This window comes from Salinivibrio sp. VYel1, assembly GCF_009377945.1.
GTDB lineage: Bacteria > Pseudomonadota > Gammaproteobacteria > Enterobacterales > Vibrionaceae > Salinivibrio > Salinivibrio siamensis.
In genome coordinates, this window is record NZ_RSAM01000003.1 from 115,344 (window position 1) to 173,014 (window position 57,671).

Here is a 57,671-nt window from a genome sequence, read left to right on the forward strand (position 1 = left end):
AAGTCCTGTCTAACCATCATGTTCACTTAGTGATCATGGATATTAACTTGCCAGGTAAAAACGGCTTGTTGCTCGCACGCGAATTGCGTGAACAAGGTGACATGGCGCTGATGTTCCTCACTGGGCGTGACAATGAAGTTGATAAGATCCTCGGGCTCGAAATCGGTGCCGACGACTACATTACCAAACCATTCAACCCACGCGAACTGACTATCCGTGCGCGTAACCTGCTCACACGTGCCATGAGCAGTGTTAACGACAGCGAAGAAAAGCGTAACGTCGACGTGTATGTCTTTAACGGTTGGACACTCGACATCAACAGTCGCTCGCTCATTAACCCAGAAGGGGAAACCTTTAAGCTGCCTCGCTCTGAGTTCCGCGCCCTGCTTCACTTCTGTGAAAACCCAGGCAAAATTCAGACGCGTGCTGAGCTGCTTAAGAAAATGACGGGTCGTGAACTTAAGCCGCACGATCGTACCGTGGATGTCACGATCCGCCGGATCCGTAAACATTTCGAATCGCACAATGACACACCAGAGATCATTGCGACCATCCATGGTGAAGGTTATCGCTTCTGCGGTGAAATCGAAGAGCAATAAAGAGTCGTTGAGAGACGGTGCATGGTTTAAAGACTGCGTGTCGAACTCAAGAGAAGGCGCCGATTAAGGCGCCTTTTTTCTCTTTGTCGCTTGCTGGTTTCTCAGTGGGCTCGCCAGCCAGAAGCGCTACGCTTGCTCGTCTAACCACGCTTTGAGCACATCCAGGTCGTGCTGATAGCCATCTTTGATTTCATCAATCCAATCCGCAATGTTCTCCCACCACGCGGGGAGGTCGGGTGACTGTGCTTTTTGCGCCACTTTTTGAATATGCTTGAGTCCCACCGATCCTGCAGCGCCTTTAATTTTGTGCGCTTCAGAAACAATGCCTTCTTGATCTCGTGCCGTCATATTCGAGTCGAGGATGGCGATGTACTCTGGCATGGTTGACTCAAACATCTCAATGCTTTGTTTCACAGGGTCTATACCCACTAACTCCACATACCCAGTGAGCATATCCATATCGAGCAGCCGCTCTGCTTGTTCATTCGCGATAGGACGGCTCGGCGCGGGCTCATTCACACTCTCGACGTCTGTCACCATGTTTGATGACAAAGCATACTGCTCAATCACCTGGTTAAGCGCACTCACACTAATGGGTTTGCTGATCGCATCGTCCATTCCGTTGGCAAGATAGCTATTTTTGTCATTAATAACATTGGCGGTCAGCGCAACTAAAGGTGGCAGTTGCGCATACTGCTCTCGCCAAGTAGCCGCGATATCAAAACCGGTCATATCGGGCAGTTGAATGTCGAGCAGCGCCAGATCAAACGCGTCTGGCGAGAACACATCTAACGCCGACTGCCCATCGCGAGCGACGGTCACCTGGTGCCCCAAACTCTCAAGCAAGCTGGTAGCAACAGTAATATTGAGCTCAATATCCTCCACCAATAAAATACGCAGCCTGCTTTCCACTGGGGTGAGTGCCGGTGTTTCGTCTTCTCCAGGCTCACTCAATGGCACCTTGACGGTAACCGTAAAGGTACTCCCCTCGCCCTCTTCACTGTCGAGGGTAATATCCCCCCCCATCAAACGGGCCAATTTGCGCGATACCGCTAAGCCAATACCTGTCCCTACGGCATGTAGGTTTTCCCCTGCCTGTTTAACTTGGTAATACATGGCAAAAATCTTGTCTTGTTCATCCGCGGGGATCCCGATACCACTGTCTTCAACGTCAAAGCATAAATGGGCTTGGTCACCGTCCACTTCCGCGCTGACTGTAATGATCACACAGCCTTGCTTGGTAAATTTGACCGCATTACCGACGAGATTCCATAGGATTTGCCGCAGCCTCGTCGTATCAACCGCCACATAGTCAGGGAGTTCGGTCACTCGCTCAAGTTCAAAACGTAAGCCCTTTTGCTCGGCCATCAACCCTGAAATATTGTCGATTTCGGTAACAAATTCATTTAAATCCACACTGGTGGGATGCAGAGAAAGGCGTTTGCGATCAGATTTGTCTAAATCAATGATGTCGTTAAAAATATTGCCCAACGTGATCGCACTGACATAAATCGTCCGCAGATAATTACGTTGCTTATCATCCAAGTTTGACTCCAGCAACATGCGGCTTAGGCCAACAATCCCATTGAGCGGGGTGCGCAATTCATGACTAATGGTGGAAATAAACGCTGTTTTTTCTCGGCTCGCTTTTTCCAGCGCATCTTGGTAGCGCTTACGCTCGGTAATTTCTCGCCCAAAACCAAGCAGCCCAAGGTGCCGCCCATCTCGGGCAAAGAAAGGCACTTTGCGTAATTCAAAATAGGCTTTACGCCCGTCTTGATATTCAAGCCATTGCTCGTAGGTTATCGACACATTGGCGTCAAACACTTGCTGGTCGGTTTCGACCACTTTTTCAGCGATATCTTCGCGATAAACGTCCCAAGGTGTCAGCCCTTTGAGCGTTTTCTCGTCATAACCGGTTAGCTCTTCCATCGCTCGGTTACAGCCCGAGAACTGACCATCAGCGTTGCGGTAGTAAATCAAATCTGGGGAAGCATCAATGAAAGAGCGGAGTAAGGCGGTTTGCTCCGCCAGCTCCAACTGCGCTTTTTCACGCTGATAAACTTCGTTTTCAAGATCTTTAATCGCCTGCTGCCGCGCACTCTCCGCTTTCTCACGCTCTTCTATTTCCGAGTTGAGTTGCTCAATATTTTCGGTGAGTTGGCGGTTAAGGCGCATATCACGCGCACGCATTTCTTCCAGCTTAGAAACCAGTTTTGATAACCGCTGACGAGACTCCTCGAGTTGATCAACCACCACCGACAAAAAATAAACCGCCCACGGCGTGATCACCAGGCCAAAGAAAACCGAGCGAATGATATCAATATTTTGAACCGTGCCTTCAAGGACTAAGGTAATCCCCACTTGCACCACTACCGCGAGCGCCACGAGCGCCAAAGCCAGTAGCATGCTAAAGCGCACTATGCCTAACTTGACCAGCAAGTCGACGTAATATTGGGCAAGGACTTTAAGTTGTTTCATATAGGCTTATTAACCGCCAGATTCGAAGTGAATTGATTCAGCCACCGAGGCTCGTTGCTTGTTTGATGGGCGAGAATGAGAGGCACCTTGCAGCACACTCACACGATTGCGGCCATGTCGCTTGGCTTGATATAACGCACGATCCGCGTATTGTACCAAATCGCCATAATCTTGATCCGGCGCTGGGATCATACACGCCGCCCCCAGGCTCATCGTCAGTTGCTGGGTGGATGCCGCGTCCAAGTGTTCGATGTTCGCCGCTAATATCGCTTGCCTCGCCCGTTCAGCCACATCCATCGCGCCGTTTAGCCCTGTCTGTGGTAAGACAATCGCAAATTCTTCCCCCCCATAACGGGCAACCATATCCATCGGGCGATGAACGGACGATTTTAGCGCCTTGGCCACTTGCTGTAAGGCCCAGTCACCCTGCTGGTGACCATAGTGATCGTTGTAAAGCTTAAAATGATCTATATCGCAAAGAATAAACGCCAGGGGGGTCTGCTCTCTGGCGTGTGAACGCCACAGCGTGCTCAATTGCTCGTCAAGACTGCGTCGGTTAGCCACTTGAGTAAGGCTATCAACAAAGCTGAGCTCCTGCAGTGCCATGATGGCATCGGCTAACTGTTGTTGTGTCTCTTTCCGTTCGGTGATATCTCGTGCCATCAGCAGCACAGCCGGTGCCAACGTGACCGGATCTTGAATGCGTGACTTGGTCACCTCATACCAAGTTTGCTCACCCGTATCCGTTAAAATGACATCTTCATAGGTAATGGTTCCACCCGTTTCTAGCACCTGTTTATCACGCGCTTTGTGTTGATCAAATATCTCCGGATCTACCACATATTGCGCCGGTGCATTCTCGAGCGCTTCAATGGTGGTGCCAAGCGCATCGGCATACGCTTGATTACACGCCAAGTGATAATAGTCTTGATCAAAAATACCGATAGGGTCGACACTCGCTTGGAAAATCGCACTGAGCAAGTTACTTCGCTGCTCCAGCACTTGCTCAACCGAGTGACGCTGTTGTGCTTCTTTTTGTAACCGCTCCTGCATCTGGTGCCAATTGGTCACATCATGGCTAATACTCAATGTGCCTATCACTTCCTGCTTATCATTTTTAAGCGTTGTGATATTCGTTTCCAATAAGCAGCTCTGATCATGATGTTGTGTCGCCCAGGTACGTACTGTTCGCGGCTCGGAAAGCGGCTCACCGGCTTGCCAAAGCACTGCTTCCTGCTCTCGGCCCTGCCAGAAGCGGTCAAAGGCGGCGTTCGTACCCACCACGTTTCCCTCAACATCTTGAAAGCATACGAGCTCCGCCAAGGAATTAATCACGCTTAAAAGCACACCTTGTTCTTGTTGCTGCAGGTGCCATTGCGTGTTGGACTCAGAGGCAGAAAATGAAATGAGCCAGGCACGCTTGCCGCGACAGCGGATCGGCAAGCCAGATAAGGTCACCTCAACCCGCACCCGATTCGCGCCCGGGGCTCTGACTTTGGCTTCAACATTAGAAAATGGCTGAGGCCAACGCTGCGCCACAATAAAAGCGCGCACCGCTTGCTGCTGTTTTTCATTGGCGGTTTTAAACCGGTTGTGGCTACCTACCAGCGAAAAAGACTCCACACAAGGTGCATTGGCATACAAGATATCACCATCATCGGCCGTGACAATCGCATGTGGCGTGTCTAACCCGGCCATGTAAACCCGCCAATCGGATAACGCCAGTGTCGCTCGACGCGCGCGCCAACCGTAGCCAAGCAAAGCGCCTAACACGAAAACCAAGCTAAAACTAAAAAACGCCATGCCACTCCTGTCTGCCTTATTACTGTCCTTGATCGTATTCACGCCCTACCTCACCGGCGACGTATTCTGCCACAGTTTTGATAGAACGCGTGATTGTCCTGTTCACAGCTTTGCGAATATCATTTGTTATTTTATTACATCAATTGACAGTGCTTTTTGCTATGAAAGAGAAAGCATATAACGCACCCTTCTTTATTCATCATCAAAGCTAGAATATCTACTCGAATTCGCCTTTTATTTAATAATTATTTAACAAAATGGCATAATTGCGAATAGATATTATTCATCAAGAAAACCACAATAAATACTTTTATATCAGTTGTTTACAATAAAGACATACTTATATTGCTATGCATAAAGGATGCATATAAAAATTTGACCTTTGCAAGGTTTACCGTTAATTTGGAAGGTCGCTGAATAGCGCTTTGCCTGTGTATTCTCTGTCAATCCATCGATAAAACAGTGAGTTAGAGTGTAGATCACCGACTTTTCTCGTTAAAAAATCACAACATAACGAGCGCACAGTCACAAAGCGAATCTGTTCAGAGTGGTCAGGAGGATCACGACAATAAATGCAATCACTGCGCGTAACGCAGTAGCAAGGGAGAATTGCAATGTCGCTGTACAACCCAATGCTGGAAAAAGATAACTGTGGTTTTGGCCTTATCGCCCATCAAGAGGGGGAGCCCAGCCACAAACTGGTTCGTACTGCTATCGCTGCACTTGACCGCATGACCCACCGAGGTGGTATCAACTCTGACGGCAAGACAGGCGATGGTTGTGGACTGCTGCTGCAAAAGCCCGACCGCTTTTTCCGCCTTATTGCCGAACAAAATCAATGGAAGCTAAGCCGCCTGTACGCGGTGGGCATGATTTTTCTCAGTGCCGATCCGGCAAAAGCCCAACAAGCCAAACAACGCTTCGAGCAAGAAATAAACGCTGAAACACTCTCAGTGGTGGGGTGGCGGACGGTGCCGACCAACCCAGACGTACTCGGAGACATCGCCAAACAGTCTCAGCCCGTCATTGAACAAGTGTTTATCAATGGCCCAGCAGGCTGGCGCGCGCGCGATTTAGAGCGACGCCTGTATATCGCACGCCGCCGTGCAGAAAAAGCCTTAGCAGACGATGCAGACTTTTATGTCACCAGCCTATCCACACAAACCATTGTTTACAAAGGTTTGTGTATGCCTGCGGATCTACCACGCTTTTACACCGATCTCGCGGATCTGCGTTTAGAGTCATCAATTTGTTTGTTCCACCAGCGTTTCAGTACCAATACTCAGCCACGCTGGCCGCTCGCCCAACCCTTTAGGTATCTCGCCCACAACGGTGAGATCAACACCATTGAGGGCAACCGTCAGTGGGCACGCACACGTGCATACAAGTTTAACTCCCCTTTATTACCCGACTTGCATCAAGCCGCGCCGTTTGTGAATGAATCAGGCTCTGATTCCTCAAGCCTCGACAACATGATGGAAGTCTTTCTCGCCGGCGGGATGGACTTATTCCGAGCCATGCGTCTGCTGGTGCCGCCCGCGTGGCAAAACCATCCAGACATGGACGACGAACTGCGCGCATTTTATGACTTCAACTCCATGCATATGGAGCCCTGGGACGGGCCTGCAGGCATCGTTATGTCAGATGGTCGCTATGCCGCCTGTAACCTTGACCGCAACGGCCTGCGCCCCGCGCGCTATGTAGTTACCAAAGACAAGTTTATTACGCTCGCCTCCGAGATAGGCATCTGGGATTACGCCCCTGACGAAGTGTCAGAAAAAGGCCGGGTCGGCCCGGGTGAGCTGTTAGTGATCGACACCCGCGAGGGTAAAATTTGGCATTCGGGTGAAATCGATAACGAACTGAAAAGTCGCCACCCGTATCGTGAATGGCTGGATCAGCACGTACGTCGTCTCACTCCCTTTGAAGACTTAGATCCTGACACCAGTGAAGGCAGTCGCAACCTCAAAGACGCCCAGCTTAAGACCTATCAAAAGCTGTTTGGGATGTCGAATGAAGAAGTCGACCAGGTCATCAAAGTACTCGGGGATATTGGCCAAGAGGCTACCGGCTCTATGGGCGATGATACGCCGATGGCCGTTTTATCATCACGCCCGCGCTGTGTGAGCGATTATTTCCGGCAAAAATTTGCCCAGGTAACGAACCCACCGATTGATCCGCTGCGTGAAAACCACGTGATGTCACTGGCCACCTGTATTGGCCGTGAAATGAACGTGTTTTGCGAAACCGACGGTCACGCTGAGCGAGTGGCGTTTAAATCGCCTGTCCTCTTGTTCTCAGATTTGGTCCAGCTGCTCGAGTTAGACGATACCTATTATCGCCACAGCATTTTGGATATTAATTACGATCCGAATGAGAAAGATCTACACCAAGCCATCTTAGATCTATGCGATGAAGCCGAGCGCTGTGTGCGTGATGGAACCGTCTTGGTGGTGCTCTCTGACCGCAGCATCAATAAAGACACGCTCCCTATTCCCGCCGCCATGGCAGTTGGTGCGGTACAAAAACGCTTAGTGAACCAAAACCTGCGCTGTGACGCCAACATCATTATCGAAACCGGCAGCGCTCGCGACCCGCATCAGTTTGCGGTATTACTCGGGTTTGGTGCCACGGCGGTTTACCCATATTTAGCCTATGAAACACTGGCAAACCTTGTTGATATCGGTGCCGTCGATAAGCCGTATCGCGATGTGATGGTCAATTTCCGAAACGGGATTAATAAAGGCCTTTACAAGATCATGTCGAAAATGGGGATTTCAACCATCGCCTCTTACCGCTGCTCACAACTGTTCGAGGCGGTCGGCTTACACCAAGATGTGATTGAGCTTTGTTTCAAAGGCGTGGCCAGCCGCATTCAAGGCGCCAACTTTGATGATTTCCAACAAGATTTGGTCAACCTATCTCGCCGAGCATGGATCAAGCGTAAACCGCTTGAACATGGCGGTCTGCTTAAATATGTCCACGATGGCGAATACCACGCGTATAACCCAGATGTGGTGACCAGCTTACAAAGCGCGGTGCGATCTGGCGAGGCAATGGATTACAAGACCTACGCCAAAACCGTCAACGAGCGTCCTGTGGCGACCTTGCGTGATTTAATGCAACTGAAAAAAGCGGCCTCACCGGTTGCTCTCGAGCGCGTAGAGCCGGCAACGGAGCTGTTCAAACGCTTTGACTCGGCGGCGATGTCTATCGGTGCCTTGAGCCCGGAAGCACACGAAGCGCTGGCCATCGCCATGAACCGTCTCGGCGGACACTCTAACTCGGGCGAAGGGGGCGAAGACCCACGTCGTTTCAATAGCGAGCGCAATTCACGCATCAAGCAGATTGCATCCGGGCGCTTTGGCGTTACCCCGCACTACCTGACCAACGCGGATGTCCTGCAAATCAAAGTTGCCCAAGGTGCGAAACCGGGTGAAGGCGGGCAACTGCCTGGCCATAAGGTGACAGCAGAAATTGCTAAACTGCGTTTCTCCGTCCCAGGCGTGACCTTGATTTCGCCTCCACCGCACCATGATATTTACTCGATTGAAGACTTGGCACAGCTGATCTTCGATTTAAAACAAGTCAACCCGCAAGCAATGGTTTCGGTCAAGCTGGTTTCAGAGCCCGGTGTTGGCACCATTGCCACTGGGGTCGCCAAAGCATATGCCGACCTAATTACTATCTCAGGGTATGACGGTGGTACAGGCGCAAGCCCGCTCACCTCGGTTAAATATGCCGGCAGCCCATGGGAATTGGGTCTTGCTGAAACCCAACAAGCACTGGTTGAAAACGGCTTACGCCACAAGATCCGCTTACAAGTCGACGGTGGTCTAAAAACCGGTTTAGACATCGTCAAAGCCGCTATCTTGGGCGCAGAAAGCTTTGGCTTTGGTACCGCACCAATGGTCGCACTTGGCTGTAAATACCTTCGTATTTGCCACCTCAATAACTGTGCCACCGGCGTCGCTACTCAAGACGAAACCTTGCGTAGTGAATACTTTAAAGGCCTCCCCGAGCAAGTGATGAACTTCTTTAAAGGTCTTGGTGAAGAAGTACGCGAACTGCTCGCCGAACTAGGGGTCGAAAAGCTCACCGATCTGATTGGTCGAACGGACCTCCTTGAGGCAGTTGATGGTTTTACCGCCAAGCAACTGAAGCTCGATTTGAGCCACATTCTCGATGCGCCGACACCTTGGCCAGGTAAGACCTTATATTGCAGTGAGCCGAATACGCCGTTTGATAAAGCCGAGCTGAACCAAGCGCTACTCGGTGAACTGGGTGAAGCCATTGCCGCCAACCACAGTGCTAGCATCTACAAATCGGTCCGCAATACCGACCGTTCAGTCGGTGCCAGCTTGTCAGGGGCGATTGCTAAGCGTTATGGCAATGCGGGCATGGCTGCCAACCCACTGGATGTGCAACTGCAAGGCACCGCGGGTCAATCTCTCGGGGTATGGAATGCCGCAGGGGTGAACATTACCCTTATCGGGGATGCCAACGACTACGTGGGTAAAGGCATGAGCGGTGGACAAATTGTGATCCGCCCACCCATCGGCTCAGCCTTTGCCAGTCACGAGTCTACCATCATGGGTAACACCTGCTTATATGGTGCGACGGGCGGTAAATTGTTTGCTGCGGGTAAAGCTGGTGAGCGTTTTGCCGTGCGTAACTCTGGCGTCCATGCCATCGTGGAAGGCGCGGGCGACAACGCGTGTGAATACATGACGGGAGGCATTGTGGCCATTCTCGGTCGCACTGGGGTCAACTTTGGCGCCGGGATGACCGGTGGCTTCGCGTACGTGCTTGATGAAGAAGGCGACTTTAATGGTCGGATTAACCCTGAGTTGGTTGAAGCGCTGTCGCTGGAGACGTTGGCTATCCATCAAGAGCACCTACGTGGCCTGATAGCCCAGCATTTCGAGCTGACCGGTTCGGATCGTGCGCAGCAGCTGCTCGATGACTTTGACGCTTGGGTACATAGGTTCTACCTCGTCAAGCCAAAAGCCGCGGATGTAAATACCTTATTAGGCCACCAAAGTCGCAGCGCTGCTGAGCTGCGCGTTCAGGCGCAGTAAAAGGAGGGACCCATGAGCCAGAACATCTATCAGTTTATTGATGTGCAGCGCATTGACCCGCGCAAAAAAGCGATCGAGACGCGCAGAATCGAGTTCGTGGAAATATACGAACCGTTCACCGAGAAAGAAGTGTCAGCACAAGCTGATCGCTGCCTTGATTGTGGCAACCCCTACTGTGAATGGAAGTGCCCAGTGCACAACTATATTCCACAGTGGCTCAAGCTTGCTAACGAAGGGCGCATTATAGAAGCGGTTGAGCTATCGCACCAAACCAATAGCTTGCCGGAAGTCTGCGGTCGTGTGTGCCCACAAGATCGCCTATGTGAGGGGGATTGCACGCTCAACGAGGACTTTGGCGCGGTAACCATCGGCAATGTCGAGAAGTACATCACCGATAAAGCGTTTGAAATGGGCTGGAAGCCTGACATGTCACACGTTGAGTGGACCGACAAAAAGGTCGCGGTGATTGGTGCTGGCCCGGCAGGGCTCGCATGTGCCGACGTGCTGGTTCGTAACGGGGTGAAACCTGTGGTCTTTGACCGCTACCCAGAAATTGGTGGCCTGCTCACCTTTGGTATTCCATCGTTTAAGCTCGAGAAAGATGTGATGCGGCATCGCCAACGTGTCTTTACCGAGATGGGCGTCGAATTTCGCCTCAATACCGAAGTGGGCAAAGATATTGACATGCAAACCTTGGTCGATGACTACGATGCGGTTTTCTTAGGGGTGGGTACCTACAAGTACATGCGTGCTGGGCTGGCCAATGAAGATGCGCCCGGCGTCTTTGATGCGCTGCCCTTCTTAGTCTCCAACACCTACAAAGTGATGGAACTGAATGACGCACCACCGTTCATTGATATGGCCGGTAAACGTGTGGTGGTACTCGGTGGTGGCGATACTGCGATGGACTGTGTTCGCACCTCGATTCGCCAACAAGCCGCCAGTGTCACCTGTGCCTACCGCCGAGATGAAGAAAACATGCCAGGCTCACGCCGTGAGGTGAAAAATGCCCGCGAAGAAGGGGTCAACTTTATGTTCAACCTGCAACCGCTGGGGATTGAAGTTGACGGTAACGGCAACGTAAGCGGGGTCACCGTGGTGAAAACCCAACTGGGTGAGCCTGATGCTGCGGGTCGCCGCCGCCCAGAGCCGATTGAAGGCAGTGAGCATGTGCTGGAAGCAGATGCAGTGATCATGGCCTTTGGTTTCCAACCTCATGCTATGGAGTGGCTAGAACCTTATGATGTCGCCCTGGATGAGCGTGGTCGCATCCAAGCGCCGGCAAAAGGTGATATCTTGTATCAAACCACTAACCCCAAAATTTTTGCCGGGGGCGATGCGGTAAGAGGTTCCGACTTGGTGGTCACTGCCATTGATGAAGGTCGCAAAGCCGCCGAAGGGATCATGGATTACCTGGAAGTGTAGCCCCGCGACAATCAATCCGTGTGAAACCACATCGAGATAATCGATTGAGAAGTGCCTCAAAGGAGGCACTTTTTTATTGCCTCATGTACACTATCGGCATTTATGCGAACAGGATTATCACCATGAAAATCGGCATCATTGGCGCAATGGAGCAAGAAGTGACTCTGCTGCGTGACAAGCTTGAAAACAGCACAACCCACCAAGAAGGCGGTTGCACCTTTTATACGGGGACGCTGCAAGGCCATGATATCGTGTTACTTCAGTCTGGCATTGGTAAAGTCGCTGCAGCGGTCGGCACAAGCTTGCTGCTATCGCAATTCAAGCCCGATTGGGTGATCAATACAGGCTCAGCGGGCGCGTTCGAGCCTTCACTTAACCTAGGTGACGTGGTTGTATCCTCTGAGGTGTGCTACCACGATGCCGATGCCACTGCATTTGGCTATCAAATGGGACAAGTTCCGCAGCAACCGGCGGTGTTCGAGTCCGATGAAGCATTAATGCAACTCGCGGAGAAAGCAGTGGATAGCCAAACACATGTGGTGCGTGGCTTGATCTGTACCGCCGATACTTTTGTGCACACCGATGCCCACCGCCAACATATCCAAACCCACTTCCCTGATGCGGTAGCCGCAGAGATGGAAGCGGCGGCAATTGCGCAAGTGTGTGCTCAGTTTGCCACCCCTTTTGTGGTGGTGCGTGCCATCTCGGATGTGGTCGCCGAAAAAGAGTCACCCATGACCTTTGAAGAATTTTTGCCGTTAGCGGCGAAAAGTTCCTCGGCCATGGTGGAAAATATGGTCGCGATGATTGACGCCTGATCGCACGCCCCCATGGATGATTTGCTCAACCCGCAACAATGGATGATTTACGCCGCCGACCAGGGCCGCTTATGGGCGCTGTGGTTGGCGGTATTAGTGCACTGGCTACTCCCATTGCCCAGTCAGTACTCTCCATTTCAATACTGGCGACAGTATGCAGCGTTGCTCGCGAGCCAAGTCAACAAAGACACAGACCCTAAGCGCCAGCGTAAGCTTGCCGGTGCGCTCGCCTTAATGTTAATGGGCGGCACCCTCGCCATTTTTTTAATCGCCGCCCGTGAACTTGTGTGGTCGCGCCCCCTGTTCGATGCGATATTACTCTGGCTCGCGCTAGACTGGCGCCCCATCGATAAGTTTGGTCATGCCATCGCTCACGCGATAGACCAACATGATAAAGGCGCAGCGCGCGCGTTGCTCGCCACGCGAGTAAACCGTGAAACCGAGTCTCTGTCATTGATCGGAATAGGAAAAGCGGGCGCGGAAACACTGCTGCTCGGTACGGCTCGTCACTGTGTTTGCGTGATATTTTATTATCTCCTCGCAGGCGGTGTCGGTGCCTTGCTATACACCAGCTTGGTACACCTTCATCGGGTTTGGTCCCCTAGCCGCTTAAGCTATTACCCGTTCGGGCTCGCCAGCGCACGCTTATTGAACCTGTTGGATATAGTGCCAATGGGGCTGTTTGCTGTGATCGTGGCAATGAGCCGTCAACCTTGGTCACACCTAAAAACCGGCTGGCAGCAGGGCAGACACTGGCGAACGCCTGGTTCAGGTTGGCTACTCGCGTGTGCAGGAAGTCGCTTTCAATTGTCACTGGGCGGTCCGGCTGTCTATCAAGGTACTAAGACCTTGAGAACCAAAATTGGCTATGGGGTCACCCCTGCGTGTTATCACCTTTTATTGCTGCGCTTGAAGTTAACCCACAGTGTTTTAATCTGGCTCGGGTTATGCTCCTTGGTTTTAATCGTTTAAGGACACTGATTGATGCCACGTTTTCGTGCCCTTTGTACCCTTTTTCGCTTGCAAGCCTGTTGGCTTGTCTTGGCCTTAACATGGATGCCTTTTGCTCACGCCACTCCGTTGCGAGTGATTAGTCTCGCCCCTCACGCCACAGAGCTGGCTTATGCCGCTGGGCTTGGCCCCAATATGGTCGCTGCAAGTGCCTACAGTGATTATCCGCAGCCGGCTCAGTCGCTCGAACGCGTGGCCAACTATCGGGGAGTCAAACTCGAACGCATTATCGCCCTGCAACCGGATCTTATTTTAGCTTGGCGCGGCGGGAATCCGCCCAAACCTCTGGAAGCTTTGGCGGAATTAGGCTTTACCATCCGTTACCTCAACCCAGACACGCTCAGTGATATTGGTCAGTTTATTCGCGAGCTGGGTCATTATAGCGAGAACCCAGACATCGCCACACGCAATGCTAACGCCTTTGATCAAAAGCTGGCGCAATTAAACGCCCAGTACCGCAATGCAGAGGCTGTTCCCTACTTTTACTTACTCAGTGACACGCCACTGATGACCGCCAGTAACCGAGCTTGGCCGAGTCAGCTATTTCGTTTATGTGGGGGGAAAAATATCTTCGCCGACAGCCCCGCCGCCTATCCACAAGTCAATATGGAACAAGTCATCACACGTGCCCCCAAAGTGCTTTTCCACACAGGCGAGCAGCTACCAGACAGTTGGCATTCGATGGCTGAGTTGCTGCCTAAGGCGACGCGCCAGTTTACTTGGTCACTTAACCCGGATTGGCTCACTCGCGCGACCCCTCGTGCATTAAACGCCGCCGAGCAAATTTGTACCGCCCTCGATGAAGTCCGTCAGGCACAATAGGATTTAGCATGACTCAGACCATGATTTTGTATTTATTCGACTTATTCGGTACGGCCGTGTTCGCAATTTCCGGGGTGCTGGTGGCGGGCCGTCTGCGTATGGATCCCTTTGGCGTGGTCGTTCTCGCCTGTGCAACCGCCATTGGCGGCGGGACAGTGCGAGATATGGCGATGGGGGCCACACCTGCGTTTTGGATCACCGACACCACCTATATCTGGGTGATTTTAGCCACCTGTGTGGCCACTATGCTACTTATCCGTCACCCTCGCCGTCTCCCCTGGTACGTGCTGCCTTGTGCCGATGCCATTGGGTTGGCGGTCTTTGTGGGTATCGGTGTCGATAAAGCCCTGAGTTATGGCGCATCTCCCTTGGTAGCGGTGATCATGGGCGTGATCACCGCGTGTGGCGGCGGCATTATTCGTGATGTGCTCGCGCGCGAAGTACCTATGGTGCTGAGAACAGAAGTGTATGCCACTGCCTGTATTGCTGGCGGCATCGTTCATACCCTCGCCGTTCAAGTCAGCCCGGGCTCTGTGACTGCCTCTATTGTGGGTATGGTCACCACACTATTGATTCGCTTAGCGGCGATCCGCTGGCATTTGTCCTTGCCACCATTCGCGCTAGACAGGTCTTAAAAGCCATTATTGGGACAGTATGCCGAGCCTGAATAGACAGTGGTTGAAATTTAGACAACACACCCTAAGGTCTGACGTACAGTCTCAGTAAAGGAGCCACTATGATCAGCATTGCCATTATTTATCATTCTGTCGACGATCATACTCATGCGCTAGCCACCACGATTGCGGAAGGCATTCATGCCGGCGATGCCGAACCTGTGGTTTACCGCATTGAGCCAGACATGATTGAAAACGGACGCTTTGTCGATGACAAGGTGTTTGAAAAGCTTAAAGACGTTGATGCGATTATCTTCGGTGCGCCCACCTACATGGGTGGACCGAGCGCCCAATTTAAGGCGTTTGCCGATGCCTCTAGCCCCACCTGGGAGCGCCAAGACTGGCGAGGAAAGTACGCGGCAGGCTTTACCGTAGGCACCTACCCAGGAGGTGACCAGCCACAGACACTGCAGTATTTCCAAACCTTAGCCAGCCAGCATGACATGCTGTGGTTAAGTCTAGGTCGCGCCAACATAGGGGTGGAAAAGATTAATCCAAGTGGCACAAGCCTTGGAGTGACCGCACACACGCCAGACGATGGTCAACCTAACGAAGCCTGCCTACAAACGGCGTTTTATCTTGGTCAACACATGGTACGTGCACTAAAAGGCGTTTGGCACACCTAGTGGCTAAGCGCCAGTCCCACTATCGGTGTTAAGTATTTGATATAAAAAACCCTCGCGTCATGCGAGGGTTTTGCACTCTCAGTGGCCGCTGAATACGCCACCTAGGGTGCGGTTTAGCTGAGCGTCACCCGAGCAAACTTGCGTTTACCCACTTGGTAAACGGATTCACCCGCGGCAGGCACTAACTTGGTATCTTCGACTTTTTCGCCATCAATTTTCACCGCGCCTTGGCGAACCATACGCAGCGCATCCGAGGTGGAGTTAACCAACCCCGCCTCTTTTAATAGGTTAGCAATCGCCATACCTTGCTCGAAGGTGAAGCTTGGCATTTCATCCGGCATCGCGCCTTTTTGGAAGCGATTGACGAACGTTTGCTCAGCGGCATCGGCGTCGGCTTCGGAGTGGAAACGCGCGATGATTTCTTTGGCTAGCAGGATCTTAATATCACGTGGGTTTTTACCCGCTTGTACGTCCTGCTTAAATTGGACGATTTCCTCGAGGGGACGGAAAGACAGCAGCTCATAGTAATCCCACATCAGATCGTCAGAAATCGACATGATTTTACCGAACATATCATCCGGGCGTTCGCTCACACCAATGTAGTTGTGTGCTGACTTCGACATCTTTTTAACGCCATCTAACCCAACCAGCAGTGGCATGGTCATCACCACTTGCGGCTTCTGTCCTGCTTGCTTTTGTAGCTCACGCCCCATCAGCAAATTGAACTTTTGGTCAGTGCCGCCCAGCTCAACGTCAGCTTCCAATGCCACCGAATCGTGCCCTTGAAGCAGTGGGTAGATAAACTCATGGATAGCAATGGCTTGGTTGCTGGTATAACGCTTTTTAAAGTCATCACGCTCAAGCATGCGAGCCACGGTCGAGCTTGCCGCCAAACGGATCATGCCATCTGTGCCCAACTCCCCTAGCCATTTCGAGTTGAATTCGATACGCGTTTTCGCCGGATCCAGAATTTTGAACACCTGCTCTTTATAGGTCTCTGCATTTTGCAGCACCTGTTCACGTGTCAATGGTGGACGGGTAGTATTTTTACCACTTGGGTCACCCACCATACCGGTATAATCACCAATCAAGAAGATCACTTCGTGGCCAAGCGCTTGAAAAGCTCGGAGCTTATTAAGGATCACTGTATGACCCAGGTGGATATCGGGTGCGGTGGGGTCCGCGCCAAGTTTGATGCGAAGAGGACGATCCTCTTTCAGCTTTGCCACCAGCTCGTCTTCCGGGATTACTTCATCTACGCCACGTTTTAGTTCTGCTAGCGCAGCTTCCAGGCTCGCCATAGTCTCTTGCTCCTACCCAATAGGCAAAAATGTGATAAACCGACATACTACTCGAATAGCGACAGTTTTTGAAACCAGTTAAACTGATAGAGTGTGTACAGGGTGCGCGCAGCGGCTGCCGTCAAAAGATGTTTGTGGTCTTTGTGTCAGCCGTGTCAAATCTACTTCAGGGCATCATCCCCAATAAAACCGATTGGGTGTCTGACTGTCATAACTTTATTCGTAGTGATTCAACATAGTCTTCATGCCGTTAAATAAACTCGCAGCCTTACCTAAGTTACATAAACTCGTTATCGGTGCATTGAGCGCATTCATTGTCTTATTAATCTTGGTACCAGACGGCGCCGATACGCCGCGCCCTAAACCTAATTTCGAACCGGGTAAACATTACCCGTTACCAGTTAAAGCTGTCTCATTACTGCCTCCCAAAGATGAGATGCCCGCGCAGTTTAAGCGCAATATCAACTGGCAAACCTATGAAGTGCAGCCTGGCGAGAGCATGGCGCTACTGTTCAGCCGTGCGGGGTTAAGCCCAACGACCCTTTACCGCCTTGTGAATGCCGACGAAAGAACGCAAACCCTCGCTTACTTAAATCCAGGCGATGAAGTACGCCTAGGGGTAGACGATGACGGCGAACTGGTGCAGCTCATTCAGCCTCGAGGCAGTAATGAAACGCTGATCGTCAACAAAATTGATGATAGCTATCAATCACGTATTGAAACCAAGCACGTGGATACGCAGCTAAACTTTGCGCGCGCGACCATCAAGTCAAACTTCTGGCAAGCAGCCTCGGATGCTGGATTAAACCCAAATCAGATCATGCAATTGGCGGGGATCTTTGGTTGGGATGTGGATTTTGCCCTTGATATTCGCAATGGTGATAGCTTCTCCGTGTTGTATGAAGAAGAGTTTGTGGAAGGGGAGCATATTGGCAGTGGTAATATCCTCGCCGCGACCTTCACTAACCGAGGAGATACCTTTACGGCAGTACGCGCAAAAAATGGTAAGTACTACACGCCGAGTGGTAAAGCGATGAAAAAAGCGTTTTTACGCTCACCGGTTAACTTCCGCTATGTTAGCTCAAACTTCAACCCACGTCGTTTGCACCCGGTCACTGGTCGTGTAAAGCCTCACCGTGGTACCGACTATGTTGCGCCAGTGGGTACCCCCATTAAAGCAGCTGGGGACGGCGTGGTGATGAAAGCCTCGTATAACCGCTTCAACGGCAACTATGTGTTTATCCGCCACAGCTCGACCTATATCACCAAATATTTGCACCTGACCAAGCGTAAAGTGAAAACCGGCCAGCGAGTCAAACAAGGGGATATCATTGGTACGCTAGGCTCAACAGGGCGCGTGACGGGCGCACACTTGCACTATGAGTTTCTCGTCCATGGGGTACACAAAAACCCGCGGACGGTAAAGCTGCCTGAGGCGAAGTCGTTGCAAGGCGAACAGAAAAAGGCGTTTGTGCGACTGGCCGAATCGCGGATGGCTCAGCTAAGTAAGTTTAATCAGTTACTGGCCACCGTGGGCAGCTTGAATCATTACAACCGAGGTGGCTAATCGCCTTGGCGCATAAAAAACGGCGCTCAAAGGCGCCGTTTTTTTATCTCAAAAAGCTGAACGTCGCCATAAAAAGGTTAGACGCTAAACGATGCACCACAGCCACAGGTGGTCGTGGCATTGGGGTTATCAATGAAAAAGCGCGATCCTTCAAGGCCCTCGGTGTAGTCGACCTTACCGCCCATCAGGTACTGTAAGCTCATAGGATCAACCACCAGCATCACGCCGCTTTTTTCGATCTCCATATCCCCTTCATTGACGTTTTCATCGAAGGTAAAACCATATTGGAAGCCGCTACAGCCACCACCGGTGATATAGACGCGCAACTTCAGGTTGGGGTTTTCTTCTTCCTGAATCAGCGTCTTTACCTTGGTTGCCGCGGCCTCAGAAAACTCTAACGGCAAAGGTGCTTCGCTCATTGTTACCTCACATGCTCTTTGTGCTAAGTATGGGATTATCTAATACCTGAGTAAAGTGTTCAAGTATTGCGCGTTTGATCGCAACTGTGATCAGTACGTATTAATTGCCAATCTTGTCTTAACGAAATCATACTCTACCTCGCCAGTGTTCCGTATCTTTGGTTAAAATACGCCAACGCAATTTAGGCCAAGCCTTACCAAACAGGATATGTCATGACCAAATCAGCACAACTTTTTCAACAAGCTAGACGCACCATTCCCGGTGGCGTGAATTCTCCCGTGCGTGCTTTTGCCGGTGTCGGCGGCGACCCTGTCTTCATGGAGCGTGCTGACGGCGCTTACATTTTTGATGCCGACGGCAAAGCCTATATCGATTTTGTCGGCTCATGGGGCCCGATGATCTTAGGCCATAATCACAGTGCTATCCGCGAAGCCGTGGTGGATGCCGCACAGCGTGGCCTCAGCTTTGGTGCGCCAACCGAGAGTGAAACAACCTTGTCGGAGCTGGTTGCAGAGCTAGTGCCTTCGATGGAAATGGTACGCATGGTGAACTCAGGCACTGAGGCGACCATGAGCGCTATTCGTCTTGCGCGCGGATTTACCAAACGCGATAAGTTCATTAAATTTGAGGGTAACTATCACGGCCATGGCGATTGCTTGCTGGTCAAAGCGGGCTCTGGTGCCCTCACCCTCGGTGAGCCCAACTCGCCAGGAGTGCCGGCCGACTTTGCCAAGCACACACTGACCTGCACCTATAACGATCTTGAGTCGGTACGCCACACATTCGAAACCTACCCTGAAGATGTTGCCTGTATCATTGTTGAGCCGGTATCGGGCAACATGAACTGTGTGCCGCCGCAACCGGGTTTCTTACAAGGCCTGCGCGAGCTGTGCGATGAGTTCGGTGCCTTACTGATTTTTGATGAAGTCATGACTGGCTTCCGCGTGGCATTAGGTGGCGCACAAGCTTACTACGACGTAAAACCTGACTTAACCACACTGGGCAAAATTGTCGGTGGTGGTATGCCGGTGGGTGCCTTTGGCGGACGTCGTGAAGTGATGGAATACTTGGCACCGACAGGTCCGGTATACCAAGCGGGAACACTGGCGGGGAACCCCGTCGCCATGGCGGCCGGGCACGCCTGTTTGTCTGAGCTACGTCAGCCAGGTAACCACGATTACTTGACCCATGTTACCAATCAGCTCGCAGAAGGGTTTAAGTCCTTGGCTGACAAACACGGTATTGCGCTGACCACCAACCAAGCAGGCGCGATGTTTGGCTTCTTCTTCACCGAGCAAGAGACCGTCACCTGCTTTAAAGATGTGCAACAGTGTGACACCGAGCGCTTCAAGCGTTTCTTCCACTTAATGCTCGAGCAAGGGGTCTACTTGGCACCTTCCGCGTTTGAGGCCTGCTTTACCTGCTTAGCTCACGGTCAAAAAGAAGTGGACGCTACGCTCGCCGCGGCCGATCACGCTTTTGCGACACTGGCAGCTGACGCGTAAACTCATTACGGCATCAGCGCGTATTTGCCCAGTAAAAAGGCCCCGCAGCGTGCTGCGAGGCCTTTATAGGTTAAAGCGGGGTGAATATTGCCCTTATGATCGGCACAACAATCGGAGACACATTAGAATATCGAGCGACCAATTCTCGCCGACAATAGCTCCAATGCGGCCGTCCCTGCCAGTGAATTACCAGAAGGGTCTAGCTCCGGCGACCAGACGGCAATCGACATCTCGCCAGGTACAATGGCAATAATGCCTCCCCCCACGCCAGACTTACCTGGCATGCCTACGCGATAAGCAAATTCACCCGCACCATCATACAAGCCACAAGTGGCCAACAGCGCATTCATCTGTTTACTTTGTGTAGGACTTAAAATCGCGGTGCTGTCAGACAGCGGTGTCCCTTTATTGGCCAGATAAAAGAACGCCTTCGCTAGATCGACACAGCTCATCTCTAACGCGCAGTAATGAAAGTAGTTGGTTAATACCGGCAACACATCGTTATCAAAGTTACCAAACGCGCGCATCAGGTACGCAATCGCCGCGTTTCTGTCACTGTGCAGCATTTCTGAATCCGCCACCCCTTTGTCATAACAAAGGTGCGGGTTGTCAGCGAGATGGCGAACAAACTCTAGCATACGTTGGCGCGGCGCAGATTGGCGCGTATGTAGCATATCGCTGACCACCAAGGCACCGGCGTTAATAAAGGGATTACGTGGGATCCCTTGCTCCATCTCAAGCTGAATTAACGAGTTAAACGCTTGTCCCGAGGGCTCTTTGCCCACACGCGTCCAGATCTCCTCGGCTTGATAGTTTTGCATCGCCAGTGTCAGGCTCAACACCTTGGAGATCGATTGAATAGAGAATGCCTCATCCGCATCACCGGCACGGATCACATCGCCATCGTTATAACACACAGCGATACCGAGCTTGTGATTAGCCACATCCGCTAATGCCGGAATATAGTCAGCTACCTTGCCTTGTCCAATTAATGGCCGAACATCAGCAAGAATTTGCTCGAGTAATTGCGCACTGGGTTTCACCGGCAGGATCCTTCTACAACATAGGACAAAAAAGCCAACGCTAGGTTGGCTTTAAGCGTGTCTGTGACACCGAATCACACGCGCGTTTTTAGGCGGTGCGCGTGTATTTGATATCCCAAACACCGTGGCCAAGGCGCTGCCCACGCTGCTCAAATTTAGTCAGAGGACGATCGTCAGGGCGTGGGACATAAAGCCCCTCTTGCGCCACGTTCTGATAGTGAGGCGCAGCCTCCATCACGTCAATCATATGTTCGGCATAGTTTTCCCAGTCGGTCGCCATATGGAATACGCCACCCACTTTCAATTTGTCGCGTACCATTTCTGCAAATGGCAATTGGACAATGCGGCGCTTATGGTGACGTTTTTTATGCCAAGGATCAGGGAAAAACAGCTGAACCGTGTCGAGGCTGTCTTTTGGCAGCATTTGCTCAAACACCTCGACCGCATCATGACACATCACACGTAGGTTGGTGACACCGGCTTCGCGCGCGGCCATCAAACAAGCACCCACGCCTGGGGTGTGGACTTCAATACCCACAAAGTTTTTCTCGGGGGCATTTTTAGCCATCTCCACCAAAGAAGCGCCCATACCAAAACCGATTTCCAGCACCACTGGGTTATCGTTGCCAAACACCTGCTGCCAATCCAGTTCGGTCGCCTCGAAGTCAATGCCCATGGTCGGCCAAGATTCGTTGAGCGCTTGCTCTTGGCCTTTGGTTAAACGGCCTTCGCGACGCACAAAGCTGCGTACTTTACGAATAACTTTGCCATCCTCGGTCAGTTCGGTTTTAGTGACTTCAGTCATGATTGAGTGCCTGTGATGCAGTGTTAGTGATGGTGGTGAAAAAGACCATCGATTGTTGGAAATCTAAACGGACTGCGCATTATGCAAAGTTTTCGCCATTGCGCAAGTTGGCCGCACTGATCCTATTAGTGTGCCTACTCGTTAGTGTACCCTGTGACCTGCCTTTGTGCACGTGTGAGCAAAACAATAAGAGAGAGCACAGTGAGTCAATCTTTTTCCGACGCCATTTTAAACTGGTACGAGCAATATGGCCGTAAAACCCTGCCTTGGCAACAAAACAAAACCCCGTATAAGGTCTGGCTCAGCGAGATCATGCTGCAGCAAACCCAAGTGAGCACGGTGATCCCATACTTTGAGCGCTTTATGACGCGCTTTCCAACAGTCACCGATCTCGCCAATGCCGAACAAGACGAAGTGTTGCACCTATGGACAGGACTTGGCTATTACGCCCGCGCCCGCAACCTACACAAAGCCGCACAAGTTATCGCCCGCGAGCACAACGGCGTGTTTCCTACCACACTCGAGCAAGTCATGGCGCTACCTGGTGTCGGGCGCTCAACTGCCGGCGCAGTGCTATCGCTATCGCTTAATCAGCCCCATCCTATTTTGGATGGCAACGTCAAACGCACCTTGGCACGCTGCTATGCCGTCGAGGGCTGGCCTGGGAAGAAGCCGGTAGAAAACAAGCTTTGGGACATCGCTGAGGCACTCACGCCCGCCACGGATACCGATAAATACAATCAAGCGATGATGGATATGGGTGCCATGGTGTGTACTCGCAGCAAGCCTAAGTGCGAGCTTTGCCCGGTCGCAGACCGCTGTGAAGCGCGCGCGCAAGGCCGTCAGCTTGATTTTCCCGGTAAAAAGCCCAAAAAGACTCTGCCCGTAAAGCAAGTCAGCTTTTTACTCATTCAATACCAAGACGATATCTGGTTAGAGCAGCGTCCGCCCAGTGGTCTATGGGGCGGGCTATGGTGCTTACCGGAAGCATCAGAGCATACACTTGATATCGATATTGCCGACAAGCTGCAGGGGATCAAACCGACTCATACTGAAGTGCTCACCGCGTTTAGACACACGTTTAGCCACTTTCACCTCGATATTGTCCCCGTCAAGGTGCGTGTTAATGAACGGCCGCAAATCATCATGGAAGCGAACCAAGGGCTTTGGTATAACTTGTCGCAACCAGCAAAAGTTGGGTTAGCGGCACCAGTGAAAAAGCTGTTAACCTTAGTAGAACACGAGCGCCAACAACATCTCACAGGCGATGACAAGGAGCCTAGACTATGAGCCGTACCGTATTTTGCCAACGTCTACAAAAAGAAGCCGACGGGCTAGATTTCCAGCTTTATCCCGGCGAGCTCGGCAAACGCATTTATGACAACATTTCCAAAGAAGCCTGGGCTGAGTGGCAGAAAAAGCAGACCATGCTCATTAACGAGAAAAAACTCAACATGATGGATCCTGAGCACCGTAAGGTGATCGAAGAAGAAATGGTGAAGTTTCTATTCGAAGGCCAAGATGTGCATATCGACGGTTATGTGCCACCCGAGGCCTAATTAACGCGGCCCCGTCCACACTCGGGCATCGCCAAGGCTACAAAGCACCCGCATTGTGTTAATCTCAGTGCGGGTGTTTTTTATACTAATGCAATAACGATGACGCGAATACTTTGCTTGTTGGTGTGCTGTTTTAGCACCTTGCTGTCCGGTTGTAGCCGCGAAAGCGTAGAAAAATACGTAGGCGTGGATTATCAAACCACCAATCGGTTTGCTAAAAATCTAGCGCCTATCCCCGGCCAGTTCGAAAAAGACATCGACGCCCTGAATCAACTGATTAGCCAGTTCACCGGCAACATTGAGGTGCGCTGGGGAGAAAACCAAGTGTTCGTGTCAGGCAAACGGGATTACGTCAAATACACAGACAATTACAAAAGTCGGGCGCGCATTGATTTTGAACGCGGTGTTATCCGCGTGGAAACCGTCGCCACTGATGCACCGAAGTCTCACCTCAAACAAGCCATCGTCACCACCTTACTCACGCCCCGAGATCCGGCTTCCGTCGATCTGTATTCTGCGGCGAAAGTGCCACTCAATGGACGCCCATTTCTCGAAGGACAAGTGGTGGATCATGAAGGAAAAACGATTACTTGGGAGTGGCGCGCCAATCGCTTTGCTAACTACCTAATTGACAAGCGGTTAAAAAAGAAAAAAGTGCGTTTTCAAAACATGTATTACGTCACCATTCCCATGGTGAACGATCATGTTGCCAAGCGCCGTTATCAATATGCCGATATCGTCCGCCGTGCATCCAAGCGTTACGGCATCTCTGAAAAACTGATTTATGCGATCATCAAAACCGAAAGCAGTTTTAATCCTTATGCAGTGAGTTGGGCCAATGCATATGGATTAATGCAGGTGGTTCCCAAAACGGCTGGCCGCGATGTATTCAAGCTGGTAAAGAAGCGTAGTGGTCAACCTACGCCTAAGTATCTTTTTGATCCTGAGCGAAATATTGATACAGGCACCGCCTATTTTTACATTCTTAAAAACCGCTATCTTAAAGCCGTACGCGATCCACTCTCTTTGCACTACAGCATGATCTCCGCTTATAACGGCGGAACAGGGAATGTCCTGCGCACGTTTGATAGCAATAGACGCCGAGCCATGCAGGATTTAAACAAGCTGCGCCCGAATCAAGTCTATTGGGCATTGACTCACCGCCACCCCTCTTCGGAGTCTCGGCGCTACTTGCAAAAGGTCACCCGCTATCAAAAAGCGTTTTCTAAACTCCCCCAATAAAGGGTGGTGAGCGCCGATTTTTGCTTGTTTTTATCGCACTTCGCTGGGTTTTTATCCAAACAATGCGATATCAGCACTTTTTTCAAAAAAACAGTTGACGGTGACACGGAAAATCCGTTTAATAGCGCCCCGTTAGCCCGGATAGCTCAGTCGGTAGAGCAGGGGATTGAAAATCCCCGTGTCGGTGGTTCGATTCCGCCTCCGGGCACCATATAATGAAATAATGGTGTGACACACAGTATTTCGCGATTTGTGTGCCGGCTTAGCTCAGTTGGTAGAGCAACTGACTTGTAATCAGTAGGTCGCCAGTTCGACTCCGGCAGCCGGCACCATTGCCTCGATAGCTCAGTTGGTAGAGCAGGGGATTGAAAATCCCCGTGTCGGTGGTTCGATTCCGCCTCGAGGCACCATTATTCCCCCATAGTTCAGTTGGTAGAACGGCGGACTGTTAATCCGTATGTCACTGGTTCGAGTCCAGTTGGGGGAGCCACCTTTAAAGAAGCGCTAGCCGAAAGGTTAGCGTTTTTTTTGTTTGGCTATCGCCAAATATGTCACTGGGCTAGGCGCCCCCGTTGAGTCCAGTTGGGGGAGCCACCTTTAAAGAAGCGCTAGCCGAAAGGTTAGCGTTTTTTTTGTTTGGCTTGTTTGGCTATCGCCAACTATGTCACTCATTCATCTGTAATTTGAATACCACATCGACTTGACGCCCTTCATCACTGTAAATGACCTCCTCACAGATTGATTGCACCAGAGTAATCCCTCGACCGGAAAGGCTATCTGCATCATGATTTTTATCATGTAAGTGCCACTGATAGTCGAACCCGTCTCCCGTGTGTGACAAACGCATGTTAAAGAAGCCTTCTACAGGCTGATAAACCAAATCAAGTTTAATGGCGTAATCCCCGCTCAACGCGTTGAGCTTGGCTTGCCGCTCGCTAAAGTAATGCAGTAGGCCATCCACATCGTCTTTACTCACCGACTGCATGCCTAAAATGCCATAGTCCAGCGCATTGGTGATAAGCTCTGACGCCACGGTACAAATCAAATCTAAGTCAGTACTCTCGCCGACCATCCCTTTTACACGGCCGCGCAAGTCCCTAACAATATCCGCTTCTTTTAGCAAAGCCGTATCAAACACGATGTGAGTTGTTGAAGGGACGACCGAATAAGTCGCGCTCTTTTCGGAAAGTGGCTCACGAGGAGGGGCTATCAGCGGAAAGGTCAGCTCGAGCATAGACACATCATCCGTGACACCATTGTCACCGGCAAAGGCAGTTAAGGTACGCTTGGTTTGTGCTATCAAACTGCCTTGACAGCCACTTAAGGTCCGAATCAGCCCTACTTCGCCCAACTGCTTACCTGCGCTATTGCGTGCTTCTGTTACGCCATCGGTAGCAAAAAACAAGCGTTGGCCCGGCTGAAGTGCTAATCGAGTGATAGTGGCATCAAACTGCCCTTTTGCTTGTGCGCCTAATGCCATATGCCGACCTTGGTATGAGGCGAGTACTTGCCCGTGTTTATCCAGACAATACGCATCGGGTAGCCCGCCACTCCAAACGTTAACCGTCAGGCCATCTGGCATCACCTCCACCAACGCGCCGGCAAGTAAGGTGCCAACTGGCATAAAAGTACAGATATGCTCATTTATTTCAATGGCCATATCACCCACAGGCAACCCTCGTCTTGCCGTGGCGATAAAGGTTTTAACCGCAGGAATAGTACTGATAGCGGCGGGTAAGCCATGCCCAGTGGCATCCGCAATCATAATATAGAGTCCACCAAATGGTCGGCGGAGAACCATGGTCACATCACCATTAAAAAGGCTAAATGCGCCTGAGAACGTCTCGACACCCGGCACGCCATCAACATTGAACGACATCAAGCGCTCAAATATCTGGCTAGCCATGGCATGTTCGTAAACGGTGGTTTCTTGGAATTGCTTGAGCTGGTCGCGTTGATGGCTAACTTCTCGGAATAAGCGAACATGGCGCAAATGCGTGCGCACCTTGGCGATCAGCACGGCGGTGTCAACGGGTTTGCTGACAAAGTCATCCCCTGTTTTCAAGCAGTTAGCAAAGATATCAGGATCACTGACCCCGGTAAGGAACACAATCGGCAGCAATGTTTGCGGATAGCGATTCCTTATCTCTTGCGCCATGTCAAAGCCATTGAGCTTGGGCATATTCACATCTGAAATGATGAGATCAGGAAACATTACAGGATCAATATTCTCGAGGAGCGATAACGCTTCTTGGCCATTCATCGCCATACTGATATTGTCTGTTTCGGTCTTTAATGCCGCGGCAATATAATGTACTAATGCCGGTTCATCATCCACTACCAAGACGTTCATAGGCGCTTACTCACTCAATGTGGAATTTCTTTTCAAACTTGGCAATCAATAGCACCCGTTTTATCGCATCAGAGCAATTGACCAGCTTGATCGCACCATTAGGCTTATCGAGATAATCTTGCATATTGAGCAATATCCCCAGTCCCGCACTGTCCATATAAGTCGCTTCCCGTAAATCGACGATCACGTCCTTCCCTTTAAGATCCACATAGGCGTTACGCACTTCCTGAACCAAAGCGAAGTTAAACTCGCCCTTTACATGCAAAACGGCTTGTTTTTCATCACTCGATATGTCGCGTTTGATATTCATGAATCATCCTTAAAATAATTCAATGTCACCCTCGTCTAACGAGGCTTGTTTCGCTGGCGCTCGCGCCGCAGACCCCGCTTTTTCCTCTATCTCATTGACCTGTTGGTTGAGTTGCGGCCAGTCGATGGTATCGTCCGCCATGGTGTTAATAATGAGCTCGTTCAATTCTTCTAAGATGTGCAAGTTATCGAGTATGTGCCCACCTTGTTGCGATACAATGTCGGCAAACTGGAGGTTTTTGATACACGTGTTCACTTCACTTTGCACTTGCTCGCCCAGAGAGGAAACGCGTTCTATCTCTTTACCCACTTCATCATTGACCTCTTTAACCCCTTCAAGGAGCGAATCAATATAGTCTTTCGAGCGAATTGATTCGGTCATATCGAGCGAGGCGATCTCCCCCACTGTCGACTTTGTTTTATCGACGCTGTCTTGGGCCAAATCGATGTGTTTGTGGATTTCGGTATTCAGGTCGGTCGCTTTAATCGCGAGGGAACGAACTTCTTGCGCCACCACCGCAAAACTGCGCCCATTCTCCCCCGCTCGCGCCGCTTCAATCGCCGCGTTAAGCGCCAATAAGTTGGTCTGCTCCGACATGGCCTGCACATCATCCAACAGCTGGAACACTTCATTGAGCTTGCCGGACATCTCTTCAATGATATAAATCGACGCCACGCTTTTATCACTGACCTTCACCATGATGTCGATATAGCCATCAATGGCTTTCTCAGTGGCTGGCAACACCTTGGTGAGACTGTATTCACTTTCATCATTATAGAGCAGCTCATTGGCCATTTTGGTGGCAGTGTTGACCTGATCACGACAGGCACTTTGCATCGCGAAAAAGCTGTTGTTAAGGCTTTCTACCGAGTGATCAATCACCTCACGTTGGCGTGAGAGTTGCTCACGGATAGGGACGAGTTCAATAGACAGAATATGGTGGATACGACGCAAAATTTGCTGAGGCTCATCGCCCGTCTCAGTGCTGTCAGAGGCGCCATGCTGAGTGATAGATTGCGCTGTGTGGCGTAATTGCCACAGGTGCCAGCTCATGCTGACGAGCACAAGCCCAGCAAGCGCCATGGTCTGCCAAGACATTGACCAAAGCGCTAACGCAACCACACTGACCATCGTCAGCGCAGGTGGCCAAACAAATGTGTAGCGATTAGCGTCCATACACGGCCTCCACTAAAAAATTTGCCACTTCGGTTAAACACAGCGTCTTTGCCACGCCACCAAGTTCGATCGCGACTCTTGGCATTCCCCATACCACAGAACTCGCTTGGTCTTGCGCAGCAGTAAGTGCACCGGTTTGATACATTTGCAGCAAACCATTTGCACCGTCTCTGCCCATCCCGGTTAATATCACACCAATAGATTTCTCTCCCACCGACTCTGCGATGGATGAGAACATCACATCAACCGATGGACGATGTCGTTCAACCGGGTCACTATTAGAGAGCTGACAATACAAATGCCCTTGTCGATTAACGACGGTAAGGTGTTGGTTTCCCGGCGCCACATAGACATGCCCTTGTACCAAAGGCACCCTTTCCGAAGTCACTTCTTCAACCTGCAAACGACACGCACGGTCTAACCGCTTGGCGAAAGGGCCACAAAACGCCGCTTTGATATGTTGCGTCACCACAACCGGTGGCATGTGGGCAGGCAGACGTTCGAGGACGCCGCGCAGTGCCTCTGTTCCTCCCGTCGATGCCCCCAAACCAATGACTTGATAGCCCCGGCGGTTATAATGCTGACGATCGATGGTGACATTCGGCTGTTTATGCCAACTCTTTGTTTGTCCGACATTGGCCTGGGCAGCCATTTTCACTTTGCTGACCAGCTCATCACGCTCGCGAGTGATCGCGGTCGCGCTGTTCGCTGAGGGCTTAGGCACATAATCCACCGCGCCGATTTCCAGTGCCGCCAAGGTGACATCTGCACCATGCTGAGTCAGGGTCGAGACCATGATCACGGGCATCGGCCGCAAACGCATCAGGTTTTTAAGAAACTGGATGCCATCCATTTTGGGCATTTCAACATCGAGCGTGATCACGTCGGGATTAAGCTTTTTAATCTTCTCGCGCGCCTCGTAGGGGTCTGCCGCTGCGCCAACCACTTCTAACTCAGCGTCACTTTCTAGGCATTCTCTTATCAAGGTGCGATAAAGCGGCGAGTCATCGACAACTAACACTTTGTAGCGATATTGGCTCATCAGAATAACTCCACATCTTGCTCGTCGGCGCCATCATTGTAAGACTCCTGCAGCAAGCGCTGGTTGTATTGCGTTTCTTCCGCCACCAACTCTTTTTGGCTCAACGATTGAATCTTCTTTACCCACGCTTTACCCGTGCGCGGCTCGAAAAGTACCCGGCGTGGAAATGCCAACCCAAGGTCTTCAGATATCAAGGGGAGTTGCTCATTGATGACATATTGGCGAACAAAATCGATATTCTTACGGCCAATCGCGATGTTTTTCCCCATGATATTGCCACCACCAAACAGCTTTACCCGCAGCCGGTTTTTCACCGCACCTTGTTGCAACAAAGAGTTGATCAGAATTTCCATCGCGTAGTTGCCGTAGCGCGCGGCACGCGACAAATTCTGTTCGGGTGTCCAGGTGGACTCCGCCTCTTCTAGCTTGAGTGGCAACATAAAATGGTTCATGCCTCCAACTTGAGCCAAAGGGTCCCAAATACACGCGGCAATACATGAGCCCAAGCCTGTGGCAATCAGCTCATCATCAGAGCTAACATAAACATCGCCAGGCTGGAGCTTCACCATGTGCTTATCATGCTCAGGACTAAAAAAACGTTTTAGTGTTTTCTCATGCGCATGATGTAATTCCAACGCTTGGTGCATATCACTCCCGTTTGCGATACATAGTGTGGCCTAAGTTATCGAACCTCTCTGCCATCTTTCCGATCCCTTCCGAGTGGCCGATAAAAAGCACACCGCCGGGAACAAGCTGCTGCCAAAACCGCTCAATGAGTCGCTGCTGTGTATCGCGTTCAAAATAGATCATCACGTTGCGACAAAAGATCGCGTCCATTGCGTGCTTGTGAGGCCACTCCCCTTTTAAATTCAGTTGTTTAAAACTGATCACATCACGAAGCTGACGCTTGGCCTTAAACAAGTCTTGTTTGATGCCTTTTCCTTTTAAAAAGCCGTTTTGCAAATACGCTTTGGGGATGGTGTGCGCCACTTCCAAACTGTAAGTGCCATTACTGGCGGTGTTGAGCACCTGGGTATCTAAGTCAGTGGCAAGAATTTGTACATCTAATTGCCCCTCTAACATCCCATGACCCGCGAGCACGGAGGCGATAGTGTAAGGCTCTTCACCGGTCGAACAGCCCGCTGACCAAATCCGGATACGCTTTTGCTTCGCCGCTTGCCACTGCGGAATAAGCTGATACGCTAAAAACTCAAAATGATGACGTTCACGAAAGAACTGGGTTTTATTGGTGGTTAGCGCGTTAATGAAGGCCACACGTTCATCTTTGCTCTGCTCCACCAACGCAAAATAATCATCAAAAGTCGCCATCCCTGTTCTGCGTAAGCAGCGCGCCAACCGGCCATACACCATGCTTTTCTTTTTATCCGCAAGAAAAATACCCGTTTCGCTTTGCATAAACTTCTGTACATAGTGGAAATGCCGTTGGCTAAAATCATAGGCGCCAGCCGACGAAGCATTCACTGGCGCTGACATGATTAAAACTCCTCCCACTCATCACTGACTTCATTGCTCGACGACTTTTGACTGTTCACTGCCTTGAGACGCGCTTTGGCGGCCTCACCATTGCGGTAACTGTCACTGCTCGCTCTAGGCGCTATCTTAGTCGTGTGAGTCGGGGTAACCTTGGGTTTCGAGCTCGGGGTTTGAATATCTGCGAGCTTGTCGGCATCAATATCCACTTGGAAGAAGCCAATCAAGTTAATTAACTCCGCGCCCTCTTCTCTCATCGACTGACTAGACGCGGCCGCTTCTTCAACGAGCGCAGCATTTTGCTGTGTCATTTGGTCCATTCGTGCCACTGAGCGTGTGATCTCATCAATGCCCGTGGCTTGCTCTTGGCTCGCCGCATTAATTTTGTCAATCAACTGGGAGACTTCCGACACCGACGCGACAATTTCTTCTAGCATTTCGCCAGACTCGTCCACGAGCTTCGACCCTTGCGTGACTTTTTCCACACTGTCTTTGATCAAGTCCTTGATCTCTTTCGCCGCGCCGGCACTGCGTTGCGCCAAGTTACGAACCTCGCCAGCAACAACGGCAAAACCACGTCCTTGCTCACCCGCACGCGCAGCCTCTACCGCCGCATTCAAAGCCAGCAAATTGGTCTGGAATGCGATTTCATCAATCACCCCAATGATGTCAGCAATTTTCTTGCTGGCATCGTTAATTTCCGCCATCGCATCCACGGTCTCTTTGACCACTTCACCGCCTTTGCGCGCTTTTTCACTGGCTTTAGTGGAGAGAGTATTGGCCGATGACGCACTTTCCGCATTCTGCTTCACGGTCGCTGTCATCTGCTCCATACTGGCAGCCGTTTCCTGCAGGTTAGCCGCCTGCTCTTCAGTGCGCTCGCTCAGGTCGTTATTTCCCTCAGCAATTTCGGCTGACGCAGACGCCACCCGTGCCGACGAATGCGTGATCTTTTCGACCATGTTACGAACGTTATTAATCGATGCATTGACCGCTTGGCTGAGATCTTCAAACTCGCCTTTGTAGTCTTCCGGCATAGTCGTTTTGAGATCCCCTTTCGAGACCCCTCGCATCACGCGAATACACTCGTTAAGCGGATCGACAACACTATCCAGTAACTGGTTGATCCCCTCACCGAGTTTTGCCATCGCGCCACGATATTTACTGGTATTCATCCGATCGCTCAGATTACCATCCGCCGCTTTTGCGATAAGACGCTCAACTTGGCGCTGACTATCCATTTGCTCGGTAATGTCCTCCCATTGCAGCGCAGGGCCAATGTACTCATCGTCATCGTCGTAGAGGGCAATACAATTAAGCGCAAATTCGAGTTCCCCGACCGTAATCTCAGCTTTAAATGGCATACGGTCGGGGTTGGCAATCACAGACTGTTGGTGCGCTGGGTTTTTGTGGAATTGGTCAATACTAGTGCCTACGAGTTTATCCGTTGAGAAGCCGGGGAAAATCTCGCGCATTTCATCTTCACGGCTCTTGAATAGCTCCGTCACTGCCGGGTTAAGATAGCGAATGGTACCGTCTTTATCTGCTAGCATTACATTGGTGGTCATTCCCTCGACCACGGCCGCCAATAATGAACGTTCTGACTCTTTCTTACGCCTTTCAGTGACATCACGCCACTCAATCGTGGTGCCTACATGCTTACCGTGACGGTCGTAACTGGCAGTGGCATGAAACTCAAAGCGCGCATCTTTAAAGCGAATATCCCGATTGATAGGCATCTTATCGGGGGTATGAAAGGTTTCGCGCTGCAGCTGAGGAAAAAGATAATCAATATGTTTGCCAAGAATATCGTCACGGCTGGCAACAAAGGCACTGTTTTTCGCCCGAAAGGTTTTCTCATGCTGTTTACACAGTTTTACCGCTTGCTCATTCACATGGGTGATTTCGCCCTGTCTTCCCAATAAAACGAACGCACTGTGAGTGTTATCCAATGCGCCTTTAAGACGTTGGTGCTCCTCCGCTTGGTGGGCGCGTGCCGTCACATCACACAGCTCAACACTGTAGCCTTGCCCATCGGCGACTTTACTGGCAGACACACGCAACTTGCCCGCGCCTAACTCGACAGTTTGGACCGATGGTTTGTCGTCAATAAGCTGCTGCCACTGTTGGTAGTCCACCAAATCCGCCGCAAGTATGCTGCTCATCGGTTTACCAAACAGCACTTCACTTTGCGCGGTGAAATCGACATTGCCGTGCTCGCGAATCGCGGCCTGATAACACTGCAACAGTTGCAACGCACGTCGATTAATCAAGGTGACTTGCTGCTGACTATCGAGCATCACAAGTGCAGCAGGCGCGACATTAAGTGCCGCTAACAGCTGCACATTCTGTTTGGTCTGTTGGTTGTCTTGCTGTACTTCCCTTTTAAACCACGCCATATTCTAGTCCTCGTTTGCGCTTTCCGGTTGTGCGCTTTGTTGTAACTGATCAAAGTCGAACAACTGTTCCAAGTTAATCAACACCAGGTGCCTGTCATTCACTGACGCAATGCCCTCCATGTACCACTCATCGTGTTGGTGCAGTCCCGGAGGGGCTTTAATTTGCTCTTTTTCCAAGTTGTGCACTTCAGCCACCGCATCCACGACGATACCGAGCGACACCCCTTGTTGGTTGCGAACAATAATGATGACGCTCATGGCGGTGAGCGTCGCTGGCGTCATACCAAAGCACTGGCGAATGTCCATAATGGGAATGTACTCCCCCCGTAACTCCAGCACCCCCAACATGTGAGGCAGAGTGTTAGGAATACGACGGACTTCCGACCACCCTCTCACCTCTTTCACATCGAGAATATGGACGCCGTACTCTTCATCCTCGAGTAAGAAACTTAAGTATTCTCGCGATTGCGCCATATCCCCACCTATATCCATCGCTCGATACGCAACAACTCATCCACATTCACCAACGACATCACCCGTTCGCCGACATTGAGTAAGCCACTGACATAAGCAATCACCTGAGAATCACCAAACGGAGGCATAATCTGTCCCTCCCCTTGATCAACCACATCGGAAACGGCATCGACCACTACGCCCATCACCTTGTTATTGGCGACTTCACTGGCGCGCAAAATCAGCACCACGGTTTCTCGGTGATAATCGACCTGTTTGGCCTGAAAGCGAATACGTAAATCCATCACGGGCACTATCATTCCGCGTAGGTTGATCACGCCCAAAATAAAAGTGGGCGAGCGCGGGATCAGTGTCGGTGACTCCCACACCCGAATCTCCTCTACCGTTTGGATATCGACGCCATACAGTTCGCCATCTAGTTCGAAGCTCAGATAGTCACTGCCTTGCAGTTGCTCAACACGATCATCGATATCGAGCACATTGTCTGATTCCGTTACCGTCTGCATCGCCTCTCCTTATGCCGCCGCGATATGACCGCTGGCATCGCTGACACGTGCTAAAAACTGAGTGATTAAGCCTTGGATATCTAAAATGAGTGAGACAGAGCCATCTCCTAGAATGGTCGCGCCTGAAATACCAGGCACGCGGGCATAATTTGACTCCAAGCTTTTGATCACCACTTGCTGCTGCCCGAGCAGCTCATCAAGCAGCAGGCCGACCTTTTTATCCCCGGCTTCGACCAAACAAAGCAGCTGTTTATCAAGATCGTCGCCACTGCTGCCGAGCTCAAACTCTTCTTTTAAACGAAGAATGGGAATGTTTTCTTCTCGCAACCGATAAAGCTGAACACCAGATGCGGTTTTAATTTGGCGGCTATCAATCTGAAGCGACTCAATGATAGAGATCAGCGGCACCACATATACTTGGCCTTCTACTTTCACCAACTGACCGTCTAAGATAGCCAATGTCAGCGGCAGGCTGATTTTAAAGGTACTGCCTTGCTCTGGTGCTGAGTGCACATCAATGTTGCCGCCCAGTTGCTCAATGTTGCGGCGCACCACGTCCATGCCCACGCCACGCCCTGACACATCAGACACTTGCTCCGCCGTTGAAAAACCCGGCGCAAACAAAAGATTAAAAACATGCGCGTCGGTCAGTTCACTGAGCGGGAGGTCGTCTGAAATCAGCCCTTTATCCAGCGCTTTGCGCCAGATCCTTTCTTTGTGTAATCCAGCGCCATCGTCACTGACTTCAATCACAATCGAGCCGCCCTGATGGTAAGCATTCAGATGCACTTTCCCTGTTTCAGGCTTGCCTTTTTCCGCGCGGACGTCTGGGGTTTCTAAGCCATGATCCACCGCGTTGCGAACCAAATGCACCAGCGGATCGGCAATTCGTTCGAGCACGGTTTTATCTAGCTCGGTGCTCTCGCCTTCAATAACTAACTCCACCCGCTTTCCCAACTGGGAGGAGAGATCACGAATCAAACGAGGGAAACGGTTAAAGGCAAAACTGATCGGCAACATGCGGATATCGAGCACGCTTTCTTGCAACTCTTTGGTATTGAGCATCAGTTGCTCAAGGCCAGATTGCAATTGCTCAATCCGCTCAGGGGAGAAGTCACTACTTAACTCTGCCAGCATCGACTGTGTAATCACTAGCTCGCCCACGAGGTTGATTAGGTTATCGACTTTGTCTATCTCCACCCGGATAGAAGACACACTGGCTTCGCTTTTCGCCGCAGGTTTGTTGGCTTTATTGGCAGCGGATTTGGGCTGAGAAGATGAGGCGGGCTTTTCCGGGGATTGTGGCACAGTGGCAGACGGTTCCACCTCAACCGGTTCGGTATCCACATCACTGGCCTCGCCACAATGGATAGGCGTAATCGTGAGATCGCACTCGTCTTCAACCCATTCAAAAATCGCTTCGATTTCATCACGTGGGACATGTCCATCAACCCGAATATCCCAACGTAAATACAGCTTTTCAGGGTCTAACTGCGCAAAACGTGGCAGTTGGGTCGGATCACAGCTAATTTCCGCCCCACCCGGTAATGCATGTAACTCACGCAAAATCCGGACAGGGTCATTGCCTGAAAACAACATATCCGGGTGAGGCACAAAGGTGATTAACCACTCTTCGATGTCTGCGGCCATCGCCTCCTGTGAGCCATGGTCACTCGATATCGGCTGCGTGGATAAAGCACTTGAAGAGAAATCAGCCGCACCGTCACTGTCCATAATCGCATTGAGGGCGGCAGTCACCGCATCTCGCTCGCTTTCGTCATACTCAGCCTCATTTTCGTATGCTTCAAGCATCGCGAGGATACAATCGCCACCACGCAGTAATACATCGATCGTGTGGCTGTCGAGCTGTCGCTTTCCCTCCCGAGCCTCGTCAAGCAAGGTTTCCATCACATGAGTGAAGTGACTAATATCGTCAAGATTAAAGGTGGCAGCCCCCCCTTTAATCGAGTGCGCAGCACGGAAAATGGTATTAATGGATTCAAGATCTGTCGCCCCCGGGTCAAGCGCCAAGAGCTCTCTTTCCAGCACTTCGAGGTTCTCACGACATTCTTCATAAAAGATGCGTCGTAACTGGTCCATATCCATGGCCATATCACCCTCCGTTGATGCGCCTTACAGCACGCGCTTTAGTGTTTTCAGTAAGGTATCTGGGTTGAATGGTTTAACAATCCATCCTGTCGCGCCCGCCGCTTTACCCGCCGATTTTTTCTCAGCAGACGCTTCGGTAGTGAGCATCAATATCGGCGTGAATTTGTACTGCTGCACGCCTCGCACTTGTTTAACAAACTCAAAACCATCCATCACCGGCATGTTGACGTCGGAAATGATGAGATCAAACTTTTTAGACTTTGCTTTTCGCAGTGCATCTGCACCATCATTCGCTGTTTCAACCTGATAACCCGCCTCTTTTAGCGTGTGGCTCACCATTTGCCGAATCGACACCGAATCATCCGCTGCTAGTATATTGGCCATCCTTTTACTCCTACTCCGTGTATCAAGTATTTAGCTTTAATAAAGTCGTCATGCCGGCATGTTGTGCCGAAGTATGTAAGCAATCCGGTACGTTTTGCCACTGAAGGTCATCACACGAAAGTACCAACCCCAGCAGTAATTGCAGGCCAGCACCATCGATTCGGCTCAGTTGGCTCGCGTCAATCACACATGAAGAGGCGTCCGCGACTTTCGCCTCCCAGTCCGCTTTGGCTTGCTGTACGTGAGAAACATCGAGAGATTTTCCGAGTTCTATTTGCATGGCTGAACCGCCCTAAACGGTTGTCAAAAAAAGATATCTCATTTGCTTGTTGAATAAGTGTAGCAATAATCAATCGAACAACTTATATAAGGCCTTATTTTTGCTGAGGAGGTTTTGGTCAATGCCTTGTTTATGAATCAGCACCATCAAGAATAGAAATTAAAAAACAATAAGATAAGAAAATCAGGCGGGATAAATGACAAAGCAAAGACACCTTTATGTGGCTTTTTGTCAATGCAAATTAATGAATAAGATCACAAAAAGTCGATATGCCAGGCAGGAATTCAGGTTTATACCCATGGAATGCGTCAGTTAAATAGACTTTGACATTCTTAGGTTAATGCTATTAAATAGAGCACCTTAGCCCGGATAGCTCAGTCGGTAGAGCAGGGGATTGAAAATCCCCGTGTCGGTGGTTCGATTCCGCCTCCGGGCACCATGTTTACGAAAATCCCTGCTTACACGAGTGGGGATTTTTTTATGCCGACACCGTGTCGGTGACCTTGCAGGCCGCACCTTGCAGGCCGCACCTTGCAGGCCGCACCGCTATAAACACGGTACGCAACGCTTTGCCACGACACCAAATGCATCCCCCTCTGGCACTTTTTGCTACCCTTTAAGTCGACTTCCGTTCAGTGCGATAGCGATTAGGCTTTTTACTCAACATCGCCTATTTATGGTAATCTGTTGGGGTTTATTCTTGTCTTTTACCTCATGGATCGAGTGTCATTAACGCATGTCAGCCAATAGCATTAAACTCTCAACAGAGCGACTTCAAGCCGGTCTTTATATCAAACTGCCGCTAAAATGGCGCGATCATCCGTTTATGCTTAATCGTTTTCAAATAGAAAGCGAGGCACAAGCGAAGGTGATACGCTCGCTCCCAACAAGCTTTGTCTACTACTACCCAGATAAAAGTACGACAGTCCCCTTACCCGCGCTGACAGAAAAAAAAGAAAACCCGGATGAAGTCGATCCACATGCAGTCAGCCGAGAAAAAGCGGCGATGGAGCAGGAAAAACAACAGCGCATAGAGGAACAACGCCGCTTTCGTGCTCGCATTCAAAAAGTGCAGAAGCATTATCAACGTTCGATGGCACAGCTACGGGCCATCAATATGAAGGCAGCCAACCGTCCACAAGCGGCTAACGAGGATGTCCGCATGCTCGTCGATAGCATGATGGTCTTTGGTAGCGAATCGAATGTCACCCTGCATCTAATGGACGATCCGAGCCTGGCAGAAGACATGTATGCGCACTCACTGAATGTGGCCGTCCTCGCGCTGATGTTGGCACGCAGTAACGGGTACGACAATGATCAGCTTCGCGCATTGATCACCGGCGCGGTGCTGCATGATATCGGTACCAAGAAGGTGCCGTCGGCCATCGTGCGAAAAAAGGAGCGACTGACAGAGCCGGAAATGAATTACTACCGTCAACATGTTAATTATGGGGCGGAGCTGGTAGCAGAAATGGAAGAGTGTACCCCTGAAGTCGAAACCATCATTGCCCAGCACCACGAGTTTGCTAACGGCAGTGGCTTCCCCAAAGGCCTATTGGGTGATGACATCGACGAAGCGGCGCAGATTGTCAGTATGGTGAACTTTTTTGACCGCTTATGTCGTCCTCAGTTTGGCGCATCCGCACGGATGCCTTTTGCCGCCTTGTCTCATCTTTTTAAAGACAATAAAGCCAAATTCAACCCGCGTCTGTTGGCACTATTTGTCAAGATGATGGGCGTTTATCCGCCAGGAACGGTGGTAAAGTTGTCGAATGACGATCTCGGCATGATTATCTCGGTGAACAGCTCTGCCCTACTTAAACCCAATGTGATGATTTATGACCCGGATATTCCTTCTGATCAAGCCACCATCATTGACATGCGTGACAGTGAGCTAGAGATAGACACGGCTGTGCCTATCTCTAAATTGCCAGACGCGGTAAAAGAATACCTGAAGCCGCGCACCCGGATTTCGTATTTTATGGACGCTGACGGCTAAGCGACGACACATTAATCGCCACTAGGATCAGCTTTGTCCGCTTTCTCGACGGCTCGATGCAGCTCCACCGTCAGGTTATCAATAAGGCGTGTCGTACCAAGATAGGCGGCGACGAGAATCACCGCTTGTCGGCTGTTTTCATGCAATTGCGCAAGAGACGTGGCGTCACGAATATAAAATTCATCAGGCTGTAACCCCGCCGCACGCAGTTGATCGTGAGCATCTTCAATCAGATCATCGAGATCACGACGCCCATTACGCATTTGTACACTCATCCAGCGCATGGTTTTCGCCAGCACTGGTGCACGTTGACGCTCATCGACGGTTAGGTTGTTATTACGGGAGCTCATCGCCAACCCATCGCTTTCACGCACGGTAGGCACACCAATAATTTCAATCGGCATAGCCATGTCTGCCACCAATTTGCGGATCACCGCCAATTGCTGAAAGTCTTTTTCGCCAAAGCAGGCCACCGCCGGCTGTACCAAATTAAAGAGTTTGCTCACCACGGTGGCGACACCACGGAAATGACCGGGGCGCGATGCCCCTTCTAACATGGTTGAAAGTCCTGGCACCTCAACTCTAGTATGTGCATCCAGTCCGTGTGGATAGAGGGTATCGGCCGTTGGTGTAAACACCAACTCCACGCCCTCCTCACGCAACTTGGTCAAATCATCATCCAATGTACGCGGGTAGTTGGTTAAGTCGTCCGCGCGATCAAATTGCATCGGATTAACAAAAATGCTAACCACCACCACATCGCCTTGCTCCCGGGCTTTGCGAACCAAGGTTAAATGCCCTTGATGGAGATTCCCCATGGTCGGCACAAAGGCGATGCGCTTATCCGCTTTTTGCCACTGGCTGATTTGATCGCGCAGTGGCGCCACCTCAGAAATTACCTGCATACTCGGTCTCTCTATTTAAACGTGTGGGCGGAACCGGGAAATTCGCCACTCGCCACTTCTTGCACATACTTAGCCACCGCAGCGCGCACATCACCGGCCTCTGCCAAGTAGTTTTTCGAGAACTTGGGCATGTAGTTTGCCGATACGCCGAGCATATCATGCATGACCAAAATTTGACCATCGGTGTCACCGCCGGCACCAATGCCAATCACTGGCACCGACACCGTATCGGTAATACGTTTAGCCAGTGAGGCGGGCACGCATTCAAGTAGGATAATCTGTGCACCGGCCTTCTCTAGCGCGACCGCATCGGCCACCATTTGCTCCGCTTTCTCTTCCTCACGGCCTTGTACTTTAAAGCCACCAAAGATATTCACCGATTGCGGGGTGAGGCCCAAGTGCGCACAAACCGGCACGGCGCGCTCAGTCAGCATTTTCACCGTATCAACCAGCCATGATCCGCCCTCAATTTTGACCATATTGGCGCCCGCTTTGATCAACGCTGCGGCATTGGTACAGGCTTGCTCAGGCGTTGCGAAGCTCATAAATGGCATATCGGCCATCAGCAAGCTGTTGGGACTGCCCGCTCGCACGCAACGGGTGTGATACGCCAGCTCGTCAACCGAGACTGACAAGGTATCGCTTTTTCCTTGCAACACCATGCCTAACGAATCGCCAACTAATAAAACAGGCACGTCCTGCTGCTCAAATAATTGAGCAAAGCTCGCATCATAGGCAGTCAAGGACGCAAACTTCTGCCCTTGCTGCTTCCAAGTGATCAGATCGGTAATTGTGATTTTTTTCATTGTGTCTCCCAAAGCCTGAAACTGGGGCCCACCGATTAAGCGTGATCGCTAATACGGGTTAAACCATTGCGATCAACGCGCGTCAGGCACGCGGCGAGGGTGCTGCCATCAGGCAGGCACAAGTCGGGGGCGATGTCGGCAAGTGGATAAAGCACGAACTCACGCACTTTCATGCCGTAATGTGGCACCGTCAGTCGCGGCTCATCAATGACGCGATTGCCATAGAGTAGAATATCGAGGTCCAAGGTTCTCGGTCCCCAACGCTCTGCTTTGCGTTCCCTGCCATAATCAAGCTCAATGGCTTGTGTTGCATCCAATAGTGTCAGAGGGTCAAGCTGGGTGTCCAGCGCCGCGACGGCATTAACATAATCGGGCTGATCGGTCGGCCCCATGGGTTTGCTGGTATAAAGGGCTGATACTGCCACAAAACGACTCTGCGGCAGTGTCTTTAACGCAGCAATCGCCTGTTTGGCTTTTTCTACAGGCTCACCGAGATTGCTGCCAATGGCGATATATACCCGATTCATGCGTCTGAATTTGACTGCGGTTTACGCCGACGTGGCGGTCCCTTACGCCGACGAGACTTGGGTTTACGCGTATTATGAGCTTTATTGATCGCACGCACCATTTTTTGGCGGCCACTTTGATCTGCACGCTGAAAGTCTCGCCACCACGCACACAGCGCTTCGGTCTCTTCACCTTCGACCGCACCGCGCATCTCGAGCAAATCAAATGCCGCTCGGAATTTTTTCTCGTCCAGTGTTTTAAACGCACGCGCACCAGTGCGACGAGTCATACGCATTTGCAATTGCCACACTTCACGTATCATGGCGGTGAAGCGCCGCGGAATGGCGATGGTCTTAACTTGCTCATCCACAATGTCACTGGCGGCCACCATGAAGGCATCGTAGTAGCTCAAACCACTCTCAAATGCCATTTCTTCCGCCCGTGTCACCAAGGGATACCAAAGCATGGCAGCAAATAAGAAAGCCGGATTAATGCGCTGTTCGTTAACCACCCGCTTATCAGTTGAGCGTAATACCTGCTCTAACATCTGTTCCGTTTGGCTAGATTGCGCTTCGGTAAAGTGCGCGGCCACGGCAGGGAAAAGCTGCTGAAATAAATTATACTCGCGCAACATTTGGTACGTCGCGAACCCTTGACCGGACTGCAACAGCTTCAAGCTTTCTTCAAACATTCGCGCGGCCGGGATGTCTTGCAATAACGGCGCAAGCTCGACAATCGGCGCCGCTGTCGCGCTATTAATCGTCATATCAAGCTTAACCGCAAAGCGCACGGCGCGTAGCATCCGTACCGGATCTTCACGGTAACGCGTTTCAGGATCACCGATCAGGCGGATAACGCGGTTATTGAGATCATCGAGCCCCCCCGCATAATCCCGAATAGAAAAGTCGGCGATATTGTAATACAGCCCGTTCACCGTAAAGTCACGGCGCTGCGCGTCTTCATCGATGGTGCCATATACATTGTCACGCAATAGCATCCCGTCTTCCGAGCGAGCGGTTTGCTTATCTTTTTCGCCTTTACCGTGATGGCCTCGGAACGTGGCGACCTCGATCACATCGCGGCCAAATAAGATATGGGCAAGACGAAAACGCCGCCCAATGAGCCGGCAGTTACGAAACAGCTTTTTGACTTCATCTGGCGTTGCGTCGGTCGCAATATCGAAGTCTTTGGGTTCACGCCCCAACAATAAATCTCGCACACCGCCACCAACGAGGTACGCTTCAAAGCCCGCTTTGTGCAGGCGATAAAGCACTTTCAGCGCATTTTCGCTGATACCTTTGCGCGAAATGCCATGTGCTTTGCGGGGGATAACTTCCAACTTAAGATCCTCAATTTCGCGTGTTTTACTATCACGATTCAGAACCTTACGGCAAAAGCTGGTCACTCGATTAAAGATAGCTCACCTCGTATTTAATTGTTCGGGCCATGAAACAGCGGCATATAATATATCAGGGTGGGCCATTTTAGAATGCTGTCGTCACTTCCGTTTTTCTCGGTATCTGTGTCAACGACCAACGCTTAACCGCCAGGTCCAATAATTGGGTGGGACTAGCCACCTCTTGCTCAGCCACTGCATGCAAACCAAGAAACGTCATCGCTGCGCGTAAAGCTGGCAGCGGCACTTGATTATCAATGGCAGGAGCCCGGTTTTGCTTAGAAAGCTTGTGTCCCTCTGCATTGACAGCCAGAGGAAGGTGTAAATAACGCGGCACGGGTTGGCCGAGTTGTTGGTACAACGCGATATGGCGCCCTGTCGGCATAATTAAATCCGCCCCACGCACGATATCGGTCACGCCTTGGTCGATATCATCCAATACCACCGCAAGGTTATACGCATACAAGCCATCGCGTCGTTTGATGATAAAGTCTTCATTGGCAAGATGCGCATCAAGACCAAGCGTACCATGCAACCTGTCCTGAAAAGCGAGCACCTCGACGGGACTTTTTAGTCTCACCGCCGCCGCTTGCGCCCCTTTACCTTTATCACGACACCAACCTGGGTAGACGCCGCCCGCCTCTTTAATCTGCCGACGCGTACAGGTGCAATAATACGCCTGTCCCGATGCAAGCCAAGCCTCTATTTGTGCTTGGTAATCAGAAAGGTGCTGGCTTTGGTAACGCACCTCTCCGTCCCACTCAAAACCAAACGCCTCTAGCGTGCGCAAAATGTCACTCGCGGCGCCCGGCTGCTCCCGAGGCGGATCGATATCTTCAATCCGAACCAGCCATTGCCCATGGTGTGCACGCGCATCTAAATACGAGCCAAGTGCCGCCACCAATGAGCCAAAGTGTAGCGGGCCCGACGGGGAAGGGGCAAAACGGCCAATATAAGCGGTCTGCAAAGTCATGATAAGCGCATAGACAGTAGGTGCAACGCCTGCAGCGAGTGTGAATAGCGCAAATTGTACGGGGATCTTGCGCTAACACAAGCACCCTAAAACACAAAAAGGGAGCCGAGGCTCCCTTTTATCTGTCTGATTTTCTCTCCGCTAACCACGGCTAGGCATCGATGTGTGCAAATATAACGCGCCAGCGTTAGCCAGCCATTTGCTTTTCTTTTAGCTCAGCCAGTGTTTTACAATCAATACACAGCTCTGCTGTTGGGCGAGCTTCTAAGCGGCGCACCCCAATTTCGATACCACACGAGTCGCAAAAGCCGAAGTCATCATCTTCGATACGCTGCAATGTCTTATCGATCTTCTTAATCAGCTTGCGCTCGCGATCGCGATTACGCAGCTCTAGGTTGAATTCCTCTTCCTGTGCTGCACGATCGACAGGATCGGGGAAATTGGCCGCCTCATCTTTCATATGATTCATGGTGCGGTCGACTTCTTCCCTGAGCTGATTACGCCACGCATTGAGGATTTTACGGAAATGCTCAAGCTGAGCCTCTCCCATATACTCCTCTCCAGGTTTCTCCTGGTATGGCTCTAATCCGGCAATGGCCAGGATGCCCAGCGATTTCTTTTCTTTGCTTTCTGGCATTCAGCTTCTCCTAAAAAACCTTGACATGACCCGTGTCTGTCAAATGAGGGCGCTATCTATAGCAGAAAGCCTTTAGGGTGGCAATCTTTGATTTACGCCGCGCAACGCCCAATGTGAACATGCTTACACTTTTGCGGTATGACTAACAAAAGGTACGGAATTAACCAGATTTAGCTCACTCGGCGACATCTGAGCCTGATAGCAGATCACTTCTACCCCTGACGCCAACGCCTGATTTAATAACTGGTTATAATCCGGGTCGATATGGGGGGCACCAGTGACTTTTTCAATCCCCGAGTGCAAAACAACGAACAATAAAACCGCACGATGTCCTTGCTCTGCCATCGCCATCAGCTCACGCAAGTGCTTTTGCCCACGCGTCGAGACGGCGTCCGGAAACGCGCCCCAGCCGTCTTCCTCCAATAATGTGACACTCTTTACTTCTATATAGCAGTCCGCTTTGTCATCGTCACGTAATAGTAGGTCTATGCGGCTGTTTTCACTGCCATAGCGTACTTCCGTCTGTAATTGTCGATACCCCACTAGTTCAGGAATACGATTCGCCTGCACCGCCTCAACCGCTAAGGTGTTGGCGCGCGCCGTGTTGACACAAATCCAGTGTCCCTGCTGGGTATGATTAAGCTCCCAACTGTGAGGGTATTTACGCTTGGTATTATCGGAGGTGGAATACCAAACGGTATCGCCTGGCGTCGCACAACCGGTCATCGCCCCCGTATTGGCACAATGCATGGTCAGCGACTCGCCATTAGCCAAGGTCACATCGGTTAAAAAACGTTTATAGCGGCGTACTAAGGTTGCCGACGCCAATGGTGGGGAAAACTGCATCTGCCGTTCCTGCTGATAATTAACAAAGGCTGAATTGATGCAGGCATTGGTATAACGCCCGCCCCTCATTATCTCGAGGTATCGATTCATCCGACGCGGAGGAAGGCGAAGCATATAATCCAAATCGTTGACACGCAAATGTCTGGGCAGGAGGCGTCGGTAAGTCCAGCGCACCGTCATCTTTGACACCACGACGCAAGGTAATATGCGGGGTAAACGCATGACTGTCCGCTTTCGCTGGCCAAACGGGTAAGGTCTGTAAATGATGAGCCAGCGCCAATAAGGCTTGCGGAGGAGACGCTAACGTTGCACAGACAATCCTCGGCTGAGCCCATACTTCAACGGTCGAGGCCGTGATGGAAAAGGCGGGCAGTTGAAGGTCTTGCACCGTGGCTTGTAGACGAGGAATATATGTATTCGGCACATCACCCAAAAACGCCAAGGTGAGGTGTAAGTTTTGATCGGGCACCGCATGCCCGACTCCACTGAGACGATTTTTATACGCCACCAGCTGCGCCCGGGCGGTTTGGTTAATGCCCTCCTCCAAACCTAGCGCGAAAAATAGTCGCATGGGCTCTCCTTTTACGCTCAGTCCGTTAAAATAGTCACTTTGATTCTGACACAAAGGGCAAATTCTTGTCGCAGCTTCCGATTGATGCCGTGATACCTGACCTGATAGACGGGCTCGCGGCCTATCCACAAATCGTCTTATCCGCACCACCAGGAGCGGGTAAGTCGACGCGCTTACCCCTCGCGCTACTTGAGCAAGCACCACTGCCGGGAAAAATCGTGCTACTGGAACCCCGTCGGCTCGCCGCTCGCAACATTGCTCGCTTCCTCGCCCATCACCTGGATGAGCCTATTGGCCAAACCATAGGTTTACGCATGCGTGGTGAGACAAAAGTCAGTGCTAAAACGCGTGTTGAGGTGGTCACTGAGGGAGTGCTGACACGTTTGCTGCAAACCGACCCCATGCTCGATGGCGTGAGTGTGATCATGTTCGACGAGTTTCACGAACGCAGCCTGCATGCCGATCTTGCGCTCGCCTTGAGCCTAGATTGCCAAGCCGGCTTGCGAGATGATCTGCGCCTAGTGGTCATGTCTGCCACCTTAGATAATCACGCCTTGGCGCAACATTTACCCGACGCTCTGACCCTGACAACTGAAGGGCGCAGCTACCCGATTCATTATCACTATCACCCACTGTCACGGCATTCACCATGGGCCAGCGCAGTAGCGAGCGCCAGCCTTGATTTTATCGCTCAACACGCAGGGTCGGCCCTACTCTTTCTCCCCGGCGTGGGCACGATTAAACAGGTTTATGCCGCCCTAGAAGGGCACCTACCTGATGACATGGATTTGCACCGCCTCCACGGCAGCCTTGACGTCTCGGCGCAACACGCCGCGATTGCGTCTCCCTCCCCTGGAAGACGTAAGTTAGTGCTCACAACCAACATTGCTGAAACCAGTTTAACCATCGAAGGGATTCGTTTAGTCATCGATGCTGGGCTTGAGCGCTTGGTGTTGCACCAAGCCCAAACCGGTATCAATAAATTGGTGACGCGGCAAATAACGCGTAGCGCTGCCATCCAGCGTGCGGGGCGAGCAGGTCGTCTCGAGGAAGGGCAATGCCTGCGTTTATACGGTGAAGAGCAATTTCAGCGCTTACCTGCCACTCCCACCGCGCCGATCTTGCGAGAGGACTTGACCGATCTTGCCCTCAATGTCATCCAGTGGGGCTGTGATGTCAAAGATTTACATTGGCTTGACGTGCCGCCCACCAAGCATTGGCAAGCGGCCTGTACCAGACTGACACAATTGGGGCTGATTGATACGCGCCAAGGACTCACAGCGCTGGGGCAACGTGCCATCCAATTGGCCGCTAGCCCGCGCGCTGCCGCCATGTTGGCTCGGGCTGAAAAGGCGGATACCGCCGTGTTATCCACCGCCTGCTGGCTCGCCGCATGGGCCGACAAACCGATGACCTCAGGTGTATCACTGGCGCTGATTGACCAATTACAGGCGGTCATGTCTCACAAAGACTATCAAGACCGCGCGCAATCGCTGGCACGGGTGCTTGGGATAAAGTTACAACGCTCACTCGATGAAGCCATATTGCCATTGATGGCCGCGAACATCTGGCCAGATAGAATCGCATTGAGACGGGGAAAAACGGGGCGCTTTATGATGGCCAATGGTCACGGCGTGACACTCGATAGCCAAGACGCACTCAGTCACAACGAGGCAATCGTGGTTTGTGATGTGATGGCCGGCGAGCAACACGACAGCCGCGCCTACAGTGCTATCGCGCTTTCACTGCGCTCGCTACAACAAATGCGCCCCGACTTATTACGTCAACATGAGGTCGTACAATGGGATGACCAACGCGGCACATTACAAGCAGAAAAACAGCAACGCCTTGGCGAATTAGTGCTTTATCGTGAGCCACTTAATACACTCAGCGCCGAGCAGCAGGCGCAAGGGTTATTAGACGCCGTGCGCCAAAAAGGCATTAATACATTGAACTGGCAAAGCGGCAGCCAATCCTTGCTCACCCGCGCCCGCTGCGCACAAGCCTGGGGACTGGATATCATGCTACCGCCACTTAGCGACGACGACTTATTGGCATCGCTCGATACCTGGCTGGCGCCTTTTGTCCATGGCATGTCACGTTGGCAAGCCCTGCAGCAGTTGGATCTCAAGCCCGTGCTGGAGGCCTGGTTCGGTTTTGCGGTAACACAGCAATTAAACACCGCGTTGCCCACACACATTACTGTCCCAACCGGATCACGTTATCCGCTGCGCTATAACCCGGAAAACGCGCCCGTCTTAGCGGTAAAAATGCAGGAAATGTACGGACAGGCGGATACACCCACCCTGGCTAACGGCAAGGTGGCCGTGCAAGTGGAGTTGCTCTCTCCCGCCGGACGACCACTGCAAATCACGCAAGATCTGGCGGGGTTTTGGCAAGGCAGCTACAAAGAGGTGCAAAAAGAAATGAAAGGGCGCTACCCTAAGCACCTTTGGCCTGATGATCCGGCCAACCATGCGCCAACCCGTAAAACCAAGCGCCATTTTAACCAGAGTTAAGCTATTGTATGGCAGAGAAAAAAATACGCTCACGCCCGAGCAACAAAAAACGTTCATCACCCAAGCGCCAGCCCAAAAAGACGTCTACTAAGCCAAGTTGGGGGAAACGCCTGTTAGGCTTGGGGCTAAAGTGCAGCCTCGTCGGGATTGCGGCCGTCGTTATGTTAGGTATCTATCTGGATGGTAAAATCCAAGACAGGTTCAGCGGCCAGATTTGGCAGCTTCCTGGGGTCGTTTATGGCCGAGTCATCAACCTGTCTCCTGGCAGCGACTTTTCCCTTTTGCAGCTGCGCCAACAGCTAGACGCCCTCAACTATCAGAAAGTGCGTACGCCCAAACGGCCTGGCGAGTATTCGGCGTCAAGCACCCGGCTTGAGATCATTCGTCGCCCATTTGATTTTGAGGATGGGCCCGCGCCGGCGCGTCATGCGATGTTGAGCTTTGCTGACGGCCAAGTGGGTAAAATCACCGAGGTAAACAGCCAACAACCGCTAGGATTACTGCGTATCGAGCCCAAGCTGTTGGGCATGATGGAATCTGGAATTCGCGAGCAGCGTTTATTCTTACCACGAGAGCGCTTTCCCGAATTTTTAGTTGAAGCTTTGATTACCACGGAAGACAGAGACTTCTATCATCACGAAGGCGTCTCTCCTACGGGTATTTTGCGTGCCTTGGTCGCCAATATTCGCGCAGGACGCACCGTGCAAGGTGGCTCGACGCTTACCCAACAGCTGGCTAAAAACCTATTCCTCACCCGTGATCGTACCTTGTGGCGTAAGGTGCAAGAAGCCTACATGGCTTTGATCCTCGATTTTCGCTACAGCAAAGACAAAATCCTAGAGGCCTATCTTAACGAGGTCTACCTTGGCCAAAACCGCGGCGAGCCAGTGCATGGCTTTCCTTTGGGCGCGCGCTTGTATTTTGGTCGCCCTATCAGTGAGCTACGTGTTGATCAACTCGCGCTGCTGGTTGGCATGGTAAAAGGGCCATCTTATTACAATCCCTTCCGCCACCCTGAACGCGCGAAAACGCGACGTGATCTGGTATTACGCTTGATGCTCGAGCAAAATCTACTCACCAGTGCCAATTACGATGCTGCCGCCAGTCGTCCTCTCGATATTCAGACCACCCCGACACTTTCGCGTCCCCAACCCGCCTATTTTGATCAACTTAAAGAGGAGATCCGCCAACATGTAGGCGATAACTACGCGGCAGGAGAAGGGCTACGTATATTTACCACACTGGATCCTGTCTCACAGCAAGCCATTGAAGGCGCGGTGGTGGATAAAGTTAAGGCGCTGAAAAATAGGGCTGGCAACAAACTTGAAGCGGCGGCCGTCATCGCAGACCGACGCAGCGGTGAAATACGCGCTATGGTTGGTGGGGCGCGCCCGGGCTTTGCAGGCTTTAATCGCGCATTAAATGCCAAACGTCCTATCGGCTCGCTCTCAAAACCGGCGGTGTATCTGACCGCGTTGAGCCATCCCGAACGTTTCCAGCTCACCAGTAAGATTGACGATAAACCGATTCGCTTGGAGGGCAGCCAAGGCAGTAGCTGGCAACCACGCAACTATGATCGCCAGTATCGAGGCCGTGTGTCCTTACTCACCGCTCTCGCCAAGTCTTATAACGTCCCGACGGTGAATCTCGGCATGCAGTTGGGGTTAGATGAGGTGATCAATACCTTTGGCAAACTGGGTGCTAATACCGATAATATCCCCCAGGTACCGTCATTGCTCCTCGGCGCGTTTAGCATGAGTCCCTTCGACGTCACCCAAATCTATCAAACGCTCGGCAGTGGTGGGCAACGTGCACCATTAACCGCCTTACGCGCGGTCACCACCAAAGAAGGACAGAGCCTTTATCAAAACTGGCCAAAAGCCGAGCGTGTTGTCTCTCAGCAAGCCGGCTGGCTAACGCTGTATGCGATGAAGCAAGTGGTGCAACAAGGCACCGGCGGTTATTTAAAACGTCATCATGGCAACGTGGCACTGGCCGGCAAAACCGGCACCACAGACGATAACCGAGACAGCTGGTTTGTGGGTATTGATGATAAAGAAGTCACCACGGTGTGGCTTGGCCGCGACGATAACCAATCGACCGGGCTCACCGGGGCCTCAGGCGCATTGCGTGTCTATGATGATTATCTCAGTCGCCGAGGCGCCAGTGCGCTGACGTTATCTTGGCCGGCTCACATCACGACGGTCGCGGTGACGCAAAAAGGCAGTCAATACCAGCTGAGCTGTCGCGGAGATGCCTCGCTGCCAGTTTGGGACATTGATGGGCAGTTTGCCAAGCGCTGTGGTCAGTCAGACCCGGTCGGGTGGCTGAAAGGTTTATTTAATTAACCGTCAGCACACCATCAGGCATCACCGTTCAAGCTCGTAATAAAAAGCCCCGGCCATCATGGCCGGGGCTTTTTTATCCAATATTAATCCGAATCACAGATACGGTGAGCACAGATACGGTGAGGTCGTTAACTACGCAAGCCTGTCCCTTTGGAAATCAAACCCCACGCCAGCGCATACAAGCCGATAATAAACAGCGTCAGTACCCCAAACGATGTCATGATGCCGACATCTGACACGCCAAGAAAGCCGTACCGGAACGCGTTCACCATGTACACAATCGGGTTGAGCTTGGATACCCCTTGCCAAAAATCGGGCAACAGTGAGAGTGAATAAAACACCCCACCTAAGTAGGTTAAGGGCGTCAGCACAAAGGTGGGGATAAGGCTAATGTCGTCAAACGTTTTGGCGAAGATAGCGTTGATAAGCCCACCCAATGCGAACACCGCCGAAGTAAAGACCACGGTGGTAATCACGATCAACGGATGCGCTATCTGCAAGTCGACGAAGAACAAAGAGGTCATGGTCACCAAGGCGCCGACCGCTAACCCCCGACACATCCCGCCACCGATATAACCGGCAATGATCACGTAATTGGGGATCGGCGCCACCAAAAGCTCTTCAATATTATGCTGAAACTTAGCACTAAAAAATGAAGACGCCACGTTCGAGTAGGAGTTGGTGATCACCGACATCATGATAAGCCCCGGCACGATATACTCCATGTAAGAGAAACCTTCCATCTGGCCAATCCGCGAGCCAATCAGATTACCGAAAATGATAAAATAGAGGCTCATGGTAATCGCGGGCGGAACCAACGTTTGCACCCAGATACGGGTAAAGCGCGCCACTTCTTTATGAATCAGCGTTCGAAAGGCGACCCAATACAAAGCATTCATGCACGCTCCTCCCCATTTTGCTGAATTAAGGTGACAAATAGCTCCTCAAGGCGGTTTGCCTTATTGCGCATCGACAGCACCTGCACCCCTTGTTGCGACAACTGATCAAAGACAGGGGTCAACCCGACTGACTTATTCACTTCGACTTCCAAGGTATTGGTATCGGTTTTCTGCCAGTTGACACCGTCTAAGGTGCTCAGTTTATGCCCTGGCTGTAAATCAAGGATAAACGTCTCTGCGTCCAGCTTCGCCAGCAAGGCCTTCATGGAGGTATCTTCCACCAGCTCGCCTCGATTGATGATACCGATGTTGCGACACAAGGTTTCGGCTTCTTCAAGGTAGTGGGTGGTAAGAATAATGGTGATCCCTTGCCGGTTTATCTCGGAGAGAAAGTCCCACATTGAACGACGCAGCTCAATATCGACACCAGCGGTTGGCTCGTCCAAAATCAACAGACGAGGCTCATGCATCAGCGCACGGGCGATCATTAAGCGACGCTTCATGCCTCCCGACAAATTACGGGCAGGCTCGTGGCGCTTATCCCATAAATCGAGCTGCGAGAGGTATTTTTTCGCGCGTAATTTGGCTTGGTCGCGGGGCACACCATAGTAACCCGCTTGGTTCACCACGATCTGCTCCACTTTCTCAAACTGGTTAAAGTTAAACTCTTGTGGCACCAGCCCGATTTGTTTTTTGGCTTCCACTTTTTGTGTATCGAGATCGTAGCCAAAAATGCTCACCTGCCCCTGGGTTTTATTCACCAGTGAGCTCAAAATGCCAATGGTGGTGGATTTGCCCGCCCCATTTGGCCCCAATAGCGCATAAAAATCGCCCTCATCCACAGAGAGCGATACCCCTTTTAGCGCCTTAACACTGGTCCCATAGGTTTTGACCAGGTCTTTGATGTCGATGGCTTTCATAAGCTCCCGTTCTTTTAAGGCATGACCTCGGTCACTCGGTGCGCAGCACGGAGTGCGTCATAACGGCTATCAAAAGTATGATCGTCAGTGAGCCAATTTTTAACATGTAAGCGCTCAAGCTGATCCCGTGTTTTTTGATGGGGGCAGAGCAGAAAAACTTGGCAATTGGCGTCAACCGCATCTTTGATCGCATTTTCCAGCGCGAGGCCGACGGTCATATCAATCATGGGCACGTCACTGAGGTCTAAGATCATGACATCGAATTCCTCGATTTTACTGTGCTGACGTGCAATCGCTTTCGAGACACTGAATATCATTGGGCCTGAGAGATAGAAAAACAACACTTTTCCGTTGGCGCTGTCTAGTAAAGCCCTTTCCATCTCGCTCAGGGGGACGTCATCTTCATCCGCATCACTGATCGCTTTGACCTGCTTTTCTTGCTCACGGCTTAAGTGTTCGATGGCAATAATATTGGCAATAAACACGCCCACACCCACTGCCACGATTAAGTCCACCAGCACGGTTAATATCATCACCCCATACATGATCACGGTTTGATGTAAGCTGACTTTGTGAGCACGTTGGATAAAGGTGCGGTCAAGGATATTGAAGCCCACATAGATGGCGATACCCGCCAGCACCGCCATCGGGATGGGTTCAGTCAAAAAGCCTGCGACCAAGATCACCGCTGCTAGAATAAGGGCGCGTACAATGGCCGCAAAGGGTGAGCGCCCGCCCACTTGCACATTGACGACCGTGCCCATGGTGCCACCCGCGCCCGGCAAAGCGCCAAATAATCCCGCCACCATGTTGGCCAGTCCCTGCCCGCGCAGTTCTTTATCCGAATCATGCTCTTCGCGCGTCAACGAGTCAGCGATGACCGCAGAGAGCAAGGTATCAATGCACCCCAAGGTCCCCAACACTAACGCATCCACCATCATGGTGGTGAGTACCTCACTGTCAATGTGTGGCAGCATCAAGGTGGGCAAGCCAGTGGGAATCACACCAATACGGCGAATCGCCTCAAGATCAAACCACCACATTGACAACACAGTCACCACCACCAAGGCAACGAGTTGCACCGGCATATAACGGCGGTATTTTTGTGGGAAAGAAAAGAGGATCCCCAGCGTCAATAGCCCTAATAGCAGCTCACTTTGTTGGGTATGCGCGATGAGATCGGGCAGCGCTTGCAAGGTCCCGAGTACGCCACCGTCAGGGGTGCCTTGCCCCAGTAAAGGCGGTAACTGCAAAATGATCAAGATAACGCCAATGCCGGACATAAAGCCCGATATCACGCTGTATGGCATTAAAGTGACGTATTTTCCAAGCTTCAAGGTTCCTAAGATCACTTGGAATAAGCCCGCCATCATCACCACCGTAAAGCCCATTGCCATGCCCCCTTCGGGATAACGTGACACCATGGTGGTGAGTACCGCGGTCATGATCACTGTCATCGGGCCGGTCGGCTCTGAGATAAGGGTTGAAGAGCCACCAAACAACGCAGCAAACAGACCTACTAAAATGGCCCCCCACATGCCGGCTTCGGCACCGGCACCTGACGCTACCCCGAAGGCCAGCGAGAGGGGCAAAGAAATAACCGCCGTGGTGACGCCCCCAAACAGGTCCCCTTTCAGGGTCCAGTTCTTGAATCGTTCGAATTTCAAAACAGCTGATCCTTTCAAGTCGTATGAGTGTCACGGCCATGACGGCTTTACTCACTGGCACGGGGGTCCCCCAGTGCGCGCGCCAGTATATAGGAATGTGCACAAGATCAAATCAGGAGGGGAAACGCATGGTCAGTTTTCAACCAAAAAGAATAAAATGATGAGAAATGTGGCAAATATTCACTAAATATCTTGTATTTAAGTGATCGTGATGGGGTGTTTTTTGCTAGGCGGGAAACGCGCGGATCCCTCTAAAAAGTCATGACAGCACACAAACCCGCTCATGACGCCAGTTTGCGAGTTTGTGTGTATCGAGGTGTAATAGACGTTGAACAGTGCGCTATGGCATCACTTCTACCAAGCGGTTGGCCGCCTCTAATGCTGGTTTGCGTGTGGTAAAAATATGCGCGTCTCTGACCCAATCACCGATGTGAAGGCGCTGCAGCTGCTCACGTGTCTCATCGTGCGGGCACAGTAAAAACACCGTGCACTCGGCCTCACGCGCATCTTTAATCGCGTTCTCTAACGCCAAGCCCACCGTCATGTCTAACATGGGCACATCGCTTAAATCCAAGATCATCACACGGAACTCGTTGATGTGGGCATGCTGGCGTGCAATCGCTTTCGAGACACTGAAAATCATCGGCCCGGAAAGATAGAAAAACAACACTTGGCCATTGCTGGCATCAAGCAGCGCACGCTCTTCGTCATCAAGCGGCACTTCATCATCTTCGGCATCACTGATGGCACGCACTTGCTTGGCTTGCTCTCGGCTTAGGCGCTCAATCACCAATAAGTTGGCAATGAATACCCCCAAGCCAACGGCAACAATCAAGTCGACAAATACCGTCAGCGCCATCACGCCATACATGATCCCCGTCTGCTGTAAGCTGATCTTGTGGGCGCGATGAAGAAAGCTCCAATCGAGGATATTAAAACCGACGTACAAGGCGATGCCCGCCAATACTGCCATCGGGATGGGCGCGGTCAGCGCACCGGCGACCAATACCACCGCGGCTAACATCGCCGCCCGCAAAATTCCCGATAAGGGAGAACGCGCGCCTACTTGTACATTCACCACGGTGCCCATAGTCGCCCCCGCGCCAGGGAGCGCACCAAATAACCCGGCAATCATATTGGCGACGCCCTGTCCGCGCAGCTCGCGATCAGAGTTGTGTTCTTGCCGCGTCAGTGAGTCAGCAATCACCGCGGTTAATAAGGTATCAATACAGCCTAAGGTGCCCAGCACGAGGGCATCAATCACCATCGCAGTAAAATGCTCAGCCGTGATATGCGGAAGCACTAGCGAGGGTAAGCCAGTGGGTATTTCCCCAATACGACGAATGCTGTCGGTATCAAACAATAAAATCGACACCAAAGTGATACTGACGAGTGCGACAAGCTGTGCGGGAATAAAACGACGATATTTCGCCGGAAAATAAAACAAGATGCCAAGCGTCAAAACACCGAGAAATACCTCTTTAATGTCGGCTTGACTGAGTAAATCAGGCAATGCTTTGAGTGTGCCAAGCGCCCCGCCTGTCGGGGCCGCTTGCCCCAGCAAGGGTGCCAGCTGGAGCAAAATCAAGATCACCCCAATCCCCGACATAAACCCCGACACCACGCTGTATGGCATTAAGGTGACGTATTTACCCAGCCTTAAGCTACCAATCAGTATTTGGAACGCGCCTGCCATCATCACCACAGTGAACGCCATCGCTACGCCTCCTTCCGGGTAGCGAGACATCATCGCGGTTAGCACCGTGGTCATGATCACTGTCATCGGGCCGGTCGGTTCAGAAATCAGCGTAGACGAACCACCAAATAGCGAGGCAAACAACCCGACTAAAATCGCGCCCCATAGCCCCGCTTCCGCGCCAGCCCCAGAGGCCACACCAAATGCAAGTGCCAATGGTAAAGAGATGATCGCGGTGGTCACCCCACCAAACAAATCCCCTTTTAATGTCAGCTGCGCAAATCGTCCCTTATCAAACACTCACTACCCTCTACTGCATTGATGGTGGAAGAGACAGTATACGAATTTTCTTGGATTAACCTATCCGAGCAGTGGCTTTGAAGGTAAACAGCGTGATCCATTGGACGCGAAAGGTGTAAAAAAATGTGAAAATTGATCTCATTATATTTCAAGCCCCCTCATTGCGGTATAGTGGCAATTGATAACTTTGCCAAAAGACTGAGTGGATATGGCCCAAATCAAAGCGTTGTTCGCCAACAATAAAGCCTGGTCAAAAGACATTCGTGATACCAACCCACAATTTTTTGCCGAGTTGGCGAAAGAACAACATCCAGAATATTTATGGATTGGCTGCGCCGATAGTCGCGTCCCCGCAGAGCGCCTGACTGGCTTAGACTCGGGCGAGCTTTTTGTTCATCGTAATGTCGCCAATCAAGTGATTCATACCGATCTCAATTGTTTATCCGTGGTGCAGTACGCCGTCGATGTCCTTCAAATCAAACACATTATTGTCTGTGGCCACTATGGTTGTGGCGGGGTACATGCAGCGATTGAAAACCCTGAGCTGGGTTTAATTAACAATTGGTTACTGCATATTCGTGATCTCTACCTCAAGCACAAAAGCTATCTTAGCCACCTACCTGCACAAGCACGCGGTAATCGGCTATGTGAGATCAATGTCGCCGAGCAGGTGTACCACCTTGGTAATTCCACTATTTTGCGGGCGGCCTGGGAGCGCGGCCAAGATGTGAAGGTCCATGGCTGGTTTTACGACACCACCGACGGGATCTTGCGGGATCTAGGGATGACCGCCAATAGTCAGGCATCACTGGAAATCAACTATCAATCGGCGATGAGTCATCTGGTGCCCAACCCTGCTGCACCGGTTTCTTACGAGAATTGACACAGCGCTGACACAGTAACGCTTGTGATCGCGGCGTAATCGTCGTACAACACCGCCATGACTCCGATCGCGCACGCTTCATCATCGACAACGCACCGCTCTCCGCTCACCCTGTGGCTGATGGCGGGTCTGATGCTGTTTGCGGTGCTGGTCAATGTGGCGGCGCAAGCGCAGGTTTCACCGTTTCAACAAAGCAGCCAAGTCCATGCCCTTGAGCAAACTCCGGCGCTCGTTTCTACCGCGAGAGCCAGCGTCGCCTTGCCTGCTGCATTGCCTGATGACGACACCCAACCGCCACATTTAGCCGCGATTCTTCCTCCCCCGCACATTCGCCTGGCTTGGCACCTGATTGCCTTTTTGTGCGTACTTGGGGTGTGCCTGCCACGCCAGTATCTTGCCTTTTCGCTCCCTCGCCTCGGTGGCTGGCGAGAACACAACCTACAATATCGCTTTATTCATTCGCGTTAATCGTTCGCTTTCCTAAAGGCCGTCG

General features: G+C 51.4%; 48 protein-coding genes and 5 tRNA genes (1 of these 53 only partly in view). 23 read left to right on the plus strand and 30 right to left on the minus strand.

Annotation, left to right across the window (positions count from 1 at the left end; genetic code table 11):
• Positions 1-599 carry the 3' portion of a two-component system response regulator ArcA gene (arcA, locus tag EHW58_RS04440; protein WP_046074051.1) on the plus strand. The gene continues 121 nt to the left of window position 1, outside the view, so 599 of the gene's 720 nt are visible here — the last part of the coding sequence; the start codon falls outside the window, past its left edge; it ends in the stop codon at positions 597-599.
• 126 nt (positions 600-725) lie between these two features.
• Here the strand turns inward: arcA and arcB are convergent, their stop codons facing one another.
• A complete protein-coding gene (gene arcB, locus EHW58_RS04445) occupies positions 726-3,080 on the minus strand; it encodes an aerobic respiration two-component sensor histidine kinase ArcB (RefSeq protein ID WP_046074050.1) in 2,355 nt (784 codons plus the stop codon).
• Between the two features lie 9 nt (positions 3,081-3,089).
• Positions 3,090-4,883, minus strand: coding sequence for a diguanylate cyclase (locus tag EHW58_RS04450; RefSeq protein WP_152794988.1), 1,794 nt, complete (start codon positions 4,881-4,883; stop codon positions 3,090-3,092).
• A 614-nt stretch (positions 4,884-5,497) separates the two neighbouring features.
• Here EHW58_RS04450 and gltB point away from each other — a divergent pair.
• The 7 genes from gltB to EHW58_RS04485 all read left to right on the plus strand — a co-directional run bounded on the left by gltB (position 5,498) and on the right by EHW58_RS04485 (position 15,340).
• Positions 5,498-9,964, plus strand: coding sequence for a glutamate synthase large subunit (gene gltB / locus EHW58_RS04455; protein WP_152794990.1), 4,467 nt, complete (start codon positions 5,498-5,500; stop codon positions 9,962-9,964).
• A gap of 12 nt (positions 9,965-9,976) precedes the next feature.
• Positions 9,977-11,389 (plus strand): FAD-dependent oxidoreductase, encoded by a 1,413-nt coding sequence (locus tag EHW58_RS04460; protein WP_152794992.1) that lies wholly within the window; start codon positions 9,977-9,979, stop codon positions 11,387-11,389.
• 122 nt (positions 11,390-11,511) lie between these two features.
• Complete coding sequence (gene mtnN, locus EHW58_RS04465) at positions 11,512-12,207, plus strand: 5'-methylthioadenosine/S-adenosylhomocysteine nucleosidase (RefSeq protein ID WP_152794994.1); 696 nt, start codon at positions 11,512-11,514, stop codon at positions 12,205-12,207.
• Positions 12,208-12,219: 12 nt separating this feature from the next.
• Positions 12,220-13,179 carry a cobalamin biosynthesis protein gene (locus EHW58_RS04470; RefSeq protein ID WP_152794996.1) on the plus strand — a complete coding sequence of 320 codons (960 nt, stop codon included), beginning with the start codon at positions 12,220-12,222 and terminating at the stop codon, positions 13,177-13,179.
• A gap of 12 nt (positions 13,180-13,191) precedes the next feature.
• Positions 13,192-14,040, plus strand: a complete 849-nt coding sequence (btuF, locus tag EHW58_RS04475; protein WP_152794998.1) for a vitamin B12 ABC transporter substrate-binding protein BtuF — start codon at positions 13,192-13,194, stop codon at positions 14,038-14,040.
• A gap of 20 nt (positions 14,041-14,060) precedes the next feature.
• Positions 14,061-14,675, plus strand: coding sequence for a TRIC cation channel family protein (locus EHW58_RS04480; RefSeq protein ID WP_046074211.1), 615 nt, complete (start codon positions 14,061-14,063; stop codon positions 14,673-14,675).
• A gap of 101 nt (positions 14,676-14,776) precedes the next feature.
• The gene (locus EHW58_RS04485) at positions 14,777-15,340 is read left to right on the plus strand and encodes a flavodoxin family protein (protein ID WP_152795000.1); all 564 of its coding nucleotides are present in this window, start codon (positions 14,777-14,779) and stop codon (positions 15,338-15,340) included.
• A gap of 113 nt (positions 15,341-15,453) precedes the next feature.
• Here the strand turns inward: EHW58_RS04485 and tyrS are convergent, their stop codons facing one another.
• Positions 15,454-16,641 carry a tyrosine--tRNA ligase gene (tyrS, locus tag EHW58_RS04490; protein WP_152795002.1) on the minus strand — a complete coding sequence of 396 codons (1,188 nt, stop codon included), beginning with the start codon at positions 16,639-16,641 and terminating at the stop codon, positions 15,454-15,456.
• Between the two features lie 244 nt (positions 16,642-16,885).
• Here tyrS and EHW58_RS04495 point away from each other — a divergent pair, with 244 nt between their 5' ends.
• Complete coding sequence (locus EHW58_RS04495) at positions 16,886-18,208, plus strand: peptidoglycan DD-metalloendopeptidase family protein (RefSeq protein WP_046074035.1); 1,323 nt, start codon at positions 16,886-16,888, stop codon at positions 18,206-18,208.
• A gap of 77 nt (positions 18,209-18,285) precedes the next feature.
• Here the strand turns inward: EHW58_RS04495 and erpA are convergent, their stop codons facing one another.
• Positions 18,286-18,627, minus strand: a complete 342-nt coding sequence (gene erpA / locus EHW58_RS04500; RefSeq protein WP_021022145.1) for an iron-sulfur cluster insertion protein ErpA — start codon at positions 18,625-18,627, stop codon at positions 18,286-18,288.
• Between the two features lie 213 nt (positions 18,628-18,840).
• On the opposite strand from erpA, the gene hemL reads away from it, so the two are divergent.
• Entirely contained in the window at positions 18,841-20,133 is a 1,293-nt protein-coding gene (gene hemL / locus EHW58_RS04505; protein ID WP_046074034.1) for a glutamate-1-semialdehyde 2,1-aminomutase, read from the plus strand.
• Positions 20,134-20,255: 122 nt separating this feature from the next.
• Here hemL and glsB read toward each other — a convergent pair whose 3' ends face one another.
• The gene (glsB, locus tag EHW58_RS04510; protein ID WP_172970002.1) at positions 20,256-21,176 is read right to left on the minus strand and encodes a glutaminase B; all 921 of its coding nucleotides are present in this window, start codon (positions 21,174-21,176) and stop codon (positions 20,256-20,258) included.
• A gap of 88 nt (positions 21,177-21,264) precedes the next feature.
• On the minus strand, positions 21,265-21,981 hold the full coding sequence (gene trmB, locus EHW58_RS04515) for a tRNA (guanosine(46)-N7)-methyltransferase TrmB (RefSeq protein ID WP_069363412.1): 717 nt from the start codon (positions 21,979-21,981) through the stop codon (positions 21,265-21,267).
• 201 nt (positions 21,982-22,182) lie between these two features.
• On the opposite strand from trmB, the gene mutY reads away from it, so the two are divergent.
• From mutY to EHW58_RS04550, 7 genes are all read left to right on the plus strand, one after another.
• On the plus strand, positions 22,183-23,271 hold the full coding sequence (gene mutY, locus EHW58_RS04520) for an A/G-specific adenine glycosylase (RefSeq protein ID WP_172970003.1): 1,089 nt from the start codon (positions 22,183-22,185) through the stop codon (positions 23,269-23,271).
• The gene (locus EHW58_RS04525; RefSeq protein WP_046074030.1) at positions 23,268-23,540 is read left to right on the plus strand and encodes an oxidative damage protection protein; all 273 of its coding nucleotides are present in this window, start codon (positions 23,268-23,270) and stop codon (positions 23,538-23,540) included. Before mutY ends, EHW58_RS04525 begins: the two co-directional genes overlap by 4 nt.
• 99 nt (positions 23,541-23,639) lie before the next feature.
• Positions 23,640-24,782 carry a membrane-bound lytic murein transglycosylase MltC gene (gene mltC, locus EHW58_RS04530; RefSeq protein ID WP_152795006.1) on the plus strand — a complete coding sequence of 381 codons (1,143 nt, stop codon included), beginning with the start codon at positions 23,640-23,642 and terminating at the stop codon, positions 24,780-24,782.
• Between the two features lie 135 nt (positions 24,783-24,917).
• Positions 24,918-24,993, plus strand: a tRNA-Phe gene (locus EHW58_RS04535).
• A 45-nt stretch (positions 24,994-25,038) separates the two neighbouring features.
• Positions 25,039-25,114 (plus strand) — tRNA-Thr (locus EHW58_RS04540).
• 2 nt (positions 25,115-25,116) lie between these two features.
• Positions 25,117-25,192: transfer RNA gene (locus EHW58_RS04545), tRNA-Phe, on the plus strand.
• Between the two features lie 4 nt (positions 25,193-25,196).
• Positions 25,197-25,272, plus strand: a tRNA-Asn gene (locus tag EHW58_RS04550).
• A gap of 174 nt (positions 25,273-25,446) precedes the next feature.
• On the opposite strand, the gene EHW58_RS04555 is transcribed toward EHW58_RS04550, so the two are convergent.
• From EHW58_RS04555 to EHW58_RS04610, 12 genes are read right to left on the minus strand one after another with little or no spacing between them, the layout of a single operon-like run.
• Positions 25,447-27,135 (minus strand): SpoIIE family protein phosphatase, encoded by a 1,689-nt coding sequence (locus EHW58_RS04555; protein WP_152795007.1) that lies wholly within the window; start codon positions 27,133-27,135, stop codon positions 25,447-25,449.
• A gap of 10 nt (positions 27,136-27,145) precedes the next feature.
• Complete coding sequence (locus EHW58_RS04560) at positions 27,146-27,445, minus strand: STAS domain-containing protein (protein WP_046074027.1); 300 nt, start codon at positions 27,443-27,445, stop codon at positions 27,146-27,148.
• A gap of 9 nt (positions 27,446-27,454) precedes the next feature.
• Positions 27,455-28,621, minus strand: a complete 1,167-nt coding sequence (locus EHW58_RS04565; protein ID WP_152795009.1) for a methyl-accepting chemotaxis protein — start codon at positions 28,619-28,621, stop codon at positions 27,455-27,457.
• Positions 28,611-29,663, minus strand: a complete 1,053-nt coding sequence (locus EHW58_RS04570) for a chemotaxis response regulator protein-glutamate methylesterase (RefSeq protein ID WP_152795011.1) — start codon at positions 29,661-29,663, stop codon at positions 28,611-28,613. The genes EHW58_RS04565 and EHW58_RS04570 overlap by 11 nt, the downstream gene beginning before the upstream one ends.
• Entirely contained in the window at positions 29,663-30,310 is a 648-nt protein-coding gene (locus tag EHW58_RS04575) for a chemotaxis protein CheD (protein ID WP_152795013.1), read from the minus strand. The genes EHW58_RS04570 and EHW58_RS04575 overlap by 1 nt, the downstream gene beginning before the upstream one ends.
• A 1-nt stretch (position 30,311) precedes the next feature.
• A complete protein-coding gene (locus tag EHW58_RS04580; RefSeq protein ID WP_152795015.1) occupies positions 30,312-31,157 on the minus strand; it encodes a protein-glutamate O-methyltransferase CheR in 846 nt (281 codons plus the stop codon).
• Between the two features lie 2 nt (positions 31,158-31,159).
• Positions 31,160-33,553: a methyl-accepting chemotaxis protein gene (locus tag EHW58_RS15955; protein ID WP_152795017.1), complete on the minus strand. Its 2,394-nt coding sequence runs from the start codon at positions 33,551-33,553 to the stop codon at positions 31,160-31,162.
• A 3-nt stretch (positions 33,554-33,556) separates the two neighbouring features.
• Entirely contained in the window at positions 33,557-34,027 is a 471-nt protein-coding gene (locus EHW58_RS04590; RefSeq protein ID WP_046074021.1) for a chemotaxis protein CheW, read from the minus strand.
• An 8-nt stretch (positions 34,028-34,035) separates the two neighbouring features.
• Positions 34,036-34,533, minus strand: coding sequence for a chemotaxis protein CheW (locus tag EHW58_RS04595; protein WP_046074020.1), 498 nt, complete (start codon positions 34,531-34,533; stop codon positions 34,036-34,038).
• A 9-nt stretch (positions 34,534-34,542) separates the two neighbouring features.
• Positions 34,543-36,645, minus strand: a complete 2,103-nt coding sequence (locus EHW58_RS04600; protein WP_152795019.1) for a chemotaxis protein CheA — start codon at positions 36,643-36,645, stop codon at positions 34,543-34,545.
• Positions 36,646-36,666: 21 nt separating this feature from the next.
• A complete protein-coding gene (locus tag EHW58_RS04605) occupies positions 36,667-37,026 on the minus strand; it encodes a response regulator (RefSeq protein WP_046074018.1) in 360 nt (119 codons plus the stop codon).
• 22 nt (positions 37,027-37,048) lie between these two features.
• A complete protein-coding gene (locus tag EHW58_RS04610) occupies positions 37,049-37,306 on the minus strand; it encodes an STAS domain-containing protein (RefSeq protein ID WP_152795021.1) in 258 nt (85 codons plus the stop codon).
• A gap of 363 nt (positions 37,307-37,669) precedes the next feature.
• On the opposite strand from EHW58_RS04610, the gene EHW58_RS04615 reads away from it, so the two are divergent.
• Positions 37,670-37,745 (plus strand) — tRNA-Phe (locus tag EHW58_RS04615).
• 297 nt (positions 37,746-38,042) lie between these two features.
• The gene (locus EHW58_RS04620; RefSeq protein WP_152795023.1) at positions 38,043-39,305 is read left to right on the plus strand and encodes an HD domain-containing phosphohydrolase; all 1,263 of its coding nucleotides are present in this window, start codon (positions 38,043-38,045) and stop codon (positions 39,303-39,305) included.
• 11 nt (positions 39,306-39,316) lie between these two features.
• Here the strand turns inward: EHW58_RS04620 and panC are convergent, their stop codons facing one another.
• The 8 genes from panC to thpR all read right to left on the minus strand — a co-directional run bounded on the left by panC (position 39,317) and on the right by thpR (position 45,946).
• Positions 39,317-40,210 carry a pantoate--beta-alanine ligase gene (panC, locus tag EHW58_RS04625; protein WP_152795025.1) on the minus strand — a complete coding sequence of 298 codons (894 nt, stop codon included), beginning with the start codon at positions 40,208-40,210 and terminating at the stop codon, positions 39,317-39,319.
• 11 nt (positions 40,211-40,221) lie between these two features.
• Positions 40,222-41,016: a 3-methyl-2-oxobutanoate hydroxymethyltransferase gene (panB, locus tag EHW58_RS04630; protein WP_152795027.1), complete on the minus strand. Its 795-nt coding sequence runs from the start codon at positions 41,014-41,016 to the stop codon at positions 40,222-40,224.
• A gap of 35 nt (positions 41,017-41,051) precedes the next feature.
• Positions 41,052-41,543 (minus strand): 2-amino-4-hydroxy-6-hydroxymethyldihydropteridine diphosphokinase, encoded by a 492-nt coding sequence (gene folK / locus EHW58_RS04635; RefSeq protein ID WP_077578745.1) that lies wholly within the window; start codon positions 41,541-41,543, stop codon positions 41,052-41,054.
• Positions 41,540-42,904 (minus strand): polynucleotide adenylyltransferase PcnB, encoded by a 1,365-nt coding sequence (pcnB, locus tag EHW58_RS04640; RefSeq protein WP_152795106.1) that lies wholly within the window; start codon positions 42,902-42,904, stop codon positions 41,540-41,542. Before pcnB ends, folK begins: the two co-directional genes overlap by 4 nt.
• Before the next feature lie 103 nt (positions 42,905-43,007).
• Positions 43,008-43,892, minus strand: a complete 885-nt coding sequence (gene gluQRS / locus EHW58_RS04645; protein ID WP_152795029.1) for a tRNA glutamyl-Q(34) synthetase GluQRS — start codon at positions 43,890-43,892, stop codon at positions 43,008-43,010.
• A 187-nt stretch (positions 43,893-44,079) separates the two neighbouring features.
• Positions 44,080-44,529 (minus strand): RNA polymerase-binding protein DksA, encoded by a 450-nt coding sequence (gene dksA / locus EHW58_RS04650; protein ID WP_046074011.1) that lies wholly within the window; start codon positions 44,527-44,529, stop codon positions 44,080-44,082.
• Positions 44,530-44,652: 123 nt separating this feature from the next.
• The gene (gene sfsA / locus EHW58_RS04655) at positions 44,653-45,375 is read right to left on the minus strand and encodes a DNA/RNA nuclease SfsA (protein WP_077578742.1); all 723 of its coding nucleotides are present in this window, start codon (positions 45,373-45,375) and stop codon (positions 44,653-44,655) included.
• A 19-nt stretch (positions 45,376-45,394) separates the two neighbouring features.
• Entirely contained in the window at positions 45,395-45,946 is a 552-nt protein-coding gene (gene thpR / locus EHW58_RS04660; RefSeq protein WP_152795031.1) for an RNA 2',3'-cyclic phosphodiesterase, read from the minus strand.
• A gap of 65 nt (positions 45,947-46,011) precedes the next feature.
• Here thpR and hrpB point away from each other — a divergent pair, with 65 nt between their 5' ends.
• Both hrpB and mrcB read left to right on the plus strand, forming a co-directional pair.
• Entirely contained in the window at positions 46,012-48,465 is a 2,454-nt protein-coding gene (gene hrpB / locus EHW58_RS04665) for an ATP-dependent helicase HrpB (RefSeq protein WP_152795033.1), read from the plus strand.
• Between the two features lie 8 nt (positions 48,466-48,473).
• A complete protein-coding gene (gene mrcB, locus EHW58_RS04670) occupies positions 48,474-50,813 on the plus strand; it encodes a penicillin-binding protein 1B (protein ID WP_152795035.1) in 2,340 nt (779 codons plus the stop codon).
• 128 nt (positions 50,814-50,941) lie between these two features.
• Here the strand turns inward: mrcB and EHW58_RS04675 are convergent, their stop codons facing one another.
• The 4 genes from EHW58_RS04675 to EHW58_RS04690 form a co-directional block, all read right to left on the minus strand.
• A complete protein-coding gene (locus EHW58_RS04675) occupies positions 50,942-51,712 on the minus strand; it encodes an ABC transporter permease (RefSeq protein ID WP_046074006.1) in 771 nt (256 codons plus the stop codon).
• On the minus strand, positions 51,709-52,632 hold the full coding sequence (locus EHW58_RS04680; protein WP_152795037.1) for an ABC transporter ATP-binding protein: 924 nt from the start codon (positions 52,630-52,632) through the stop codon (positions 51,709-51,711). Before EHW58_RS04680 ends, EHW58_RS04675 begins: the two co-directional genes overlap by 4 nt.
• Positions 52,633-52,646: 14 nt before the next feature.
• On the minus strand, positions 52,647-54,299 hold the full coding sequence (locus tag EHW58_RS04685) for a SulP family inorganic anion transporter (RefSeq protein ID WP_102505702.1): 1,653 nt from the start codon (positions 54,297-54,299) through the stop codon (positions 52,647-52,649).
• A 340-nt stretch (positions 54,300-54,639) separates the two neighbouring features.
• On the minus strand, positions 54,640-56,295 hold the full coding sequence (locus EHW58_RS04690; RefSeq protein ID WP_172970004.1) for a SulP family inorganic anion transporter: 1,656 nt from the start codon (positions 56,293-56,295) through the stop codon (positions 54,640-54,642).
• 208 nt (positions 56,296-56,503) lie between these two features.
• On the opposite strand from EHW58_RS04690, the gene can reads away from it, so the two are divergent.
• Both can and EHW58_RS04700 read left to right on the plus strand, forming a co-directional pair.
• Complete coding sequence (gene can / locus EHW58_RS04695; protein ID WP_152795039.1) at positions 56,504-57,178, plus strand: carbonate dehydratase; 675 nt, start codon at positions 56,504-56,506, stop codon at positions 57,176-57,178.
• A 57-nt stretch (positions 57,179-57,235) separates the two neighbouring features.
• Positions 57,236-57,646 (plus strand): hypothetical protein, encoded by a 411-nt coding sequence (locus EHW58_RS04700; protein WP_152795041.1) that lies wholly within the window; start codon positions 57,236-57,238, stop codon positions 57,644-57,646.
• Positions 57,647-57,671: the final 25 nt, after the last annotated feature.

Coding starts and splice junctions, on each gene's coding strand:
- EHW58_RS04480 (WP_046074211.1), top strand. CDS start 14,061: ATGATTTTGTATTTATTCGACTTATTCGGTACGGCCGTGTTCGCAATT.
- sfsA (WP_077578742.1), bottom strand. CDS start 45,375: ATGCAGTTTTCCCCACCATTGGCGTCGGCAACCTTAGTACGCCGCTAT.
- EHW58_RS04575 (WP_152795013.1), bottom strand. CDS start 30,310: ATGCACCAAGCGTTGGAATTACATCATGCGCATGAGAAAACACTAAAA.
- EHW58_RS04675 (WP_046074006.1), bottom strand. CDS start 51,712: ATGAATGCTTTGTATTGGGTCGCCTTTCGAACGCTGATTCATAAAGAA.
- panB (WP_152795027.1), bottom strand. CDS start 41,016: ATGAAAAAAATCACAATTACCGATCTGATCACTTGGAAGCAGCAAGGG.
- hemL (WP_046074034.1), top strand. CDS start 18,841: ATGACCAAATCAGCACAACTTTTTCAACAAGCTAGACGCACCATTCCC.
- EHW58_RS04555 (WP_152795007.1), bottom strand. CDS start 27,135: ATGAACGTCTTGGTAGTGGATGATGAACCGGCATTAGTACATTATATT.
- trmB (WP_069363412.1), bottom strand. CDS start 21,981: ATGACTGAAGTCACTAAAACCGAACTGACCGAGGATGGCAAAGTTATT.
- EHW58_RS04565 (WP_152795009.1), bottom strand. CDS start 28,621: ATGGACGCTAATCGCTACACATTTGTTTGGCCACCTGCGCTGACGATG.
- can (WP_152795039.1), top strand. CDS start 56,504: ATGGCCCAAATCAAAGCGTTGTTCGCCAACAATAAAGCCTGGTCAAAA.
- btuF (WP_152794998.1), top strand. CDS start 13,192: ATGCCACGTTTTCGTGCCCTTTGTACCCTTTTTCGCTTGCAAGCCTGT.
- EHW58_RS04590 (WP_046074021.1), bottom strand. CDS start 34,027: ATGGCGCAATCGCGAGAATACTTAAGTTTCTTACTCGAGGATGAAGAG.
- tyrS (WP_152795002.1), bottom strand. CDS start 16,641: ATGGCGAGCCTGGAAGCTGCGCTAGCAGAACTAAAACGTGGCGTAGAT.
- EHW58_RS04485 (WP_152795000.1), top strand. CDS start 14,777: ATGATCAGCATTGCCATTATTTATCATTCTGTCGACGATCATACTCAT.
- mrcB (WP_152795035.1), top strand. CDS start 48,474: ATGGCAGAGAAAAAAATACGCTCACGCCCGAGCAACAAAAAACGTTCA.
- folK (WP_077578745.1), bottom strand. CDS start 41,543: ATGAATCGGGTATATATCGCCATTGGCAGCAATCTCGGTGAGCCTGTA.
- EHW58_RS04605 (WP_046074018.1), bottom strand. CDS start 37,026: ATGGCCAATATACTAGCAGCGGATGATTCGGTGTCGATTCGGCAAATG.
- EHW58_RS04680 (WP_152795037.1), bottom strand. CDS start 52,632: ATGAAAGCCATCGACATCAAAGACCTGGTCAAAACCTATGGGACCAGT.
- thpR (WP_152795031.1), bottom strand. CDS start 45,946: ATGCGACTATTTTTCGCGCTAGGTTTGGAGGAGGGCATTAACCAAACC.
- EHW58_RS04700 (WP_152795041.1), top strand. CDS start 57,236: ATGACTCCGATCGCGCACGCTTCATCATCGACAACGCACCGCTCTCCG.
- EHW58_RS15955 (WP_152795017.1), bottom strand. CDS start 33,553: ATGGCGTGGTTTAAAAGGGAAGTACAGCAAGACAACCAACAGACCAAA.
- EHW58_RS04600 (WP_152795019.1), bottom strand. CDS start 36,645: ATGGCCATGGATATGGACCAGTTACGACGCATCTTTTATGAAGAATGT.
- EHW58_RS04620 (WP_152795023.1), top strand. CDS start 38,043: ATGTCAGCCAATAGCATTAAACTCTCAACAGAGCGACTTCAAGCCGGT.
- EHW58_RS04495 (WP_046074035.1), top strand. CDS start 16,886: ATGCCGTTAAATAAACTCGCAGCCTTACCTAAGTTACATAAACTCGTT.
- EHW58_RS04595 (WP_046074020.1), bottom strand. CDS start 34,533: ATGCAGACGGTAACGGAATCAGACAATGTGCTCGATATCGATGATCGT.
- EHW58_RS04580 (WP_152795015.1), bottom strand. CDS start 31,157: ATGTCAGCGCCAGTGAATGCTTCGTCGGCTGGCGCCTATGATTTTAGC.
- gltB (WP_152794990.1), top strand. CDS start 5,498: ATGTCGCTGTACAACCCAATGCTGGAAAAAGATAACTGTGGTTTTGGC.
- EHW58_RS04525 (WP_046074030.1), top strand. CDS start 23,268: ATGAGCCGTACCGTATTTTGCCAACGTCTACAAAAAGAAGCCGACGGG.
- gluQRS (WP_152795029.1), bottom strand. CDS start 43,892: ATGACTTTGCAGACCGCTTATATTGGCCGTTTTGCCCCTTCCCCGTCG.
- mltC (WP_152795006.1), top strand. CDS start 23,640: ATGACGCGAATACTTTGCTTGTTGGTGTGCTGTTTTAGCACCTTGCTG.
- EHW58_RS04450 (WP_152794988.1), bottom strand. CDS start 4,883: ATGGCGTTTTTTAGTTTTAGCTTGGTTTTCGTGTTAGGCGCTTTGCTT.
- erpA (WP_021022145.1), bottom strand. CDS start 18,627: ATGAGCGAAGCACCTTTGCCGTTAGAGTTTTCTGAGGCCGCGGCAACC.
- arcB (WP_046074050.1), bottom strand. CDS start 3,080: ATGAAACAACTTAAAGTCCTTGCCCAATATTACGTCGACTTGCTGGTC.
- EHW58_RS04610 (WP_152795021.1), bottom strand. CDS start 37,306: ATGCAAATAGAACTCGGAAAATCTCTCGATGTTTCTCACGTACAGCAA.
- dksA (WP_046074011.1), bottom strand. CDS start 44,529: ATGCCAGAAAGCAAAGAAAAGAAATCGCTGGGCATCCTGGCCATTGCC.
- panC (WP_152795025.1), bottom strand. CDS start 40,210: ATGCAGGTAATTTCTGAGGTGGCGCCACTGCGCGATCAAATCAGCCAG.
- EHW58_RS04570 (WP_152795011.1), bottom strand. CDS start 29,663: ATGAGCCAATATCGCTACAAAGTGTTAGTTGTCGATGACTCGCCGCTT.
- EHW58_RS04470 (WP_152794996.1), top strand. CDS start 12,220: ATGGATGATTTGCTCAACCCGCAACAATGGATGATTTACGCCGCCGAC.
- mtnN (WP_152794994.1), top strand. CDS start 11,512: ATGAAAATCGGCATCATTGGCGCAATGGAGCAAGAAGTGACTCTGCTG.
- EHW58_RS04560 (WP_046074027.1), bottom strand. CDS start 27,445: ATGAATATCAAACGCGACATATCGAGTGATGAAAAACAAGCCGTTTTG.
- EHW58_RS04460 (WP_152794992.1), top strand. CDS start 9,977: ATGAGCCAGAACATCTATCAGTTTATTGATGTGCAGCGCATTGACCCG.